This window comes from Streptomyces sp. NPDC110618, from assembly GCF_055657065.1.
On the sequence record NZ_JBVKBN010000001.1, the window covers coordinates 576974 to 632598 of the forward strand.

The 55625-nt window shown below is 71.5% G+C and carries 53 protein-coding genes and 2 tRNA genes (2 of these 55 running past the window's edge); 25 read left to right on the top strand and 30 right to left on the bottom strand.

Annotation, left to right across the window (positions count from 1 at the left end; genetic code table 11):
- On the bottom strand, positions 1–735 hold the 5' portion of the coding sequence (locus ACZ7L7_RS02525) for an SAM-dependent methyltransferase (protein WP_453605908.1). Its footprint begins 78 nt before the window's first position; only the first 735 of its 813 coding nucleotides appear in the window; its start codon is at positions 733–735; the stop codon falls past the left edge of the window.
- A gap of 150 nt (positions 736–885) precedes the next feature.
- Positions 886–1671: a hypothetical protein gene (locus ACZ7L7_RS02530; RefSeq protein ID WP_453605906.1), complete on the bottom strand. Its 786-nt coding sequence runs from the start codon at positions 1669–1671 to the stop codon at positions 886–888.
- A 201-nt stretch (positions 1672–1872) separates the two neighbouring features.
- On the opposite strand from ACZ7L7_RS02530, the gene ACZ7L7_RS02535 reads away from it, so the two are divergent.
- Complete coding sequence (locus ACZ7L7_RS02535; RefSeq protein ID WP_285515101.1) at positions 1873–2328, top strand: potassium channel family protein; 456 nt, start codon at positions 1873–1875, stop codon at positions 2326–2328.
- A gap of 7 nt (positions 2329–2335) precedes the next feature.
- On the opposite strand, the gene ACZ7L7_RS02540 is transcribed toward ACZ7L7_RS02535, so the two are convergent.
- The 4 genes from ACZ7L7_RS02540 to ACZ7L7_RS02555 form a co-directional block, all read right to left on the bottom strand.
- Positions 2336–3145 carry an SAM-dependent methyltransferase gene (locus tag ACZ7L7_RS02540; RefSeq protein ID WP_453605902.1) on the bottom strand — a complete coding sequence of 270 codons (810 nt, stop codon included), beginning with the start codon at positions 3143–3145 and terminating at the stop codon, positions 2336–2338.
- A gap of 253 nt (positions 3146–3398) precedes the next feature.
- Complete coding sequence (locus tag ACZ7L7_RS02545) at positions 3399–3884, bottom strand: Dps family protein (RefSeq protein ID WP_285515103.1); 486 nt, start codon at positions 3882–3884, stop codon at positions 3399–3401.
- A complete protein-coding gene (locus tag ACZ7L7_RS02550; protein WP_285515104.1) occupies positions 3881–4135 on the bottom strand; it encodes a WhiB family transcriptional regulator in 255 nt (84 codons plus the stop codon). Before ACZ7L7_RS02550 ends, ACZ7L7_RS02545 begins: the two co-directional genes overlap by 4 nt.
- 51 nt (positions 4136–4186) lie before the next feature.
- Positions 4187–4996 carry an alpha/beta hydrolase gene (locus ACZ7L7_RS02555; protein ID WP_472074463.1) on the bottom strand — a complete coding sequence of 270 codons (810 nt, stop codon included), beginning with the start codon at positions 4994–4996 and terminating at the stop codon, positions 4187–4189.
- A 152-nt stretch (positions 4997–5148) separates the two neighbouring features.
- Between ACZ7L7_RS02555 and ACZ7L7_RS02560 the strand changes: the two genes are divergently transcribed.
- Complete coding sequence (locus tag ACZ7L7_RS02560; RefSeq protein WP_285515106.1) at positions 5149–6336, top strand: thiolase family protein; 1188 nt, start codon at positions 5149–5151, stop codon at positions 6334–6336.
- Between the two features lie 83 nt (positions 6337–6419).
- A complete protein-coding gene (locus tag ACZ7L7_RS02565) occupies positions 6420–7193 on the top strand; it encodes a sulfite exporter TauE/SafE family protein (RefSeq protein WP_285515107.1) in 774 nt (257 codons plus the stop codon).
- A gap of 16 nt (positions 7194–7209) precedes the next feature.
- Here the strand turns inward: ACZ7L7_RS02565 and ACZ7L7_RS02570 are convergent, their stop codons facing one another.
- Positions 7210–8610 carry a DUF6351 family protein gene (locus ACZ7L7_RS02570; protein ID WP_472074465.1) on the bottom strand — a complete coding sequence of 467 codons (1401 nt, stop codon included), beginning with the start codon at positions 8608–8610 and terminating at the stop codon, positions 7210–7212.
- A gap of 165 nt (positions 8611–8775) precedes the next feature.
- Here ACZ7L7_RS02570 and ACZ7L7_RS02575 point away from each other — a divergent pair, with 165 nt between their 5' ends.
- Positions 8776–9516 (top strand): cobalt-precorrin-6A reductase, encoded by a 741-nt coding sequence (locus tag ACZ7L7_RS02575; protein ID WP_472074467.1) that lies wholly within the window; start codon positions 8776–8778, stop codon positions 9514–9516.
- A 222-nt stretch (positions 9517–9738) separates the two neighbouring features.
- Here ACZ7L7_RS02575 and ACZ7L7_RS02580 read toward each other — a convergent pair whose 3' ends face one another.
- Genes ACZ7L7_RS02580 through ACZ7L7_RS02590 form a run of 3 tightly spaced genes read right to left on the bottom strand, consistent with a single transcriptional unit; the run spans position 9739 to position 13199 of the window.
- The gene (locus ACZ7L7_RS02580) at positions 9739–11820 is read right to left on the bottom strand and encodes an MDR family MFS transporter (RefSeq protein WP_472074468.1); all 2082 of its coding nucleotides are present in this window, start codon (positions 11818–11820) and stop codon (positions 9739–9741) included.
- Between the two features lie 58 nt (positions 11821–11878).
- The gene (cobF, locus tag ACZ7L7_RS02585; RefSeq protein ID WP_285515110.1) at positions 11879–12652 is read right to left on the bottom strand and encodes a precorrin-6A synthase (deacetylating); all 774 of its coding nucleotides are present in this window, start codon (positions 12650–12652) and stop codon (positions 11879–11881) included.
- A gap of 46 nt (positions 12653–12698) precedes the next feature.
- Entirely contained in the window at positions 12699–13199 is a 501-nt protein-coding gene (locus ACZ7L7_RS02590; RefSeq protein ID WP_285515111.1) for a DUF309 domain-containing protein, read from the bottom strand.
- Between the two features lie 102 nt (positions 13200–13301).
- On the opposite strand from ACZ7L7_RS02590, the gene ACZ7L7_RS02595 reads away from it, so the two are divergent.
- The 3 genes from ACZ7L7_RS02595 (at position 13302) to ACZ7L7_RS02605 (ending at position 14805) form a co-directional block, all read left to right on the top strand.
- Positions 13302–13375 (top strand) — tRNA-Pro (locus tag ACZ7L7_RS02595).
- Between the two features lie 84 nt (positions 13376–13459).
- Positions 13460–14134 (top strand): phosphoribosyltransferase, encoded by a 675-nt coding sequence (locus ACZ7L7_RS02600; protein ID WP_285515112.1) that lies wholly within the window; start codon positions 13460–13462, stop codon positions 14132–14134.
- Positions 14131–14805: an NUDIX domain-containing protein gene (locus tag ACZ7L7_RS02605; RefSeq protein WP_285515113.1), complete on the top strand. Its 675-nt coding sequence runs from the start codon at positions 14131–14133 to the stop codon at positions 14803–14805. The genes ACZ7L7_RS02600 and ACZ7L7_RS02605 overlap by 4 nt, the downstream gene beginning before the upstream one ends.
- 27 nt (positions 14806–14832) lie before the next feature.
- Here the strand turns inward: ACZ7L7_RS02605 and ACZ7L7_RS02610 are convergent, their stop codons facing one another.
- Positions 14833–15564 carry a TetR/AcrR family transcriptional regulator gene (locus ACZ7L7_RS02610; RefSeq protein WP_285515114.1) on the bottom strand — a complete coding sequence of 244 codons (732 nt, stop codon included), beginning with the start codon at positions 15562–15564 and terminating at the stop codon, positions 14833–14835.
- A gap of 127 nt (positions 15565–15691) precedes the next feature.
- Here ACZ7L7_RS02610 and ACZ7L7_RS02615 point away from each other — a divergent pair, with 127 nt between their 5' ends.
- Entirely contained in the window at positions 15692–17539 is a 1848-nt protein-coding gene (locus ACZ7L7_RS02615; RefSeq protein WP_472074471.1) for a glycoside hydrolase family 15 protein, read from the top strand.
- A gap of 10 nt (positions 17540–17549) precedes the next feature.
- On the opposite strand, the gene galE is transcribed toward ACZ7L7_RS02615, so the two are convergent.
- The 12 genes from galE to iolD form a co-directional block, all read right to left on the bottom strand.
- A complete protein-coding gene (galE, locus tag ACZ7L7_RS02620; protein ID WP_285515116.1) occupies positions 17550–18617 on the bottom strand; it encodes a UDP-glucose 4-epimerase GalE in 1068 nt (355 codons plus the stop codon).
- 93 nt (positions 18618–18710) lie between these two features.
- Positions 18711–19940, bottom strand: coding sequence for an FAD-dependent oxidoreductase (locus ACZ7L7_RS02625; protein WP_285515117.1), 1230 nt, complete (start codon positions 19938–19940; stop codon positions 18711–18713).
- A gap of 28 nt (positions 19941–19968) precedes the next feature.
- A complete protein-coding gene (locus tag ACZ7L7_RS02630; protein WP_472074473.1) occupies positions 19969–21222 on the bottom strand; it encodes a carboxylate--amine ligase in 1254 nt (417 codons plus the stop codon).
- A 7-nt stretch (positions 21223–21229) separates the two neighbouring features.
- Positions 21230–22540 (bottom strand): GH39 family glycosyl hydrolase, encoded by a 1311-nt coding sequence (locus tag ACZ7L7_RS02635; protein ID WP_472074475.1) that lies wholly within the window; start codon positions 22538–22540, stop codon positions 21230–21232.
- Positions 22541–22580: 40 nt separating this feature from the next.
- Positions 22581–23357 (bottom strand): polysaccharide deacetylase family protein, encoded by a 777-nt coding sequence (locus ACZ7L7_RS02640; protein WP_285515199.1) that lies wholly within the window; start codon positions 23355–23357, stop codon positions 22581–22583.
- A gap of 20 nt (positions 23358–23377) precedes the next feature.
- Positions 23378–24478 (bottom strand): glycosyltransferase family 2 protein, encoded by a 1101-nt coding sequence (locus tag ACZ7L7_RS02645; RefSeq protein WP_285515120.1) that lies wholly within the window; start codon positions 24476–24478, stop codon positions 23378–23380.
- 1 nt (position 24479) lies between these two features.
- On the bottom strand, positions 24480–25844 hold the full coding sequence (locus tag ACZ7L7_RS02650) for a lipopolysaccharide biosynthesis protein (RefSeq protein ID WP_472074477.1): 1365 nt from the start codon (positions 25842–25844) through the stop codon (positions 24480–24482).
- A gap of 95 nt (positions 25845–25939) precedes the next feature.
- On the bottom strand, positions 25940–26293 hold the full coding sequence (locus ACZ7L7_RS02655) for a hypothetical protein (protein ID WP_472074479.1): 354 nt from the start codon (positions 26291–26293) through the stop codon (positions 25940–25942).
- Positions 26290–27981: a glycosyltransferase gene (locus ACZ7L7_RS02660; RefSeq protein ID WP_472074481.1), complete on the bottom strand. Its 1692-nt coding sequence runs from the start codon at positions 27979–27981 to the stop codon at positions 26290–26292. Before ACZ7L7_RS02660 ends, ACZ7L7_RS02655 begins: the two co-directional genes overlap by 4 nt.
- 435 nt (positions 27982–28416) lie before the next feature.
- On the bottom strand, positions 28417–29268 hold the full coding sequence (locus ACZ7L7_RS02665; RefSeq protein ID WP_285515124.1) for a glycosyltransferase family 2 protein: 852 nt from the start codon (positions 29266–29268) through the stop codon (positions 28417–28419).
- A gap of 174 nt (positions 29269–29442) precedes the next feature.
- Positions 29443–30228 (bottom strand): GntR family transcriptional regulator, encoded by a 786-nt coding sequence (locus ACZ7L7_RS02670; RefSeq protein WP_093717923.1) that lies wholly within the window; start codon positions 30226–30228, stop codon positions 29443–29445.
- 27 nt (positions 30229–30255) lie between these two features.
- Positions 30256–32127 (bottom strand): 3D-(3,5/4)-trihydroxycyclohexane-1,2-dione acylhydrolase (decyclizing), encoded by a 1872-nt coding sequence (iolD, locus tag ACZ7L7_RS02675; RefSeq protein ID WP_472074483.1) that lies wholly within the window; start codon positions 32125–32127, stop codon positions 30256–30258.
- A 254-nt stretch (positions 32128–32381) separates the two neighbouring features.
- On the opposite strand from iolD, the gene ACZ7L7_RS02680 reads away from it, so the two are divergent.
- From ACZ7L7_RS02680 to ACZ7L7_RS02705, 6 genes are all read left to right on the top strand, one after another.
- Positions 32382–33401: a sugar ABC transporter substrate-binding protein gene (locus tag ACZ7L7_RS02680; RefSeq protein ID WP_285515127.1), complete on the top strand. Its 1020-nt coding sequence runs from the start codon at positions 32382–32384 to the stop codon at positions 33399–33401.
- Positions 33401–34477 carry an ABC transporter permease gene (locus tag ACZ7L7_RS02685; RefSeq protein WP_285515128.1) on the top strand — a complete coding sequence of 359 codons (1077 nt, stop codon included), beginning with the start codon at positions 33401–33403 and terminating at the stop codon, positions 34475–34477. The genes ACZ7L7_RS02680 and ACZ7L7_RS02685 overlap by 1 nt, the downstream gene beginning before the upstream one ends.
- Before the next feature lie 5 nt (positions 34478–34482).
- Complete coding sequence (locus ACZ7L7_RS02690; protein WP_285515129.1) at positions 34483–35379, top strand: ATP-binding cassette domain-containing protein; 897 nt, start codon at positions 34483–34485, stop codon at positions 35377–35379.
- A 2-nt stretch (positions 35380–35381) separates the two neighbouring features.
- Positions 35382–36281 (top strand): sugar phosphate isomerase/epimerase family protein, encoded by a 900-nt coding sequence (locus tag ACZ7L7_RS02695; RefSeq protein WP_250750465.1) that lies wholly within the window; start codon positions 35382–35384, stop codon positions 36279–36281.
- Between the two features lie 9 nt (positions 36282–36290).
- Entirely contained in the window at positions 36291–37304 is a 1014-nt protein-coding gene (locus ACZ7L7_RS02700; protein ID WP_472074486.1) for a Gfo/Idh/MocA family protein, read from the top strand.
- 87 nt (positions 37305–37391) lie between these two features.
- Entirely contained in the window at positions 37392–37802 is a 411-nt protein-coding gene (locus ACZ7L7_RS02705) for a VOC family protein (protein ID WP_285515132.1), read from the top strand.
- Positions 37803–37848: 46 nt separating this feature from the next.
- Here the strand turns inward: ACZ7L7_RS02705 and ACZ7L7_RS02710 are convergent, their stop codons facing one another.
- Genes ACZ7L7_RS02710 through ACZ7L7_RS02720 form a run of 3 tightly spaced genes read right to left on the bottom strand, consistent with a single transcriptional unit; the run spans position 37849 to position 40795 of the window.
- Positions 37849–38853 carry a Gfo/Idh/MocA family protein gene (locus ACZ7L7_RS02710; protein ID WP_472074488.1) on the bottom strand — a complete coding sequence of 335 codons (1005 nt, stop codon included), beginning with the start codon at positions 38851–38853 and terminating at the stop codon, positions 37849–37851.
- Positions 38854–38881: 28 nt separating this feature from the next.
- Positions 38882–39658, bottom strand: coding sequence for an SDR family oxidoreductase (locus tag ACZ7L7_RS02715; protein WP_472074490.1), 777 nt, complete (start codon positions 39656–39658; stop codon positions 38882–38884).
- A gap of 15 nt (positions 39659–39673) precedes the next feature.
- Positions 39674–40795, bottom strand: coding sequence for a phytanoyl-CoA dioxygenase family protein (locus ACZ7L7_RS02720; protein WP_453608685.1), 1122 nt, complete (start codon positions 40793–40795; stop codon positions 39674–39676).
- Positions 40796–40902: 107 nt separating this feature from the next.
- Here ACZ7L7_RS02720 and ACZ7L7_RS02725 point away from each other — a divergent pair, with 107 nt between their 5' ends.
- Both ACZ7L7_RS02725 and ACZ7L7_RS02730 read left to right on the top strand, forming a co-directional pair.
- Positions 40903–41949, top strand: a complete 1047-nt coding sequence (locus ACZ7L7_RS02725) for a LacI family DNA-binding transcriptional regulator (RefSeq protein WP_472074492.1) — start codon at positions 40903–40905, stop codon at positions 41947–41949.
- Between the two features lie 113 nt (positions 41950–42062).
- Positions 42063–42632 carry a TMEM175 family protein gene (locus ACZ7L7_RS02730; RefSeq protein WP_285515200.1) on the top strand — a complete coding sequence of 190 codons (570 nt, stop codon included), beginning with the start codon at positions 42063–42065 and terminating at the stop codon, positions 42630–42632.
- Between the two features lie 51 nt (positions 42633–42683).
- Here the strand turns inward: ACZ7L7_RS02730 and ACZ7L7_RS02735 are convergent, their stop codons facing one another.
- Positions 42684–43844 (bottom strand): Gfo/Idh/MocA family protein, encoded by a 1161-nt coding sequence (locus tag ACZ7L7_RS02735; protein ID WP_285515137.1) that lies wholly within the window; start codon positions 43842–43844, stop codon positions 42684–42686.
- A gap of 110 nt (positions 43845–43954) precedes the next feature.
- Here ACZ7L7_RS02735 and ACZ7L7_RS02740 point away from each other — a divergent pair, with 110 nt between their 5' ends.
- Entirely contained in the window at positions 43955–44959 is a 1005-nt protein-coding gene (locus tag ACZ7L7_RS02740; RefSeq protein WP_285515138.1) for a LacI family DNA-binding transcriptional regulator, read from the top strand.
- 82 nt (positions 44960–45041) lie between these two features.
- Here the strand turns inward: ACZ7L7_RS02740 and ACZ7L7_RS02745 are convergent, their stop codons facing one another.
- The gene (locus ACZ7L7_RS02745) at positions 45042–45398 is read right to left on the bottom strand and encodes a cupin domain-containing protein (RefSeq protein WP_285515139.1); all 357 of its coding nucleotides are present in this window, start codon (positions 45396–45398) and stop codon (positions 45042–45044) included.
- A 131-nt stretch (positions 45399–45529) separates the two neighbouring features.
- On the opposite strand from ACZ7L7_RS02745, the gene ACZ7L7_RS02750 reads away from it, so the two are divergent.
- The 8 genes from ACZ7L7_RS02750 (at position 45530) to ACZ7L7_RS02785 (ending at position 52597) form a co-directional block, all read left to right on the top strand.
- Positions 45530–46609, top strand: a complete 1080-nt coding sequence (locus ACZ7L7_RS02750; RefSeq protein WP_285515140.1) for a maleylacetate reductase — start codon at positions 45530–45532, stop codon at positions 46607–46609.
- A gap of 162 nt (positions 46610–46771) precedes the next feature.
- Positions 46772–47422 carry a GntR family transcriptional regulator gene (locus ACZ7L7_RS02755; RefSeq protein WP_261720049.1) on the top strand — a complete coding sequence of 217 codons (651 nt, stop codon included), beginning with the start codon at positions 46772–46774 and terminating at the stop codon, positions 47420–47422.
- A gap of 46 nt (positions 47423–47468) precedes the next feature.
- A complete protein-coding gene (locus ACZ7L7_RS02760) occupies positions 47469–48221 on the top strand; it encodes a PIG-L deacetylase family protein (RefSeq protein WP_453608676.1) in 753 nt (250 codons plus the stop codon).
- Complete coding sequence (locus ACZ7L7_RS02765) at positions 48218–48922, top strand: 4-carboxy-4-hydroxy-2-oxoadipate aldolase/oxaloacetate decarboxylase (protein ID WP_472074496.1); 705 nt, start codon at positions 48218–48220, stop codon at positions 48920–48922. Before ACZ7L7_RS02760 ends, ACZ7L7_RS02765 begins: the two co-directional genes overlap by 4 nt.
- Entirely contained in the window at positions 48919–50004 is a 1086-nt protein-coding gene (locus ACZ7L7_RS02770) for a 4-oxalomesaconate tautomerase (RefSeq protein ID WP_453608671.1), read from the top strand. Before ACZ7L7_RS02765 ends, ACZ7L7_RS02770 begins: the two co-directional genes overlap by 4 nt.
- Positions 50004–50954, top strand: coding sequence for a catechol 2,3-dioxygenase (locus tag ACZ7L7_RS02775; protein ID WP_471427909.1), 951 nt, complete (start codon positions 50004–50006; stop codon positions 50952–50954). Before ACZ7L7_RS02770 ends, ACZ7L7_RS02775 begins: the two co-directional genes overlap by 1 nt.
- Positions 50955–51073: 119 nt before the next feature.
- Positions 51074–52399: an MFS transporter gene (locus tag ACZ7L7_RS02780; RefSeq protein WP_285515144.1), complete on the top strand. Its 1326-nt coding sequence runs from the start codon at positions 51074–51076 to the stop codon at positions 52397–52399.
- A 124-nt stretch (positions 52400–52523) separates the two neighbouring features.
- Positions 52524–52597 (top strand) — tRNA-Pro (locus tag ACZ7L7_RS02785).
- 58 nt (positions 52598–52655) lie between these two features.
- Here ACZ7L7_RS02785 and ACZ7L7_RS02790 read toward each other — a convergent pair.
- Positions 52656–54842 (bottom strand): RICIN domain-containing protein, encoded by a 2187-nt coding sequence (locus ACZ7L7_RS02790; RefSeq protein WP_285515145.1) that lies wholly within the window; start codon positions 54840–54842, stop codon positions 52656–52658.
- 199 nt (positions 54843–55041) lie between these two features.
- Positions 55042–55625, bottom strand: the 3' portion of a protein-coding gene (gene absR1 / locus ACZ7L7_RS02795; protein ID WP_453609213.1) for a beta-glucuronidase AbsR1. The gene runs 502 nt beyond the window's last position; only the last 584 of its 1086 coding nucleotides appear in the window; its start codon lies beyond the right edge, outside the window; it ends in the stop codon at positions 55042–55044.

Genomic DNA, 55625 nt, shown 5'->3' on the forward strand with positions numbered 1-55625 from the left:
CACCAGGCCCGGTTCGAGCAGCTCCAGGCCCTCGAAGAAGGTCATGATCTCCGCGCCGGTGCGGGCGGTGATCGGGGGAGTGGCGTTCTTGTTCCAGAACTCCATGGCCGGGACCTGGCCCGCGCCGCCCACCTCGTCGTCGGTGGTGGGGTGGGTCAGCACCAGGAAGCTGCCGGACGGGACGGCGGCCATCACACGGCTCGCGATGTCCCGCGCCTTGTCGTCGTCGAGGACGAAGTTGAGGATGCCGAGCATCATCACCGCGACCGGGCGGGTGAAGTCCAGGGTCGCGGACGCGCGTTCGAGGATCGCCTGCGGGTCGTGCACATCGGCGTCGATGTAGTCGGTACGGCCGTGCGGAGTGCCGGTGAGCAGGGCGCGGGCGTGCGCGAGGACGATCGGGTCGTTGTCGACGTAGACGATCCGCGCGTCCGGGGCGACCCGCTGGGCGATCTCGTGGGTGTTGTCACCGGTCGGCAGCCCGGTGCCGATGTCCAGGAACTGCCGTACGCCGCGCTCCTCGGCGAGGAACCGCACGGCCCGCCCGAGGAATTCGCGGTCCGCGCGGGCGATGTCCCGGATGACCGGGAACATCCCGGCGACCTGCTCGCCGACCTGTTGGTCGACGGCGTAGTTGTCCTTGCCGCCGATCCAGTAGTTCCAGACGCGCGCGTTGTGGGCCACACCGGTGTTCAGCTGTGCGGACCCGTCCGCCGGGGTGTGGCCTTCGGTCACGGCTCGTCCTCTCCTCGGGCGTGCGGCCGTATCCGGCCGTGTGGGGCCATTGTGCCGTCCCTTGATCCACTTGTCTGCGGAATCGGTACAGGATCAACGGCGGTTGGCCTGCGAGAGGGTGAACCTCACGGGAAAACGCCCGGGTTCGGGTCAGCTCTGCGGAGTCTTTCCGGCCAGCACGTCCTCCAGGCGCGGGGTGCCGTTCTCGACGGCCTCCTCGGTGGAGTCGTCCTCGACGCCGTCCAGTCCGCCCGCCGTGACCGTGATGGCGTTGTCGTCCACGCGGACGACCGCGATCTCCTGGGTGAGGGTGGCCGCCGAGCCGTCGACGGTGCCCTGGACCGTGACCCGCAGGCCCTGGCGGGCGTTGCCCTCCTTCGGCACGGAGGTCTCGATCACCTGGACGGTCCGCTTGCCGCTGTCGCCGGTCAGCTCGAACTCGTCGCACTTCTGCGGCAGCGACTTCAGCCAGTCCATCGAGTCGGACAGCGCGTCCGCGTCGTAGGCGGCGACCTGGTACAGCAGCCGGGAGTCACCCTCCTCGAAGCCGCGCAGTGCCGACGCGCCGGACGGCTTGCCGAGCAGGTCCTCGCTGTAGAGGCGGTCCATCAGTTGCTGGCAGTCGGCGGCGTCGGACTTACCGGTGACGAAGTCGTTCACGTCGACGGTGCCGATGAGCAGGGAGTCGCGCCAGCTCGCGGCGTCGTCGACCTGGGTCCAGTCGTCCTCGATGTCCTTCTCGGTGATCAGCGCGGACCTCGCCCCCTCCTGGGTGAGGGCCGCGGGCGCCGTGGTCCGCGCCGCGAGCGGGGAGGCGGAGGCGACGTCCTGGGCGCCGGTTCCGCTGTCGTCGTCGTCCGAGCAGGCGGCGCAGGTCAGCAGGGCGGCTGCGGACAGGGCCGAGGCGAGGGCGTGGACGGTACGGGAGCGGGTCATCGCGGGGGCCTCCTGAGAACGTGACGCGTCACCCCAGCGCACCACCGGCCCGCACCGCCCACCAGCCGCACCGGCCCGAACGGGTGAGCGGCGGGGGGCCCGGACAGGGCGGCCCCGGCAACTCGAACGCACCGCCCGGCATGCCCGGCCTCCGGACCGGACCGAGACTGACGACCACATGCCGTACCCGAAGGAGTCGCCATGCTTCCCGGATTCCTCGCCCGGGTGCTCGCCTTTCTGCTCGGCCGGGAGGGCCGCTCACTGCACCTGAAAGCGGCGACCGGGGCGACGGTCGTCCTCGGCCTGGTGACGCTGGCCGGGGCATGGGCGGTACTCGCCGCCGAGGAGGGCGCGAAGGGCGCCAACCTGACCACGTACCCCAAGGCCGTGTGGTGGGCCGTCGAGACCGCCACGACCGTCGGCTACGGCGACTTCTACCCGGTGACCTTCTGGGGCCGGGTCGTCGCCACGGTGGTGATGCTTGTGGGCATCACCACCTACGGCATGGTCACCGCGGCGCTGGCCACCTGGTTCGTCGGCCGCGACCACAAGCGGCGGCACCGGCTCGCGCACGACGCGGAGGACCTGTACGACGAGACGGCGCGCGCCCTGCACGAGCGGTTCGACCGGCTGGAGCAGATGCTGGAGCGGCGCTGAGTGTGTGTCAGCGCTTGAAACCGACCCCGCCGTACAGCGAGACGGGCCCGTCGCCGAGGGGCTCCTCGTCGCGGGCGAGGTCGGGGCGCCAGTCCCGTACGGACACGATGCCCGGGTCCACCAGGTCGAGTCCCTTGAAGAATCGGCCCACTTCGGCGTGGCTGCGGGCCACGAGGGTCACGCCGCCCGCCGCGTACCGCTCGATGCCCTCGCGGACGTTCTCCGGCTCGAAGTCGGCGGTCATGCAGGACAGGACCAGACAACTGCCCGGCGCCAGCGCGTCGACGAGGGTGTCGACCAGTTCGTACGCGCCGTCCGTGTCGGCGACGAAGTGCAGCAGCGCGATCAGCGACAGGGCGATCGGGCGGTCGAAGTCCAGGACACGGGCCGCCTGTTCGAGGATCGCCTCCGGCTCACGGGCGTCCGCCTGCACATACTCCGTGACGCCCTCCCGCGTGCCGCGCAGCAGCGCCTCGGCGTGCGCGAGGACGATCGGGTCGTTGTCGACGTAGACCACACGCGTGTCCGGCGCGTACGACTGGGCGATCTGGTGCAGGTTGGGCTCGGTGGGTATGCCCGTGCCGATGTCCAGGAACTGGCGGATCCCGGCCGCTCCGGCGAGATGACGGGTGGCGCGCTGCATGAACCAGCGGTTGCTGCGCGCGGCCCGCGGCGCACCCGAGTCGATCGCCATGATCTGCCGGCCGAGCGCCTCGTCGACCGGGTAGTTGTCCTTGCCGCCGAGGTACCAGTCGTACACCCGGGCCGGATGGGGCCGGGTCGTGTCGATGTGGACAGCCGGCTCGGTCCCGGTCACACGCCGCTCCTCTGCTCGCTCGACGGGCGTCGCGGGCAGTCTTTCACGATCATGTGACCCGGACGGAGACTGTCTTCGGCCACCTCGTGACCGGGCGAACGGGGGTGCCGACGGGCTGAGTTGACCCTTCTTGACCAGCTCCATGACCTTCAGTGACCGGTGGCGCTCCCCGCCGGGGAGGAGATTCGGATCGACTTCCGGCCAGACGGGTCGCCGAGGCGCCCGCGCTTGTCGCTGATGCGGCAGGGCACCCTCACTCGCCCCGCGGCCAGTTCTCCGCGTCGAACATCCAGCGCTGCTTCTCCAGTTCGGCGGTGATGGTGATCAGGAGGTCCTGGGTGACGGGGTCGGCCTGTTCGGTGGCTTCGATGCGGTGGCGCAGGCGGCCGATGCTCTGCTCCAGCGACGTCGCCATCAGTTCGATCGCCTCGGTGTCGCGCAGCCAGCCCGCCTCGGGGCCGGGCAGGGAGAAGGACGCCGCGACGGTCCGGGGGCGGCCGTCCGGCGGGACGCCGAGGGCGGCGGCGCGTTCGGCGACCGTGTCGGAGAAGGCACGGGCGGAGGAGACGATCTCGTCCAGCTGGAGGTGGATGGAGCGGAACCTCGGTCCGACGACGGTCCAGTGCGCCTGCTTCCCGACGAGGGACAGGCCGAGCAGGTCGACCAGGGTGTCCTGAAGGGCCTCGCCGGCGATCCGGCGCTCCTTGTCGGGCAGGGTGCTCTTCACTGTCTCGGTCATGAGGCGCTCCTCTTGTTCGTCGTGTGCTGCCTGCGGAGCAGTGCGGCGCGTTCCTCCTCGCAGGTGCCGCCCCAGATGCCCGCGACCTCGCCGGTGCGCAGCGCGAAGTCCAGGCACTGCGTGCTCACCGGGCAGCCCGCGCACACCCGTTTCGCGTCGGCGGCCTCGCGCAGTGCGGGCCCTCTGCGGCCCACGGGAAAGAACAGCTCGGGGTCCTCACCCACGCAGGCCGCTCGTCGCAACCACTCCATGCGGCGGCGGGTGCCCAGGGGTCACACAGGCAAACGCGACGGCCGGGCGTCTCACTCCTCGAATACGCCGTCCAGGAAGCGGACCAGGTCGGCGAGGACCTCGGCCTTGTTCGTCTCGTGGAACACCTCGTGCCGGGCGCCGGGGTAGATGTGCTCGGTCAGATGCTCGCCCCGCAGCTCCGCCACGCCGGTCCGGCTCCCGGCGAGCGGCACCAGCCGGTCGTCGTCGCCGTGCAGCCACAGCAGGGGCAGCCCGCCGATGCCCCCGCCCTTGGACACGGTGTCCAGGGTCCGCGCGAACGCCTCCACCGTCGGCCGTTTCATCGGCCCGTGCCAGACCAGCGGATCGGCGGCGTACGCGGCGCCCACCGCCGGGTCGCGGGAGAGCGCGCCAGGGCTGATCGGGGTGTCGGGGATCTCGTCCAGGGCGAGCAGCCGGCGCGGCAGCGGCCAGTCCCCGATGACCGGCCCGGACAGCACCAGCGCGGCCAGTTCGGCGCCGTACCGCTGGGCGAAGCGGGCCGAGACCAGACCGCCCATGGAGTGCCCGACCATGACCAGCGGGACACCCGGATGGACGGACCGGGCCAGCTCGGCGACCGCGTGCACATCCGTGACGACATCCTCGAAGTCCTCGATCAGCACCCGCTCGCCCGACGACTTGCCGTGCCCGGTGTGATCCGGCGCGAACACGGCCGCGCCGTGCCCCGTCAGCACCCCCGCCACCTCCTCGTACCGGCCGGAGTGCTCCCCGTAGCCGTGCACCAGCAGCGCGCAGTAGCGCGGGGCGGGCCGCCGCCACTTCCGGACGGCGACGGGGCCGCGGGTTCCGGCGAGGATGTGTGCGCGGGTGTCGGCCATGTCGCCTCCGGCGGGGTCGGTGCGGGTCCTGGAGGATCTTCCCAGGGCCGGGGTAGGCGGTCTATAGTCCTAAACTAGCGGTGCTAATTAAGAGGGTCGTAGGCAGCGGCAGGTCAAGGAGCCGCCCGCATCCTCGGTCAGGAGTTCTTCTCGTGCGTCCCGTCCACTTCGCGGCCGCCCGCCGCACGCCCATCGGCAAGCTGCGCGGAGCGCTGTCCTCCGTACGCCCCGACGACCTCGCCGCCGCCGTGATCCGCGGTCTCGTCGCCGAGGTGCCCGCCCTCGACCCGGCGCGCGTCGACGACGTGTACTGGGGCGCCGCCAACCAGGCCGGCGAGGACAACCGCAACGTCGCCCGCATGGCCGCGCTGCTGGCCGGGCTGCCCGAGTCGGTGCCCGGCGCCACCGTGAACCGGCTCTGCGCCTCCGGCCTCGAAGCCGTCACCACCGCCGCCCGCACCATCGCCGCGGGCGAGGCCGACATCGTCGTCGCGGGCGGTTCCGAGTCGATGAGCCGCGCGCCCTTCGTCCTGCCCCGCCCCGACGAGGCCCTGCCGCACCGCATCGAGACCGCCGACACCCGGCTCGGCTGGCGGCTGGTGAACCCGGCGATGAAGGACCTGCACGGGCTGCTGTCCATGGGGGAGACCGCGGAGGAGGTCGCCGCCCGCTACGGCGTCTCGCGCGAACGGCAGGACGAGTTCGCACTGCGCAGCCACCGGCTGGCCGCCGAGGCGCAGAAGAACGGCCACTTCGACCACGAACTGCTTCCGGTGGAGCGCCCCGACGGGGTCGTCGTCGACCGCGACGAATGCGTCCGTGAGGACACCTCGATCGAGAAGCTCGCCCGGCTCAAGCCGGTCTTCCGGGACGGCGGCACCGTCACCGCGGGAAACGCCTCGCCGATGAACGACGGTGCGGCCGGACTCCTCCTGGTCAGCGAGGAGGCGCTGAACGAACTCGGGCTCGAATCGCTCGGCCGCTACGTCGCCGGGGCCTCGGCGGGTGTGCACCCGGACGTGATGGGCATCGGGCCGGTGCCGGCCACCCGGAAGGTGCTCGCGCGGGCCGGGTGGAGCGTGGCGGACCTTGAGGAGGCCGAGTTCAACGAGGCGTTCGCCGCCCAGGCGCTGGCCTGCGTGGACCAGCTCGGCGTCGACCCGGATCTGGTCAACCCGAGCGGCGGCGCGATCGCGCTGGGCCACCCCCTCGGCTGCTCGGGCGCGCGGATCCTCACCACCCTGCTGCACCGCATGCGGCGCACCGGCGCCGAGCGCGGGCTCGCCACCATGTGCGTGGGGGTCGGGCAGGGCAGCGCGGTGCTGGTGGAGCGGCACTGAGCACCCGGCGCCGGTTCCCGGCCTGTCACCTGATGAGACGGCTCTGACGGCGTTGATCGAATGTGCATAGCATCGGTCCCCGCATGGACACGATGACGCTGTGGCACATCACCGGCTGGCAGTTCGCCGCGCTCGCCTTCGCGGCGCTGCTGGTCGGCTTCTCGAAGACCGCCGTGAGCGGGGCCAACACGGTCAGCCTGGCGATCTTCGCCGCGGTGCTGCCCGCCCGTGCCTCCACCGGCGTGCTGCTCCCGCTGCTGATCGCCGGTGACGTGCTCGCCGTCCTCACCTACCGCCGGCACGCCCACTGGCCCACGCTGTGGCGGCTGTTCCCGGCGGTCGCGGCCGGAGTCGTCGTGGGCACGGTGTTCCTGATGTGGGCCGACGACGGCGCCGTCCGCTCCTCGATCGGGGCGATCCTGCTGCTGATGGCGGCGGTGACGGTGCGGCGGCGCCGGGCCGCCGAGACCGAGCCGGACCCGGACGCCGTGGTCACCCGCGGCGGCCGGATCAAGGCCCGTTCCTACGGAGTGCTCGGCGGGTTCACCACCATGGTCGCCAACGCGGGCGGCCCGGTGATGTCGCTCTACCTCCTCTCGGCGGGCTTCCGGAAGCTGGGCTTCCTGGGCACCTCGGCGTTCTTCTTCCTGATCGTCAACGTGTCCAAGGTGCCCTTCAGCGCGGGGCTCGGCCTGATCGACGGGGACTCGCTGCTCCTTGACGCCGCGCTCGTGGCGTTCGTGGTGCCCGGTGCGTTGATCGGCAAATGGGCTGTGAACCGGATCAACCAGCGGTTGTTCGAACAGCTCGTCATCGCGGCGACCGTGGTGGGCGGGGTGCAGCTCCTGCTGCCGTGATGCCCCTGATGGAGGCTCAGGGCTCGATACCCACCCCGGGGACGTGACTCCACGCCCACTCCCGCGCCGCCGACATCGCCGGCCACCGCAGCCCGCCCGGCCGGGGCTCGACGCGCGAAGCATAGGAGGCGGGCCGGAAACCGGTGTCGTAGAAGCAGGCGCCCGAGCACGAGTCCGCCACCGACTTCGGCGTCGGCCGTACCCCGGTCCGCACCCAGCGGTCCAGCGCCGCGATCGAGGCCGCGTACTCCGCGCCGCTCAGGTCACTGTGCTCGGACTCCCGGGTGAACGTCTGCACCAGGTACCGCTCCCTGCCCGCGCCGTGGAGCGTCTCCCGGTACGCCGACTCGTGCTCCACGAAGGCCGTCGGATCGTCGATGGCGTGCAGGGTGAGGACGGGGACGCGGACGTCGCCGGTCAGGTCGCTGTCGTACGACAGGTCCCGCACCGCCGTGGGATCGGCGGAGAAGCGCTCCACCCCGGCGTTCAGAGCGGCGTCGTCGTGCGAACCCGAGTACCGCACGCCCCGGTTGGAGAACGGGTTCCGGCCGCCGAGCCGCTCGTGGACGATGTCCCGGAAGGTGAAGGTCGCGAACCGCAGATGCGACTCCAGGGTGCGCTCCGGGATACCGGTGACGCCGAGGATGTCGTCCAGGTTCCGCTGCTGCTCGGCCGTCCGGTCCTCCGGGGCAGAGGCGTACCCCGTGCACTCCTGGAGCCGGGCGCGCAGACCCGCCGAGGTCATCGTGGAACCGGCGCGCAGGCCCTGCCACAGGGGGTACTGGGGTTCGCTCGGGCGCGGATGGTTGTGGCAGTAGTACTGGTAGACCACGCGCAGGTCGACCCGGTAGTCGTAGCCGCGCGAGCCGCCTCCCAGCACTCCGTTGGTGAGCAGGGCACCGTCGTAACGGCCGCGGTAGGTCTCGGCGACCTTGGCCGCGACGTTCCCGCCCCATGACTGCCCGTGCACATACGTCCGCTTCGGCTCGCCGAACTCCTCGACGAACAGCCGCCGTACGCTCTCGGTGTCCGCCGCGGCCATCCGCGTGCCATAACCGCCGCGCCGGTACGACGAACCGGCCCACGCGTACCCCTGGTCCACCATCACCGACCAGCGGCCCAGGTCGTCGACGCTGCGCCCGGGGTCGGACGCCGCGCCCAGGTCGGGGCCGCCGTGGGCGTGGACGACGAGGGAGCCGTTCCAGTCGCGGGGGACGGCGATGGCGTAGTGGGCGCCGTTGGCGTCCTGCCCGGTGTAGCAGGTGGCCCTGGTTTCGAGCGGTGCCGGGCAGGCGGTCGGGGCCGGGCCCGCGGTGGCCGCGCCCGCCGGTGCGGCCCCGGCGAGGGCACCGATGGTCAGGGTGGCCAGGCAGGCGGCAAGACCCCGTCCCAGTGCGCGTGTTGTCGTCCCGTTCAAGGCGCTTCTCCTCGTCTTCCTCGACGTCGGGGCGCGATGCTAGGCAGCGTCGGAGGACGGGGAACACCGTCTGATCGTTTGTGTTCATAGAGTTCGCCGACGGGGGTGCCGTCGCCGACGGGGAGTGCCTTCGGCGCCGGTGAGGGCCGACCGTAGGCTCACCCCATGTCCTCGCACGTCCTGATCCTCGGCGGCACCACCGAGGCCCGCGAACTCGCCGCCGCGCTCACCGCCCTGCCCGGCCTGAGGGTCACCACCTCGCTCGCGGGCCGGGTGTCCCGCCCGGGGACCGTCACCGGCGAGGTGCGCATCGGGGGTTTCGGCGGCGCGGAGGGGCTGGCGCGGTGGCTGCGCGAGGAGCGGGTGGACGCCCTGGTCGACGCCACGCACCCGTTCGCCGCCGAGATCACGGCGAACGCGGCCCGCGCCGCGGCGGCGACCGGCGTCCCGTCGGTCGTACTGCGCCGCCCCGGCTGGCAGCCGGGCCCGGAGGACCGCTGGCATCCGGTGCCGACCCTGCCGGCCGCCGCCGATCTTCTGCCCGGCCTCGGCCGCCGGATCTTCCTCACCACCGGCCGCCTGGGCCTGTCCGCCTTTGCCCACCTGACCGACCTGCACTTCGTCGTGCGCTCCGTGGAACCCCCCGACCCCCCGCTCCCCCCACGCACCGAAGTCCTCCTGGCCCGGGGCCCGTTCACCGCGGACGACGAGACGGCGCTGCTCTCCGCCCACTGCGTCGACGTGCTGGTGACCAAGGACAGCGGCGGCACAGCCACCGCGGCGAAGCTGACGGCGGCGCGACGGCTGGCCCTGCCCGTGGTCGTCGTACAGCGCCCCGCACTGCCGGAAGGGGTGGAGGCGGTACCGGACGTGGCGGGGGTGTTGGCGCGGCTGGGGGTGAGGTGACGTCGTCGGCTCCGGCTCAGCCCGCCACGACCGACGCCCGCATCCTGTCGATCACGCGCAGTACCTCGGTGCGGTTCTTCGCGAGCTTCACCCAGGTCGGCAGCCTGGCCACCACGGTCATCTTGCGGCCGTGCTCGTACCAGGGGTCCCGTTCGCGCAGGTCCGCCGCGACGAAGCGGCGGATCGGATCGAGCGGTCCCGCCGTCCGGCGGCAACCGGGTTTCAGCGGGCGCCGACCGCCGCGCGCTCCCCGAGGCTGCTCGGCAGGCCGGTGCTGAGGTCCTCGATCAACAGGCGCTTGGCGATGGAGTCGACGGCGGCGCGCAGGGCCTCGTTGGAGGGGCGGCCGATGTCCTGTTCCACCTGCTGGGCCAGCCAGGCGCCCCAAGCGCGGGAGATGACCTCGGCCTCGCGGGCGCCCGCCCGCGTGTGGGAGAGGAGGGAGCCGTCGCGGGTGAGGTAGCCCTCGTCGACCATGCGGTCGAAGACCGGGAGCAACACCTCCGGAGGCACATGGCGGCGGGCCGCGATCAGGCCCAGGCTCGCGTGGCCGACCACCCGGTTCAGCAGCTCCACCTGCATCACCGCCCAGGCGCCGGCCACGTCGAGCCGGGTGTCGGAGTCCAGTACCAGCCGACGGGCCGTGTCCAGGTCCGTACTGCCGATGATCTTCGCGACCGATGCCTCCAGCACCGCCTGCGAGTCGGCGCCGCGCGGCTGGGCGAATCCCTCGCCCATGTCCGTGGAGCCCATGCGGGCGCTGTCGCGCAACTGGACCTGTTTGAGGAACAGCGAGACGACGAAGCCCAGCGCCGCCACCGGGACCGTCCACAGGAACACCGTCTGGAGGGTGTCGGCATAGGCGTGGACGATCGGTGCGGCGACGTCGGGCGGCAGTTCGTGCACGCCCTCCGGGCTCATCGCCGCCCGCGCCACGACCGCCGGGTCCGCGCCGGGCACCTGGGAGGCCTCGGCGATGCCCTGACGCAGGTTCGGGGCGAGGCTGTTGGTGTAGATCGTGCCGAAGACGGCCGTACCGAAGGAGCTGCCGAGCGTACGGAAGAAGGTGACCCCGGAGGTCGCGGTGCCGAGGTCGGCGTAGTCGACGGTGTTCTGCACGGCGATCGTCAGCACCTGCATGCACAGGCCGATGCCGGTGCCGAGCACGAACATGTACAGCGACTCCAGCCACGCCCCGGTCGACGGCCCCATCAGGGACATCAGGTACAGGCCGACCGCCATCACCAGCGAGCCGACGATCGGGAACAGCCGGTACTTGCCGGTCTTGCTGACCACGTTGCCGCTGAACACCGACGCGATCAGCAGGCCGATCACCATCGGCAGCGTCCGTACGCCGGAGATCGTGGCGGAGTCGCCGTCGACGTACTGGAGATAGCTCGGCAGGAACGTCATCGCGCCGAGCATGGCGAAGCCGACGATGAAGCTCAGCACCGAGCACACCGTGAAGACCGGGTTGCCGAGCAGCCGCATGGGCAGCATGGGTTCGGCCGCCCGGGTCTCCACCCAGCAGAACAGTCCGAGGGCGATCAGCCCGCCGATGAACAGACCGATGATGACGCCCGAGCCCCACGCGTACTCGTTGCCGCCCCAACTCGTCGCCAGGATCAGCGCGCTGGCACCGACGGAGACGAAGGCGATGCCCATGTAGTCGATGACGGGACGGGCCGCCGCCTTGACGACCGGGATGGTGCGCGCCGCGGCGAACACGACCACGATCGCGATCGGGACGTTGACGTAGAACGCCCAGCGCCACGACAGATGGTCCGTGAACAGGCCGCCCAGCAGCGGCCCGATGACCGTGGCCACCCCGAACACCGCGCCGATCGCGCCCTGGTACTTGCCGCGCTCCCGCAGCGGGATCACATCGGCGATCAGCGCCATCGACGTGACCATCAGCCCGCCCGCGCCGACGCCCTGCATCGCCCGCCACACGATCAGCAGCGTCATATTGCTCGCGAGGCCGCACAGGAACGAGCCCGTGATGAACACGATCGCCGAGACCTGGAAGACGACCTTGCGGCCGAACATGTCACCGAACTTGCCGACCAGGACGGTCGAGACGGTCTCGGCCAGCAGATAGGACGTCACCACCCACGACATGTGCTCCGCCCCGCCGAGGTCCGACACGATCGTCGGCAGCGCGGTGCCGACGATCGTCTGGTCCAGGGCGGCCAGCAGCATGCCGAGCACGATCGTCCCGAAGACGATGTTGCGGCGGCGCGTGTCCAGCACGGGGGGCTGCTCGGCGGCAGGCGGCCGTGCGATGTCCTCGGCGACTGTCACGAGGAAACGATCACACCGGCGGCCGTGCCCCGCATGCCGGGCGGACCGCGCGGGTGGCTCAGACCTCGCGCGGGTTACGGCGCAGCAGGTACGTGTCCATGATCCAGCCCTTGCGCTCCCGGGCCTCGGCCCGCAGCCGCTCGATCCGGGGCGCCGCCTCCGCGATCGGACCGGAGGCGAGGATCTCGTCCGGGGTGCCGATGTAGGCGCCCCAGTAGATGTCGATGTCCTGGTCGGCGTACTGCCGGAAGGTCTGGTGGGCGTCCAGCATCACCACCACGTCGTCCACGCCCTCCGGGAACCCCTCGGCGAGCCGCCGCCCGGTCGTGATCTGCACGGGCCGGGCGACCCGGTTCAGCCCCGTCCGGTGCCGGGCGACGAGCGCGGAGACACTGCTGATCCCGGGAATCACGTCGTACGCGAAGGTCACCCGCCCCCGCTCCAGCACCTCCTCCAGAATGCCGAGCGTGCTGTCGTACAGGGCCGGATCGCCCCACACCAGGAAGGCGCCGGTCTGCTCCTCGCCCAGCTCCTCGGTGATCATCCGCTCGTAGATGCCGGCACGCGCGGAGCGCCAGTCGCCGACCGCGGGGGAGTAGGCGGAACCCCCGGCCTTGCGGTCCCGTTCCGGGTCGCGCGCCTCGACCACGCGGTACGTGCCCTCGGGCACATGTGCGTCCAGCAGGTCCCGGCGCAGCTGGGTCAGGTCCGATTTCACCTCGCCCTTGTCCAGGACGAAGAAGACGTCCGTGTCCCGCAGCGCCCGGACCGCCTGGAGGGTGAGCTGGTCGGGGTCGCCCGCACCGATGCCGATCACATGAATGGTTCGCACGCCCCGAGTCTGCCGCACCCCTGCGCCGGCCCCGACACCGCCCGCGCTAACGCAGCCGGGGCGCCCGCTCCGCGGCGTCGATCACCGCGGCACCGCCCTCCACCTCCGAGGCCAGCCGCCGCGCCCAGTCCGTCACCCCGGCCAGATCCATCCCGTACGGCCGCTCCCGCCCCGAGGCCGCCGCCCACCCCTCCACGGCCCCCGCGCCGCGCCGCAGCAGCCGCGCCCCACCGGTGACATTGCCGCGGGCGGAGTGCGTGAGCCCCACGGCGAGCTGGGCGAGCCCCCGCCACAGCTCGCGCTCCTCCTCGGGCCCCGACTTCCAGGCGTCCTCGAAGACCTCGTGGGCGTGGAAGGGCTTGCCCGCGTCCAGCAGCTCCTGCGCCTCGGCGACCGACTCCTCGGGCGCCCGCACCACCCCCTCGGGCTGCCGGGGCACGCCCTCGGCGCCGTACGGCAGGGGCCGCCCGAGCCCGTCCCGGGGCCGCGCGTTGCGCGCCCGCCCCTCGGCGTCCCGGTCCCTTGCGTTCGACGATGCGCTGCCCATACGCCCGATTCTGCCTCGCCCCGGTGCCCGCTTCGGGCTGGGCCCCGGTGTGGGGTAAAGTGCTGTTCGCGCGATCACGCACCGCACGGTGAGCGATCGCACCGGGACGTGGCGCAGCTTGGTAGCGCACTTGACTGGGGGTCAAGGGGTCGCAGGTTCAAATCCTGTCGTCCCGACGGTGCGAAGGGTCTTCGCGGACGAGAGTCCGTGGGGGCCCTTTTCGTATGCTGTGAGTGAGGCACTTCTGCGGGGTGACCACCATGGCTCTGTTCCGTGATCGGCGGCATGCGGGGCGGGAACTGGCCCGTGAGCTGCGGGAACGGGGCGGTCTGGGGGATCCCCTGGTGCTCGCGCTGCCCCGGGGCGGGGTGACCGTGGCCGAGGAGGTCGCCCGCGCGCTCGACGCGCCCCTCGATGTGCTGGTCGCCCGCAAGATCGGGGCGCCCTTCCAGGAGGAGCTGGGGGTCGGCGCGATCTGCGGCGACGATCCTCCGGTGTTCGACGCGGGGACCCTCGCGCACCTCGGGCTCACCGAGGACGAACTGGCACCCGTGGTGGCCCGTGAGCGGGCCGAGCTGCGGCGCCGGGAGGAGCGGTACCGGCGCGGCCGTCCCGCCCTCGACCTGCGCGGCCGTACCGTCGTCGTGGTCGACGACGGGCTCGCCACCGGAGCGACGGCGCGTGCCGCGCTGCGCTGGATCCGGCGCCGGTCGCCCGCGCGGACACTGCTCGCGGTGCCGGTCGGCTCCCCGGAGGGCGTGGCGCTGATGAGCCGGGAGGCCGACGAGGTGATCTGCCCGCACCAGCCGGTCGACTTCATCGCCGTGGGACTCTGGTACGACGACTTCGCGCAGCTCACCGATGCCGATGTGCTGGCCGCGCTGCACGCGGACGCCGCGGGCCGAGCGGGCGGGGATGGTAGAAGCGGGGCATGACCACTTCTCCCGTGCCCGGAATCGACACCCCCGACCGCCGCGGCCGTACCGGCCTCGACCGGACCGGCCTCGATCTCACCGGCAACCCGCGCGTGAAGGTGCGGGACGTGAAGCTGCTCTCCAGCCACTGGTACGTCGAGCGCACCACCACCTTCGACTTCCGGCACGCCGACGGCACCTGGTCCACCCAGGAGCGCGAGACCCACGACCGCGGCAACGGCGCCACGATGCTGCTGTACGACCCGCGGCGCGAAACCGTGCTGCTCACCAAGCAGTTCCGGTTCCCCGTCTATGTCAACGGCCACCCCGACGGGATGCTGATCGAGACCCCGGGCGGACTGCTCGACGACGAGGACGAGCACCCCGAGATCGCCGTGCGGCGCGAGGTGGTGGAGGAGACCGGCCACACCATCGGCGAGGTGCGGCACGTCTTCGACGTCTACATGAGCCCCGGCTCGGTCACCGAGCGGGTCAGTTTCTACGCCGCCGAGTACGGGCCGTCCACCCGTACCCATGAGGGCGGTGGCCTGGACGAGGAGGGCGAGGACATCGAGATCCTCGAACTGCCCTTCACCCGGGCCCTGGAGATGATCCGGACCGGAGAGATCGCCGACGCCAAGACGATCATGCTGCTGCAGTGGGCGGCACTGGACGGCCCGTTCGCCCGCTGAACGTCCCCGGGAGCCGGACAGCGCCCCTCAGCGCCCGTCGACGAAACGGTCGATCACCGCGTCCACCCCGGCCGCCAGGGCGTCCGGTCCGCCCCGCTCGGCGAGGACCGGGGTGATCGCGCGAAGGGTGGGCACCTCGTTGGACGGCATGCGGTGCAGGCCGAGCCGGAAGGCGGGGTCCGGCTCGTCGGGGTTGTCGACCATGGCGCGCAGTTCCACGGACACATACCCGAGGACCCACGCGGTGAAGGCGTGGAAGACATCGGCGGTCCGCTCCTCGTCGAGGCCGGCCCCCTTGAGCAGGGCGAGCACCCGCTCGTGATTCCTGAGGACGGCCAGCGGCCTGCGGGCCAGCGGAACCGCCATCATGCGCGTGGCGATGAGCGGCACCACCTCGGGGTGGGCGAGGCAGACCTCGTAGGTCATCAGGGCGATGCGCTGGAGATCGGCCCGCCATTCGGGTTTTCCGGAGTCGGGGCTCGGCGCGGGTGCGGCCGTTTCTGCGAGCCGGTCCTCCAATTCCAGGTACAGGGCCTCGACCAGCCCGTCGAGCAGCGCGTCCTTTCCGGCCGCGTAACGGTAGAGGGCCATGGCCTCGACGCCGAGTTCGGAGCCCAGGCGGCGCATGCTGAGGGCGGAGAGGCCGTCGCGGTCGACCAGGTCCAGGGCGGCGGCCAGCACCCGCTCCCTGCTGAGCCTGCCGTGCCGCCCCCGGTCGCTCGCGCGTCGCGCCGGGCCCGGTTCCGGGTCCTTCTTCATTCGCCCACTCCCTACTCGGCTCTGCCCCACGGCTGGGTGAAATCGGCGCTCACGTTCGCGCTTACGTTGTAAACGTACATGCTATATCCTTGAACTGCGGCACAGTGCATATCGGCGTACGCCGATCATGAGTTCACCCATCGAGGATTACGCTCTCATCAGTGACCTGGAAACCGCCGCAATGGTCGGCAGGGACGGGTCCATCGACTGGTTGTGTCTGCCTCGGTTCGACTCCCCCGCCTGCATGGCCGCCCTGCTGGGCACTCCGGCCAACGGCTTCTGGCGAGTGGCTCCGCGCACGGCCGGGCGCTGCACGCGCAGGGCCTACCGGCGGGACACCCTGGCCCTGGAGACCGAGTGGCGCAGCGGACACGACATCGTGCGGGTCACCGACTTCATGCCGCCGCGTACCCAGTCGCCCTGCGTGGTCCGGGTCGTCGAGGGGGTGTCGGGCTCCGTCCGTATGCGCAGTGAGCTGCGGCTGCGGTTCCACCAGGGCCGGGTCGTGCCCTGGGTGCGGGAGACCGGGGTCGGCACGGTGGCGGTCGCCGGGCCCGACGCCGTATGGCTGCACGCGGACGGGCCCGTGCACGCACCCGACGGGGAGGACCCCACCGCGCTCGACTTCACGGTCCCGGCCGGTCAGCGGGTCGCGCTGACCCTCGTGTGGTCGCCGTCCCATCTGCCCGGGGCGCCCCCACCGCTGTCCGTCCCCGCGGAGACGGCGCTGAAGGAGACCACCGGCTACTGGCGGCGCTGGGCCGCCCAGTGCCGTTACGAAGGGCCCTGGCGGGACGCGGTGGTGCGGTCCCTCATCACCCTCAAGGCGCTCACCTACGCCCCGACCGGCGGCATCGTCGCGGCACCGACCACCTCGCTCCCCGGATGCATCGGGGGCGAGCGGAACTGGGACCACCGGTACTGCTGGCTGCGCGACTCCACGCTTACCCTGTCCTGCCTGCTGCGCAGCGGCTACCGGGACGAGGCCACGGCGTGGCTGAACTGGCTGATGCGGGCCATCGCGGGCGACCCCGCCCACCTCCAGACCGTGTACGGCGTCGGGGGACAGCGGCTGCTGCACGAGACCGAGGCGCCCTGGCTGGACGGCTACGAGGGATCGCAGCCGGTGCGGTTCGGGAACTCGGCGGAGCACCAGTTCCAGCTGGACGTGTACGGCGAGGTACTGGACACGCTCTGCCTCTCACTGCAGGCCGGGATACCCATGCCCGAGCGGGTGTGGAGCCTGGTGGAGGCGCTGATGGGCCATCTGCTCCTGCACTGGCGCGAGCCCGATCAGGGTCTGTGGCAGGTCCGCGGTCCGCGGCGGCAGTTCGTGCACTCCAAGGTGATGGCCTGGGTGGCCGCCGACCGGGCGCTGCGCATGGGGGAACTGCTGGGCCGCAACGGCTCCTCGGACCGCTGGCGGGAGCTGCGGGACGAGGTGCACCGGGAGGTGTGCCGGGAGGGCTGGGACCCGCGGCAGGAGTCGTTCACGCAGTCCTACGGCTCCCCGGTGCTGGACGCCGCGGCGCTGCAGATCCCCAGGCTCGGCTTCCTGCCGCCCCGGGACAGGCGGGTCCAGGGCACCGTCCGGGCCCTGCGGCGGCTCGACCACGGGGGGTTCGTCCACCGGTACGGCCCGCGGGGGCGGGGCGTGCACGAGGTGGACGGCATGCCGGGCACCGAGGGCACGTTCGTGGCCTGCACCCTCTGGTACGCCGACGCCCTGGCCGCCACGGGGCACCGTGCCCAGGCCCGGGAGGTCTTCGAACGGGCCCTCGCCATCCGCAACGACGTCGGTCTGCTCGCCGAGCAGTGGGACCCGGACACGGGCCGTCAACTGGGCAACGCGCCGCAGGCGTTCAGCCATGTCGCCCTGGTGGAGACGGCGTTCGCCCTCTCGTCGGGCCCCGCCGCGGGACGCCGTGATCCCGGAGCGCGCCGCGTTCCCCGGCATCAGGCGGAGTCCGCGTAGCCGTTCGGCATCAGGCGGAGTCCGCGTAGCCGTTCGGGCTCAGACGCTGGAAGCGCCAGGCGTCCCGGCACAGTTCGTCGAGCGTCCTGGTGGGCCGCCAGCCCCAGGCCTGCCGTACGGCGGTGGAGTCGACGACGAGTTCCGTCACGTCCCCCGGGCGGCGGGGCCCGATCTCGTACGGGACGGGCCTGCCGCACGCGCTGGAGAACGCGGCGACGAGGTCGAGGACGGATTTGCCCTCGCCGGTGCCGAGGTTGAACACCCGCATGCCCGGCTTGTCGCCGAGGCGGTCGAGTGCGACGCGGTGCGCCTCGACGGCGTCCATGACATGGAGGTAGTCGCGGATCGCGGTGCCGTCGCGGGTCGGGTAGTCGGCGCCGAACACCTCCAGCCGCTCGCGGCGGCCGTCGGCCACCTGGGCGAGGTAGGGCATCAGGAAGCCCGGCATGGCGTGCGGGTCCTGGCCCAGCTGTCCGCTCGGGTGGGCGCCGGCCGGGGTGGAGTAGCGCAGGCACAGCACGCTGTACTCGGGATGACGGCGGCAGACGTCGGCGAGGATCTGCTCGCAGATCCATTTCGAGGCCGCGTAGGGCGTGGTGGGCCGGGGCGGTGTGGTCTCGTCCAGCGGGCCGGGCCCGGCGTCGCCGTAGACCGCGCAGGACGACGGGTACACCAGCCGGTGCACCCCGTGGTCGTGCATGGCGCCCAGCAGGGCGGTCGTGCCGCCGACGTTGGCGTCGTAGTACTCGATGGGCATCCGTGTCGACCTGCCCCCGGCCTTGTGCGCGGCGAAGTGCACAACGGCGTCCACGGAGTGGCGGTCGAAGACGGCCGACAGGGCGCGCCGATCACGGATGTCCAGCTCGTAGACGGCACCGACGAAGCGGCCGGCGATCCGTTCGATACGGGCGAAGACCTGCGGAGTGCTGTTGGAGTAGTTGTCGACCACGATCACCTCGTAGCCGTGGTCGAGGAGATCCACGCAGGCGTGACTGCCGATGAAGCCGCCCCCGCCCGTCACCAGGACGGTCGACGGCGTCCACGGAGCTTCACTTCCTTCGGCCCGTCTGCCTGCCATGGCAGGACACCTTTGCTCCTGGGAACCGTATGTTTACGGTGTATATGTACAACCCTGCGGCAGCTTGCCGCCTGAGTCAAGGAAATTCCGGGGCTATCGGCCCGACGCCGCCAGGTGCCGGGCCAGCCGCGGGGAGGCGAACTCCGTGCCGCACACGAAGCGCATGACCGGGCCGTAGGAGGCCGCGGCGGGCAGCCCGGTGAAGTACAGCCCCGGCACCGACGAGCGGAATCCGGCGCCCAGCCTCGGCGTCCCCCTGCTCACCGCGAGTTCCGTGCGCAGCTCGGGGCTGAGGAAGTCCATCGCCGCGACGTCGACCCGGTACCCCGTGCCCGCGATGACATGGTCGGCGTCCAGCCGGCGGGTACGGCCGTCGCGGGTCAGCACGGTCAGGACCGGACGCCGGCCCGGCGCCTCCGCGCGGACGATCCGCTCCACCTCCACGACCTCGGCCCGGCCCTCGAAGCGGTCGCGCAGCCACCACGCCCCGAGAGGGCCGAGCACATGGCGCACGAGGTAGTGACGGAGCTGGGCGGGGAGGTAGCGGTAGGGGTGCGGGTAGTACGAGAGCGCCCACAGCGACCACGCCCGGCCGAACGGTGACCCGGGGCGGAACCTCGGCTGCTCCCACGGCGGCGCCCCGAATCCGACGCTGCCGTGCCCACGGGCGATCACCCGCACCCGCGCACCCGCCTCCGCCGCCAGCACCGCCGTCTCCAGGGCGGACTGACCGGCTCCGACGACCATGAGGTCCTGGCCGGAGAAGCGGCCGAGGTCGGCATGCTGGGAGGCGTGCGAGACCGGGCCCGCCGGGGACGGGCCGTCCCGTGCGGCACCGGCGAGCTCCGCCGGGAGATGGGCCAGGCCCGACAGGCCGGTCGCCACGACGACCGCCCGAGCGGTGAACAACTCGCCCGAGGACAGCTTCAGTTCGAAGCCCCCGGAGGTGGAATCCGTGGCGGACCCGGCGCCGCCGCGCCGGTCCACGGAGACCACCCGCACCCGCTCCAGGTCCGGTACGAGCTCCTGCTGGAACCACTGCCCGTAGGCAATGAACGTCTCGATCGGGATGATGTCGTCGTCCTCCACCAGCCGGGGCGTCCCGGCCGCGTCGCAGAAGTCGGCCAAGGTGTGTCCCGGCTGCGGCGCGTCGATGCTGGTGGCGGCGGGCGTCGACTTCAGGAGCATCCCGGCGGGCATGTGCTCGCGCCAGCTCACCATCGGTTCGCCGAACACCCGGACCGGAATGCCGCGGGCCCGCAGATGGGCGGCGGTGGACAGGCCGAAGGGCCCGGCGCCTATGACTGCCACTGGTCGAAGCATGGTGTGCCTCCCGAGGGTTGGGGGATGGTCAGTGGGCCGCGCGGCGGCTGGTGCGCCACAGCTGGTACAGGTGCTTCACACCCGGCCGCACCAGGCGCGCCGTCATCGTGAGGAACGGCAGCGGGTCGTCGACGGTGAGCCAGGCCAGTTCCGTCCCGCTCGCGTGCTGTGGCGCGTGCGGTGTGGTGTACCGGCTGCGGCGGTAGGCGAGCAGGGCCGGCAGATCGGTGTTCTCCACGACGTAGCGGCGCCCGGTCAGCTGGTCGCCCTTCGGCACGGCGCGGCCGGTCAGGTCCAGGTGCATGGCGCGTACGACGTCCACGGCGCGGTCGTTCTCGAACAGCCGGAACTGGGCGCCCATGCGCGGGTTGAAGTCGAGCAACTTGTACCGGCTGTCGCGCCGGTCGAAGCGCAGGTCCAGATCGACGATGCCGCTGAAGCCGATCTCCTTGACGAAGCGGGTGACGAGATCGGCGAGTTCCGGGTTGTCGACGACGTAGGCGCAGGCCGTCATCCCCGCGTGCGGCGGCCAGGAACGGACCTTCACTCCGGTGAACAGGGCGAGCGGGGTGGCGTGCGCGTCGAAGTAGGCGTGCACGATCCAGTCCTCCGCCTCCTCCCTCGGCAGGTACTCCTGGAGCACCACTCCCGGCCGCTCGCCCCAGTCACGGGCGAGGCCGAGCAGCCCCTCCCGGGTGGTGATCCGCGTTGTCCCGTTCACCGCCGGCCGCCTGCGCCGCACGAACGCCTCGCGGTTCTTGGCCACCACCGGGAAGGACGCCATCTCGGCGAACTCCTCGATCTCCTCGTACGACCGGGGAGAGACCGTCGCCGGGCTGGGGATGCCGTGTTCCAGGCACAGTTCGTGCAGTCCCTGCTTGCTGGCGAGGCGGCCCGGCAGGTCGGGATCGACGCGCGGGAAGAGGAAGCGGTCGCGCAGCGCGTCCTGGTGCTCGGCGATGAGCACCGCGGCCTCCTCATCGGTCGGGACGAGGACCGCCGGGCGGCCGATGTGCCCCCCGATGCGCACCAGCCCCTCGACGAGCCGGGCAGGGTCCTCCGCACCGGTGGTCGGCCAGACGAACGGGCGGCGCAGGTACCGGGAGGCGGCAGCGGGGGTGTGGCGGTCCTCGGTGATCGCGTACATCGGCACACCCAGCCGCCCCAGGGTGCGGATCGCTCCCACACCGCCGTGATGGAGGGGGTAGTCGCCGAACTTCACGACCAGCCCCGGCACTTCGCGGTCGGCCTCGAAGGGTGTGTCGGCAGTGTGTCCGGACATGGCATTCCTACCTCCCGCTGAGCCAGCGCACCTGATAGGCGTCGAGCCCGACCGGCCGGCCGTCGATGCGCACCTGAACGGGCCGGTCCAGGGTGTTGACCACGAGGACCGCCTGGTCGTCGGCGAGCACGCGCACGCTCCCGGCGTCGTCGCCCGTCACGGCGACCGGGCGGAACGTGGTGCCGGGCGGGAACTCCGTGTCGAAGCGGCGGATGAGGTCCATCATCGGCAGCGCGCCGTCGGGGGCGCCGCCGGTGACGTCGGTGCTGTGCCAGAGACAGTCGGCGCACCGTTCGCCCGGTCGCTGCGGATTCCAGTAGAAGGCGGTGGTGGCGCCGCCCTCGGCGATGGCCGTCATGGCGGTGACCTGGACGGCGAAGCGCCGTGCGTCGTGCCGTCGCGCACCGGAACCGTGGTCGTCCGACGGGTCGATGTAGTACTCGGCCCACCACAGCGGCAGCGGGGTGCGCCGCGCGATCCACCGGCCGATCGCGGTGAACTTCTCGGTCGCACGGAACTCGTCCGGCAGCGCCTGCCCGTCACGGGTGTAACTCGCGCCGTCGACGACCACGAAGTCGGCCCCGGCCTTGTGCCGGTTCCAGTAGTCGAAGGCCTCCAGGACACGCCGGTCGACGCTGCCCCACGGTCCCTTGAGGGCGGAGGCGTAGCGGGTGTGCCCGGGCCCGAAGCTGTCCATGTTCAGGTACGGCCCGCCCACCAGGTTCTCCTTGTTCACCTTCTTCAGGGCCCGGTAGACCTGGTTGTAGAACGCGGTGTAGCCCTCGTAGTCCCAGCGTTTCCTCGTGTCGTCGAAGAAGCCCTTGAACTCGTTCCAGACGATGAAGTGCCGTACGTCCGGATAGCGGGCGGCGATCGTCGCGGCGAGGTCGGCGAAGTCGTCGTAGTGGTCGGGGCTCGGGGCCGTCTCCAGGGACTGCCGGGACCAGTCGGTGCGGCCCGGCGTGCCGCCCTTCATCCAGTCCGGTGCGCAGCACAGGGTGATGACGGGCGTTCCGTGGGTCTCCCGGATGAGGTCGATCCGTTCGTCCAGGGTCTCGAAGTCGTAGTGCCCCGGGGACGGTTCGGGGTTGTCGGCGCCCCAGCCCATGATGTGCTGGTTCTGCGGCACCGACTGGGCGGAGAGCGCCTCGCGCGCGGCCCGTACGGCGGACGGGTCCCCGTCCTCGGCGCTGTACTGGGTGTGCGTGACACCCCAGCCGAGCGCGGAAGCGGGCCTGGAGGACTCGGCGCCGCCGCCGGGCAGCGTGACGGCCAGGGTGACGACGAGGGCGACCGCGACCACGGCCGCGACGATCATGCCGATCCGCCACGTCCGGGGCCCGCGGTGCCGACCCCGCTCAGACACGTGTCCGAGCCGCCTTCCGGACGATGCGCCGGGTTCCGCGGAACACCGCGTAGCCCTTGGTCAGGGCCCGGTCCATGACGTAGGTGCGGGCGACGGCCCGTCCCTCCACCAGCCGGGCGAACTCCGCGGTGCCGATGCCCTGCCGCACGGTGATCCTCCGCAGGGCGTAGGGGCCCTGACGGGGGTCGGCCAGGGCGTTGCCCACGGCCAGGGACTGGGCGTACCCGGCGGCTCGCACGGCCCGCCGTACCCGGCGGTCGGAGTAGCCGTACGGGTAGGCGAAGGAGACCGGCCGGACGCCGAGCTGCTCCGCGACCAGCTCCCGGCAGTGCTCCAGCTCGTACCGCAGCCGGTCGTCGTGGAGCTGGTCGAGCTGCGGATGGGTGTGGCTGTGCCCGCCGATCTCGGCGCCCTCGGCGGCGAGTTCGCGCACCTCGTCCCAGTCCAGCATGGTGTCGAGGGCGGCGCCGTCGATCTCGTACGCGCCGCGCAGCCAGCCCGTGGTGACGAAGACGGTGCTGGGGAATCCGTGGCGGTGGAGCACGGGCAGCGCGTGTTCCCGCACGCCCTGGTAGCCGTCGTCGAAGGTGATCAGCACCGGGCGCAGGGGCAGCGGTGCCCCGTCCCGCCAGGCCTGCGCGAGGTGGGCCGTGGACACGGGCGTGAACCCGCGCTCGGCGAGCAGCGACATCTGCTCGGCGAACGCCTCCGGCGAGACGGACAGGGTGCGGATCGCCGCCGCGGGCGCGTGCCCGACCGCGTGGTACATCAGGATGGGGACGGGGCTGGTCACCGCAGGCTCCTTCGCGGCGGTCGGTCGAGCAGACCGAGGTCGGGCAGGTCCCGGACCTCCGTGGAGATCCGCCGGGGCGCCACGACGTCCATCGCGGCCGGGGGAGGTGTCCGCACCACCCACGACGGCGAACCGCCGGTGCGGGCCTGGAAGGTGCCGACGGCGTAGCCCGCCGCGGCGGTCGTCACTCCGGCCACGATCGCTCCCGCGCGCCCCGCCCCGCCGCGGCGCCCCAGCAGGGCGTCACGCAGGCCGCGGGCCACGCCGGCGGGCAGTACCCGGGTGGTGTAGCGGCGCTCGGACTCCAGGCCCTTGCGCGACCCGACGTGGTGGGTGACGCGGGCCTTGGAAAGGCCCTCGGCGTAGGCGCGGCGGCAGAAGTACCCGAACCGTTTGCGGGCCTCGGGCACCTTGTGGTGGATGATCGCGCGGTCGTCGACGAGCAGCACCGCCTCCGGCACGGCCTGGGTCAGCCGGATGCACAGCTCGGTCTCCTCGCAGCCCAGCGGGCGCTTGTCCCCGTCGCGGCCGATGCCGACGGCGAAGCCGCCCGCGGCGTCGAAGGCGCTGCGGCGGAAGGAGGCGTTGCCGCCCAGCACGTTGCGGACCCGTATCCGTCCTTCCGGGTGTCCCTTGTAGGTGCAGCCGACGACCCAGTCGAACTCCGTGGGGAACCAGTCCGGTCGGCGGCCCGACGCCCACGCCGGGAGCGTACGGCCGCCCACGGCCATCACCCGCGGATCGCTGTACGCGGCCACCATGTGCCGCAGCCAGTCCCGGTCCGCCACCGCGTCGTCGTCGAGGAAGGCGATCACCGAGCCCAGGGCCAGGGCGATGCCGGTGTTGCGCCCCGCGGACAGGCCCTGCGGGCCCGCGTTGGGGACCACGCGGACCGCCGGCACGCGGAATCCGGGCCCCGGGTCCTCGTCGTACTCGGCACGGAGCCGGGCGAGCAGCGCGGGGTTGTGGTCGACGACCAGCAGTGTCTCCAGTGCCGGCAAGGACTGTTCCCGTACCGATCGGACCGCGGCGAGGGTGTCCTCCCACCGGTCCTCGGTGTACGCGCAGATCACTACGGAGACATCTGTCCTGGGCACGTTACTTCTCCTTGTCCGGGGCCGGCGCGAACGAGTCCGCGGGCCGAGGGGGCAGCCACTGCGAGCGCCGGACGATCAGGTAGAGGGCGATCACAGAGAGGGACACGAGCCAGGCGAGACCACCTCCGGCCAGGCCCAGTGCGGGCAGGAAGAGCAGGGACAGGCCGAGCACGAGGGCGCACAGGGCCAGTTGCAGGCCGACGACCAGACGCAGGCGCCGTCGCACCCGGGCCACGTCGACGGCGAGGCTCACCAGGAGGTTCGGCAGCGCGGAGAGGGCCAGCAGCCGCAGCAGTGTGGTGCCGTGCTCCGCGTACTCCGGCCCGAAGAAGGCGAGGAAGAAAGGTGCGACGACGATCAGGACGACGACTCCCGCGGACATGAGCAGCGCCGAGTGGCGCAGCACGCGGAACGCGTGGTCGGCCAGCCGCGCCGGGTCGTGCGCCGCCTCCACGATCAGGGAGCTGCCCATGTTCGTCGCCAGCAGGTAGGGGATGTAGCCGACGATCCAGGCGAGTGAGTAGTAGGCGCTCTGGGCCGGGCCCAGCGTGTTCAGCACCAGCAGCGGCACCAGCGTGTAGGAGGCCACCCGGAACAGCGAACCGAGATAGTCCGCGGTCGCGTATCCGAGCATGCGGGGCGGTGCCGGGGTCTCCCGCGGGGCCGCGCTCTCGTGCTGGGGCACCGCGCGGCGCAGCAGGAAGGCATTGGCCACGAGAAGGGCCACGACCAGGGCGCCGGCCCAGGAGATCAGGATGCCCGCGAAGAGGGTCAGCAGGGCGGTGGCCCCGAGCAGCACGATCTTCACCACGGCGAAGATCGCGTTCTCGGTCACCACCCAGCCCGGTCGCCGCACTCCCGTCAGGGCGCCGTCCTGGAGGGCGAAGATCGCGTAGGCGGCGGTGTACGTGACGAAGAAGAAGGCCGTCAGCGGGGAGAGCAGGAAGTCCAGTCGGGGACTGATCGTCGGCACCAGGAAGAGGAAGCCGACGGAGACCAGCACGCTGCAGACGATGCCGGCCAGGTAGCAGGCCAGGATCAGCCTGCGGGTGTGCCGCCCCGCGGACGGGACGAAGCGCACGAGGAAGTCGGCGAGGTTGAGCTGGCCGATGGTGGACAGCAGGGTCGCGGTGGAGACGGTGGCGTAGTTCAGGCCCACCGTGCTGTCGTCGTACCAGCGGGTGGCGAGCACCCAGAACACCGCGCCGAGCACGGCGTTGACCAGGGAACTCACCATCAGGAGGTGGCCGTTGCGGAGGAGGGGCTCGCGCGGCAGGACCGCGGCGATCCTGGCCCGGGTACCCGCGGCGGACAGTGCCGCGCCGGGGGCCGGGGGGCCGTGCTGGCCGGAAGCCTGGGTGGCCATGGAAACTCCAGGACCGAGGGACGTGCCGCGTTTACGACGTATAGATACATAATAAGCGGATGGTGTTAAACGTCAATTGACCGGCAAGTTATCGGTCATGAAGTGCGAAAACGGACGCTGGGCACGATGGTCAGGGCCGAGGTGAGAGTGGCCAGGACGAGCAGCGCGCGGGTGGGGGTGAACACCTCGCCCAGGAAGAGGACCTCGGCGACCAGGGCCGAGACGGCGACGCTGACCGCTCCCGCGAGGACGGCGGATTCGAGGAGATCCGTCCGTCCGGCCCGGCGTGTGAAGGCATCGCGTTTCACCAGCAGTGTCGCGGCCAGCCCCGGGCAGACGCAGAGGAAGACCACCGTGGCCGCCACCCGCAGCGGTGACGCGTCCGGCAGGGCCGTCAGGGCGAGGGTCACCCAGCCCGACAGTCCGACCCCCCACCGCAGCCTGGTCATCCCGGTGCCTCCTCCCGCGGCGGGAGGTACCGGTACACGATCGCGTCCTCGTTGCGGTAGACCGGAGTGAAACCGGGTGCCTCGGCCAGCTCGGCGTTCAGCCGGTCCACGAAGTCGCGGGGCATCGAGCCGTTCAGCCGGACGTCCGCGTTCTGTGCCCGGGTGAGAAGGATGTACGCGGGCTTGTCGCCCGCCCTGCGCAGAAGCGGCTGGAGCCCGGCCAGCGGGTCCTTCGCCAGCAGCCGTCTCGTCGCCAGGCTCTCCTCGGTGATCTCCGCGCGTTCGTGCCGGTCGTAGTGCGTTTCCAGGCCGGGAGCCGCGAAGGTGACGGAGACGATCAGGGAGCCGTCCGGCGTCCGGGTCGTCACATACCGGGTGGCCGCGACCTCCCCGGCGGAGAAGCGGTTCATGGCCTCCTTGCTGTAGTAGCCGAACACCAGCCCGCCGAGCACGGCCAGCAGGACGACGTACACGACCGCCGTCCGGGTACGCGGGCGCCCGGGTGGTGGCACCAGCAGGGTCGCGACCAGGAAGGCGGCGGCGGGCAGCGCGAACATGTAGGCCCGGAAGACCATCTCCCCGCCGTAGGCGTTGACCAGCGCCAGCGGAATGGGGGAGAGCACGAGCAGGGGCATCGGGGTGCGCCGGGTCCAGCGGTGGACGAGGCAAGCGACCGCGGCCAGCAGGAAGATGCCTCCCGACAGGCCCCGGTCGATCCAGGCGACCGCGACCTGTGCCGGGGCGGCCTCGGCGAGCCTGTTCAGACCGGACCAGACGTTGGCCTCGGGGCGGGTGATCGCGCTGACGAAGTCGCTGAGGTGCTCGGACACATACGGTCTCGCCACGGTGGCGTACCAGGCCAGATTGAGGACGAAGGCACCGGCCAGCGCGGGCAGCACCACCGGCCGGTTGCGCCGGGGCAGGCAGAGCAGCAGCAGGGCGCTGATCAGCATCAGGGGCGTCAGCTGGTGGGACGTGACGATCGCGGCCTCGACGACGAGCAGGAGGACGAACCGGCCCGGTGGCCAGCCCGGGGGCGGCGCCTGCGGATCCGGGTGCGCGGACGCGGCCAGTTGCCTCAGGACGAGGGCGATGACGGTCGCGTAGAGAAGGAAGGTGAAGGCCTGAGGTGCGAAGTAGTCCTGTCCGACCCAGGAGCAGGAGTAGTAGATCCAGGCGGCTGCCCAGATCATGCGCCGGTTGGTGGTCACCGACCGGTAGATCAGCAGCAGCGGGCCGAGCATCGCCACGTTGACGAGCACCTGGGCCCACATGGCGTACCCCAGCGGGGACTCCAGCCCGGCGACCCGCATGAGCATCGCGTTGAACTGGAAGAAGCCGGGCCACTGGTTGTAGATGCCGAGGCCCGCGGCGTCCGGTACCTCGCCGTTGTGCCGGATCATCGCGTCGATGACGGCCACGTGCTTCCAGGCCCAGGCGTACCGCAGCTCCGAGTAGAGCAGCGGTGGTGTGGCGTGGATCAGGCCGATCAGGGCGAGTACGTACAGCGCGTAGCAGCCGTGCGGGGTCCGCCGGTCGGTCAGCGCCACGCAGAATCCGAGGGCGAGCAGGGCGAGCGCGACCCAGAAGGTCACCGGCAGCACCTGCAGCAGCCCGAGGTCGTCCATCCGGTCCAGGTGCACATCGCGCAGCGACAGCAGCCACAGGGCCAGCACGGCGGGCAGCACGTACAGGGCCGTGCGGACGCCGGGGCCGGCTCTGCGCGGTGGGAACCGGAGGGGGGCGCGATCCTCGGGGGACGGTGCGGGGCGGGACTTCCACCGGGTACCTGGGCCGGCGCGCGGGGCGGCGGCATCATCCCCGGCGGGGGACTCGCCGAGGCCTTCGGGACGCCGATCGCTCACGGACGGCTCCGGCCGGGCGTGTCCGTCGGGAACAGTGGTGCCCGCCCGGACGGCCTGATGAAGGCACACGCACGCATGACCAGTCCTCCGCGACGAAACGGCGCTGCGGGCGGCGGGTCGAACCTCCGCCCGCAGTCGTGAGGTGTCACAAACGCTGGCATTCCGCGGACACCGGCGGTGGCTTCGACTTCCAGTCCACCATGGCGGGTCCGCCGCAGCCACTCGGCGCGGCGGCGGGGCCCGGGACGCCGGGGCGGCTCAACTCGCCGTGCCCGGCCGGGTTCTCCCGGCGGGAGCCGGGTGGCTCTTCGGCCGCTCCGAGAGCAGCGTGCGCAGGACCCGGCGGCCGTCGGACACCGCGTGCAGGTTGGAGCGGCCGCTGCGGCGGGGCAGTTCCAGGCTCGGGACCTCGGCGATGCGCAGGCCGGAGCGCAGGGCGTGCGCGATCATCTCGGTCTCGATCTCGAACCCGGTGGAGTGCAGGTCGAGGTCGTCCAGGAAGCTGCGGCGGAAGGCGCAGTACCCGTAGCAGAGGTCGGTGAGCTTGGCGTCGTAGAGGCGGTTCACCATCGCCAGCAGCGCCTGGTTGCCCCAGCGCCGGATGCGGGTGATGTCGAGCGATCCGCCGCCCGCGATGAACCGCGAGCCCTTGACGAAGTCGTAGCCGTTGTCCAGGAAGTGCAGGAAGTGCGGGATCTCCTCGGGCAGCATGCTGCCGTCCGCGTCGATCATCACGATGTAGTCGCCGTCCGCGGCGAGGAAGCCGGTCCGCAGCGCGTTGCCCTTGCCCGGGCCCTTCTGGCGGACGTGCCGGACGGTCGGCAGGCACTCCCTTGCCATGTGCACCGTGGCGTCGCTGGAGTCGCCGTCGACCAGGATGACCTCGTCGACGCAGTCCGGGATCTGTTCGAAGACCCAGGGGATGTTGCGCGCCTCGTTGCGGGCGGGCACGACCAGGCTGACGGTGGCGCGGGGCGGAGGGCGGTCCTCCGCGCGGCGTAGGGGGTGGGCGGGCCGGTCCGTCCATCGGCGGGCGGCGGGCGGCGGGGCGGCGCCGTTGCGGGAGGGCGGGGAGAGGGAACTGGGGTCGGTGAGATGCGAAGCGTTCATGGTGCTGGACTCTCCGGGAATCGATCCGTCGGGTATCCCCATGAGCGGTGAGTGCCCGGACACCTGCCGTCGCCGCACACCGGGGGGTTGCCGGCTCCGGCAGTGTCAACGCCATATGTTTACGACGTATATGTACATGTTTGCCCCAGATTGTCCGCCCGGTCAAGCCATGGCTCAGGTCCTCACCAGCAGCTGGAAGTCGAAGGCGTAGCGCGAGGCGCGGTAGATGTGGCTGCCGTACTCGACCGCGCGGCCCGTGTCGTCGTACGCGGTGCGCTGCATGGTGAGCACGGCGGCGCCCTCCTTCTCGTCCAGCCTTGCCGCCTCCTCCGCGGTCGCGCTGCGGGCGCCGACCGTCTGCCTGGCGCTGTGCAGCGTGACCCCGGCCGCGCGCATCATCCGGTACAGGCCGGTCGTCTCCAGGCGGGCGGTGTCGAGGTCGAGCAGGCCGGCGGGCAGGTAGTTGCACAGCAGCGCCACCGGCTGGCCGTGGGTGGCGCGCAGCCGCTCCAGGACGATCACGTCGGCGCCCTCCGCCAGGCCCAGGGCGGCGGCGACGTCCGCCGACGCCGGGACGGTCTCGTTGCGGACGACCCTGGTGGTGGGGCCCTGCCCGGCCGCCTCCAGGTCGTCGTAGAGGCTGCTCAGCTCCAGTGAGCGCTTGACCTGGCTGTGCACCACCTGGGTGCCCACCCCGCGGCGGCGCACCAGCAGCCCCTTGTCGACCAGGGACTGGATGGCCTGACGGACGGTGGGCCGGGACAGGCCGAGCCGGGTGGACAGGTCGATCTCGTTGCCGAGCAGGTTTCCGGGGGCGAGCGCGCCGTGCTCGATCGCCGCCTCCAGCTGCTGGGCGAGCTGGTAGTAGAGCGGTACCGGACTGCTCCGGTCGAGAGCGAAGTGCAGGGTGTCGAGCGGGGAGCCGACCCGTTCCCGGGCGCGGTCTCGGGTTTTCGCCATGGGACGTACCTGCCTTTCGGGCGGCGGTCAGAGGTGGCGGCGGCGGGCGGCGGCCTGCCGGTCGTACTCCCGGCGGGCCTCGACCGCGGCCGGGCGGGACGCGGTCTCGGCGACCGGCACGTCCCACCAGGCCTCGGCCGGGGGAGCGGTGGGCGCGGGGTCGGTCTCGACGTACACGCAGGTGGGTCGGGTGGAGTCACGGGCGGTGGCGAGGGCTTCGCGCAGTTCGCCGACGGTCTTGGCGCGCAGCACCTCCATGCCGAGGCTGCCCGCGTTCGCGGCCAGGTCGACCGGGAGAGGGGTGCCGCTGAAGGTACCGTCCGCGGCCCGGTGGCGGTAGGCGGTGCCGAACCGCTCGCCGCCCACCGACTCGGACAGGCCGCCGATGGAGGCGTAGCCGTGGTTCTGCACCAGGACCAGGTTGACCGGCAGGCCCTCCTGGACCGCGGTGACGATCTCGGTCGGCATCATCAAGTACGTGCCGTCCCCGACCAGCGCCCACACCGGGGTGCCCGGAGCGGCCTGCTGGACGCCGATCGCGGCGGGGATCTCGTAGCCCATGCACGAGTAGCCGTACTCCAGGTGGTACTGGCGGGGGCTGCGCGCCCGCCACAGTTTGTGCAGGTCACCGGGGAGCGAACCGGCCGCGTTGATGACGACGTCCTCGTCCCCGACGACCGCGTCCAGCGCCCCGAGCAGCTGGGTCTGGGTCGGTACGGCGCTGTCGTCGGCGCGGTAGGCCTCCTCGACGACCCGTTCCCAGCGCTCCTTGCCCGCGCGGTACTCCTCCTCGTACGCCCGCGCCACCCGGTGCCCGGCCAGCTCGGCGGTCAGCCGCTCCAGGCCGGTGCGCGCGTCGCAGACCAGGGTCCGCGCGGCCAGCTTGTGGGCGTCGAAGGCGGTGATGTTGAGGTTGAGGAACCGGACCCCGGGGCGCTGGAAGAGGGTGTTCGAGGCGGTGGTGAAGTCGGTGTACCGGGTGCCGACGCCGATCACCAGGTCGGCGGCGCGCGCCAGGTCGTCGGCGACCGCCGTGCCGGTGTGGCCGATGCCGCCCAGGTCGGCGGGGTGGTCGTGGCGCAGCGAGCCCTTTCCGGCCTGCGTGGAGGCGACCGGGATGCCGGTGGTCTCCACCAGGGCGCGCAGTGCCTCCTCGGCCTCGCTGTGGTGCACTCCGCCGCCCGCCACGATCAGCGGGCGGGCGGCGGAGCGGATCGCGCGGACGGCCTCGGCGAGCTCGACGGGGTCGGGCGCCGGCCGTCGTACGCGCCAGACGCGCTCGGCGAGGAACTCCTCCGGCCAGTCGAAGGCCTCCGCCTGCACGTCCTGGGGCAGGGCGAGGGTGACGGCGCCGGTCTCGGCGGGGTCGGTGAGCACCCGCATCGCGGCCAGGGCGGAGGGGATCAGGGCCTCGGGGCGGGTGATGCGGTCGAAGTGGCGCGACACGGGGCGCAGGGTGTCGTTCACCGAGACGTCGGCCTCGGCGGGGTGCTCCAGCTGCTGCAGGAGGGGGTCGGCGGGGCGGGTGGCGAAGGTGTCGCCGGGCAGCAGCAGGACGGGGAGGCGGTTGACGGTGGCGAGGGCGGCGCCGGTGACCAGGTTGGTGGCGCCGGGACCGATGGAGGTGGTCACGGCCTGGGCGGACAGCCGGTTCAGGTGGCGCGCGTGGGCGACCGCGGCGTGCACCATCGCCTGCTCGTTGCGACCCTGGTGGAAGGGCATCGCCGACTCGCCTGCCTCCAGCAGCGCCTGTCCGACCCCGGCGACGTTGCCGTGGCCGAAGATGCCCCAGGTGCCGGCGATCAGCCGGTGCCGGACACTGTCGCGCTCGGAGTACTGGACGGAAAGGAACCGCACCAGGGCCTGTGCCACGGTGAGACGGACGGTCGTACGGCTCAACTCAAGCTCCGTTCAAGGTCCCCGCCCGGCAGGGATACGCCGAACGGCAGCGGGTAGATCGATTCCGCCGTCTCCCAGGTGTAGGCCCCTTGCCTCAGCCCTGTCAATAGTTTGTACTTACATTCGGACCTGCTTGTGAAATGATGTCTTAACAAAGTATTGACAGCGGGCTCCGCAAGGGATTGGATCCGGGACCAACGCACCAGGCGTTTCTTTCCCGTCGTTCCCCCGTCGCACAGTGAGGTGCAGGAAAGATGGACCGCTCTTCGCACTCCCGCTCCCGCAGAATCGCGCCCTTCGTGGCCCTGGCCACCGCGGCCGCACTAGCCCTCGCCGGCTGCTCCAGTGACTCCGGAGGCAAGAAGGCCGAGGAAAGCGCTGAAGGGGCCGCCGCGGGCAAGGCGGACACCCCGCGGATGACGGTCGCCCTCGTCACCCACCAGTCGCCGGGCGACACCTTCTGGGACATCGTCCGCAAGGGAGCCGAGGCCGCCGCCGCCAAGGACAACGTCAAGCTCATCTACACGGCCGACCCCAGCGCGGGCACCCAGGCCACCCTCGTGCAGAACGCGATCGACCAGAAGGTCGACGGCATCGCCGTCACCCTCGCCAAGCCCGACGCCCTCAAGGACGTCATCGCCAAGGCCAACAAGGCGGGCATCCCCGTGGTCGGCCTGAACTCCGGCGTCAGCGAGTGGCAGAAGCTCGGCCTGATGGAGTTCTTCGGCCAGGACGAGACCGTCGCCGGTGAGGCGCTCGGCAAGCGGCTCAACGACGCGGGCGCCAAGAAGGCCGTCTGTGTCATCCAGGAGCAGGGCAACATCGGCCTCACCCAGCGCTGTGACGGTGTCGCCAAGACCTTCTCCGGCACCGTCGAGACGCTCAATGTCAACGGCACCGACATGCCCTCGGTGAAGTCGACGATCACCGCCAAGCTGGCCGAGGACAAGGCCATCGACTACGTCGTCACGCTCGGCGCCCCGTTCGCGCTGACCGCGACGCAGTCGGTGTCGGAGTCCGGCAGCAAGGCGAAGGTCGCCACCTTCGACCTCAACAAGGACCTGACCGGCGCCATCAGCAAGGGCACCATCGAGTTCGCCGTCGACCAGCAGCCCTACCTCCAGGGCTACCTGGCCATCGACTCGCTGTGGCTCTACAAGAACAACGGCAACTACATGGGCGGCGGTGAGCAGCCGGTGCTGACCGGACCTGCCTTCGTCGACAAGTCCAACGTCGACGCCGTCGCCGGGTTCGCCTCGAAGGGCACTCGGTGATGAGCATGACCCAGCATGCCGATCCGGCGGTGACCACACCGCCGGCCCCCGGCTCCAAGGAGACCGACGGGCGGACCGCCCAGCGCCCCCTGGCGCTCCGGCTGCTCGCCCGCCCCGAGGTCGGCGTCTTCCTGGGCGCGGTCGCGGTGTTGGTCTTCTTCCTGATCACCGCACCGCCGGTGCGCGACGGCGGAGCGATGGCCAACATCCTCTACCAGTCGTCCACCATCGGGATCATGGCGCTGCCCGTGGCCCTGCTGATGATCGGCGGCGAGTTCGACCTGTCCGCCGGTGTCGCCGTGATCACCTCGGCGCTCACCGCCAGCATGATCAGCTACCAGCTCACCATGAACGTCTGGGTCGGCGTCATCGTGGCCCTCGCCGTCTCCCTCGGCATCGGCTTCTTCAACGGCTGGATGCTGGTCAAGACCGGCCTGCCCAGCTTCCTGGTCACCCTCGGCACCTTCCTGATCCTCCAGGGCGCCAACCTGGCGATCACCAAGTGGGTGACCGGCAACGTCGCCACCGACGACATCAGCGACATGGACGGCTTCTCGCAGGCCAAGAACGTCTTCGCCTCCTCCTTCGAGGTCGGCGGCGTCCAGGTGAAGATCACCATCGTCTGGTGGCTGGTCTTCGCGGCCATCGCCACCTGGGTGCTGCTGCGCACCAAGTACGGCAACTGGATCTTCGCGGTGGGCGGCAACAAGGAGTCCGCCCGGGCCGTCGGTGTGCCGGTGACCTTCACCAAGATCTCGCTGTTCATGCTGGTCGGCTTCGGCGCCTGGTTCGTCGGCATGCACAACCTGTTCTCCTTCAACACCGTGCAGTCCGGCGAGGGCGTCGGCCAGGAGCTCATCTACATCGCCGCGGCCGTCATCGGCGGCTGTCTGCTGACCGGCGGCTACGGCTCCGCGGTCGGCACCGTCTTCGGCGCGTTCATGTTCGGCATGGTCCAGCAGGGCATCGTCTACGCCGGCTGGAACCCGGACTGGTTCAAGGCCTTCCTCGGCGTGATGCTCATCGGCGCCACGCTCATCAATCTGTGGGTCCGCCAGACGGCGACCCGGAGGTGACCGCAATGACCACCCCTCACGGAGCCGTCCTCAAGGACACGGAGCCCGAGCAGGACCGGCCCATCGTCGAACTGCGCGGCGCGGGCAAGTCCTACGGCAACATCCGCGCCCTGCACGGCGTCAGCCTCGCCGTCCACCCCGGCAAGGTGACCTGCGTCCTCGGCGACAACGGCGCCGGCAAGTCCACCCTCATCAAGATCATCTCGGGGCTGCACCAGCACACCGAGGGCGAGTTCCTCGTCGACGGCGAGCCGGTGCGCTTCACCACCCCGCGCGAGGCCCTGGACCGCGGCATCGCCACCGTCTACCAGGACCTGGCGACCGTCCCGCTGATGCCGGTGTGGCGCAACTTCTTCCTCGGCTCCGAGATGACCAAGGGCCCCTGGCCCTTCCGGCGCCTCGACATCGCCGCCATGAAGAAGACCGCGGACCACGAACTGCGGGAGATGGGCATCGTCCTGGACGATCTGGAACAGCCCATCGGCACCCTCTCCGGCGGCCAGCGCCAGTGCGTCGCCATCGCCCGCGCCGTCTACTTCGGCGCCCGCGTCCTCATCCTGGACGAGCCCACCGCCGCCCTCGGCGTCAAGCAGTCCGGCGTGGTCCTGAAGTACATCGCCGCCGCCCGCGACCGCGGCCTCGGCGTCATCTTCATCACCCACAACCCGCACCACGCCTACATGGTCGGCGACCACTTCAGCGTGCTGCGCCTGGGCACCCTGGAACTGTCCGCCTCGCGCGACCAGGTCAGCCTGGAAGAACTCACCAACCACATGGCCGGCGGCGCCGAACTCGCCGCCCTCAAGCACGAGCTGTCACAGGTCCGGGGCGTCGACGTCGACGAACTCCCCGAGGAGGACGACCTCACCGCACCCGTGGCCGGCACCGAAGGGAAGGCGTGAACATGGCGGCACTGGACCGCATCCGGGTCGGCTCCGCCCCGGACTCCTGGGGCGTGTGGTTCCCCGACGACCCCCAGCAGGTGCCCTGGGAACGCTTCCTGGACGAGGTCTCCGAGGCCGGCTACGAGTGGATCGAGCTCGGCCCGTACGGCTACCTCCCCACCGACCCCGCCCGGCTCACCGACGAGATCGGCCGCCGGAACCTGAAGGTGTCCGCCGGAACCGTCTTCACCGGACTGCACCGCGGACCCTCCGTATGGGAGTCCACCTGGGAGCACGTCAGCCAGGTCGCCTCGCTCACCCAGGCGATGGGCGCCAGGCACCTCGTGGTCATCCCCTCCTTCTGGCGCGACGACAAGACCGCCGAGATCCTGGAGCCCCCGGAGCTGACCGCCGAGCAGTGGGCCCACCTCACCAAGGGCATGGAACGCCTCGGCCACGAGGTCAAGGAGACCTACGGCCTCGACATCGTGGTCCACCCGCACGCCGACACCCACATCGACACCGAGGCCCACGTCGAGCGCTTCCTCGACTCCACCGACTCCGACCTGGTCAACCTGTGCCTGGACACCGGGCACTACGCCTACTGCGGCGGCGACAGCGTCAAGCTGATCGAGACCTACGGCGAGCGCATCGGCTACCTGCACCTCAAGCAGGTCGACCCGGACATCCTCGCGGACGTCGTGAAGAACGAGATCCCCTTCGGACCGGCCGTCCAGCGCGGCGTGATGTGCGAACCGCCCGCCGGAGTACCGGAACTGGAGCCGGTCCTGGCCGCCGCACAGGGACTCGGGGTGGAACTGTTCGCCATCGTCGAGCAGGACATGTACCCCTGCGAACCGGACAAGCCACTGCCGATCGCGGTGCGCACCCGTAAGTTCCTGAGGTCCTGCGGCGCCTGAGAGGACATCATGACCACACCCCTGGGCATCGCCGTCATCGGCACCGGACGCATGGGCGCCGACCACGTCCGCCGGATCCAGGAGGTGATCAGCGGGGCACGGGTCACGGCCGTGGCCGACGTCGACGAGGCGCGGGCCAAGGCCGTGGCCGCGCGCGTCGACGGCTGCGCCGTGCACACCGACCCCGTCGCGGCGATGGCGTCGGCCGGGGTCGACGCCGTCCTCGTCGCCTCCCCGGGCCCCGCCCACGAGGAGGCGATCACCGCCGCCCTCGCCCGCGACCTGCCGGTGCTGTGCGAGAAACCCCTCACCCCCGACGCCGCCTCCGCGCTGCGCCTGGTCGAGGCCGAACAGGCCCACGGCAGGCGCCGCGTCCAGGTCGGCTTCATGCGCCGCTACGACCCCGAGTACACGAGTCTGAAGGCGCTGCTGGAGACCGGGCAGCTGGGCCGGCCGCTGATGCTGCACCAGCGGCACCGCAATGTCGCGAGCGCCTCCTTCTTCACCTCCGAGATGCTGATCAGCGACTCCGTCGCCCACGAGGTCGACGCCACCCGCTGGCTCACCGGCGACGAGATCACCGCCGTCACCGTGCTGCGGCCCACCCCGTCCGCGAACGCCCCCGAGGGCCTCGCGGACCCGCAGTTCGTGGTCATGGAGACCGCCTCGGGAGCCCTCGCGGACGTGGAGATCTTCGTCAACTGCGGCTTCGGCTACCAGGTACAGGCCGAGACGGTCTGCGAACGCGGCACCGCCCGCATCGGCGACGGCCACGCCCTGGTCACCGCCATGGCCGGACGCTGGGGCGGCAGCATCGCCCAGGACTGGACGGAGCGCTTCGCCACCGCCTACGACCGGGAGGTCCAGGCCTGGGTCGACGCCACCCGGCGCGGCGAGGTGACCGGGCCGAGCATGTGGGACGGATACGCGGCCGCCGCGGTCTGCGACGCCGGGGTGCGGTCGCTGCACGAGGGCGGGCGGGTGGAGGTGGAACTCGCCGAGCGGCCGGACTTCTACCGCTGAGCCGTGCGCGGGGCACTCGACAGGCCGTTGTCAGTGCCCCGCGTTAGCGTGCACAGCAGTGACCGTTCCCCCACTCGGGAGGCTTTGATGGCTTCGCGACTCAACCCCTACCTCACCTTCACCGGCGACGCCCGCCAGGCCATGGAGTTCTACCAGCAGGTCTTCGGCGGCGAGCTGAACCTGAACTCCTACGGCGACTTCGGCCAGGCGGACACCCCCATGGCCGACAAGATCATGCACGGCATGCTGGAGACCCCCAGCGGCTTCACCCTGATGGGTGCCGACAACCCGGAGGGCGAACAGCCCGGCGAGCACCGGTACGCCATCAGCCTCAGCGGCGACGACGAGTCCGAACTGCGGGGCTACTGGGAGAAGCTCTCCGACGGCGGCCAGGTGTCGGTGCCGCTGGAGAAGCAGATGTGGGGCGATGTCTTCGGTATGTGCACGGACCGGTTCGGCGTTCCCTGGATGGTCAACATCAGCGAACGCTCGGGCTGACAGCGACGCGGGGGCGGGAACTGACCCCGGCCGCGCGCCGACCCGTTCACGCCTTCCGGACCTCTTCGATGCGCACCGGGCGGTGCTCGTGCATCGACAGGGTGCACGCCTCCGCGATCCAGCCCGCCTCCAGGGCGTCCTCGACCGTGCACGGGGAGGGCCGGGTGCCCGCCACGACCTCGGTGAACGCGGTCAGTTCGGCGCGGTAGGCCTCGGTGAAGCGGTCCATGAAGAAGTCGTGCGGGGTGCCCGCCGGGAAGGTCACCCCGGGCTCCACCGAGCGCAGCGGCAGCTTGTCCTCCAGGCCCACGGCGATGGAGTCGGTGAAGCCGTGCAGCTCCATCCGCACGTCGTAACCGCAGGCGTTGTGGCGGGAGTTGGACACCACCGCGAGGGTGCCGTCGTCGAGGGTGAGGATCGCGCCGGTGGTGTCGGCGTCTCCCGCGTCCTTGATGTACTCGGCGCCCCGGTTGCCGCCGACGGCGTACACCTCGGTCACCTCGCGGCCGGTCACCCAGCGGATGATGTCGAAGTCGTGCACCGAGCAGTCCCGGAAGATGCCTCCGGAGGCGGCGATGTACCCGGCGGGCGGCGGCGCCGGGTCCAGGGTGGTGGAGCGGACGGTGTGCAGCTTGCCCAGCTCACCCGCCTGTACCGCGTTGCGGGCGGCGACGAACCCGGCGTCGAAGCGGCGGTTGTAGCCGATCTGGATCGGCACGCCCTTGTCCCGCACGGCCTTGAGGACCTGGACGCCCTCGGACATGGTCCGGGCGACGGGCTTCTCGCAGAAGACGGGGATGCCGGCCTCGACCCCGGCGAGGATCAGCGCGGGGTGGGCGTCGGTCGCCGCGGCGACCACGATGCCGTCCACCCCGGCGGCCAGCAGGGCCTCGGGCGAGTCCACGACCTCGCCGCCGAACCGCTCGGCGGCGGACTTCGCCGCGTCCGCGAACGGGTCGGTGAGCACGAGGGAGTCGACGGCGTCGAGTCCGGAGAGGGTCTCGGCGTGGAAGGCGCCGATGCGGCCGAGGCCGAGGATTCCGATACGCATGAGGGTGCAGCTCCTAGGGCGGTGAGGGTCAGTCGAGGGCACCGAGGACGTTCTGGTCCCAGTCGATCACCGAACCGGTGACCACGCCGGACCGGTCGGACAGCAGGAGGACGACGAAGTCGGCGATCTCGTCCGGCTGGCCGAGCTTGCCCATCGGCAGCCGGGCGGCGGCGCGCTCGCGCCAGTCGTCCCCGGCGCCGTGGAAGGCGCGCTGGGTGGCGTCCTCGCCCTCGGTCGCCGTCCAGCCGATGTTCAGGCCGTTGATCCGGATCCGGTCGTAGCGGTGGGCGTGGGCGGCGTTGCGGGTCACCCCGGCGAGCCCGGCCTTCGCGGCGACGTACGGGGCCAGGAAGGGCTGTCCGCCGTGCGCCGAGGAGGTGATGACGTTGACGATCGTGCCGGGCGCCTCCCGGGCCACCATGTCCGCGACCGCCGCCTGCATGGCGAAGAAGGGCGCCTTGAGGTTGATCGCGATGTGCTGGTCGAACAGCTCGGGCGTGGTGTCCAGCAGGGTGCCCCGGGAGGTCAGGCCCGCCGCGTTCACCAAGCAGTCCACCCGCCCGTACGCGGCCACGACCTGCCGTACGGCGTCCTTGGCCTGCTCGGCGTCGGCGAGGTCGGCGCGGACGAACAGGGCCTTGCCCCCGGTCGTGGTCAGCTCCGCGACCAGCGCCTCGCCGGGCTCGGTACGCCGTCCGGTGACGGCCACGGTCGCCCCCTCGCGCACGGCGGCGCGGGCGACGGCGGCACCGACTCCTTGGGTGCCGCCGTTGACGAGGACGACCTTGTCGTCGAGAAGTCCCATGGTGTGCGGTTCCTTTCAGCTCGCGCGGCGCGCGGCGTGGGCCCTCAGCTCCGCACGGAGGGCCTCGGGGGTCCATGACGCGCGCAGGGCGCGGCGTACGACGTCCGCCTGGGAGGGCGGGGCGAGTCCGTCGACGGGCGGGTCGCTGTCGAGGTTGGTGGGGAAGGGGTAGCCCTCGGCGCTCGCGGCGAGCACGTTGCCGACGCCGGGCGCGTCCCCGCGTTCCAGCAGCACGGGGTAGACGGCGTTCACGACCGCCTCCCGGTCCACGGTCTCCATGGCCCGCCCGAACGCGGAGGACACCTGGAGCAGGTTCGCCATGCGCCGGATGCCGGTGGAGCGGTTGGTGCCGGCGGCGTGGAACAGCGCCGGGTTGAAGAAGACGGCGTCGCCCTTGGCCAGCGGCAGCTGGATGTGGTGCGCGTCGAAGTACTCCTGGAACTCCGGGCGCCGCCAGGCCAGATACCCCGGCTCGTACCGCTGCGAGTACGGCAGGTACATCGTCGGCCCGGCCTCCACCGGCATGTCGCCGTGGGCGACGGCGCCCTGGAGGGTGAGCACGGGGGAGAGGCGGTGCACATGCGCCGGGTAGGCGGCAGCGGCCTCGTCGGACAGGAAGCCGAGGTGGTAGTCGCGGTGCGCGGTCTGCGCGGCGCCGCCCGGGTTGACCACGTTGACCTGCGAGGTGACCTGGTAGCCGGGGCCGAGCCAGGCCCGGGAGACGAGCGCGAGGACGTCGTTGGCGTAGTAGTCGGCGAATGCCTCCGGGTCCCGCAGGGCCGCCTTCTCCAGGGCGTTCCAGATCCGGTCGTTGGCCCCGGGCCGCGCGAAGTGGTCACCCGCCTGGGCCCCCGAGGCGCGCTGCTCGGCGATCAGCGCCTCGAACACCTCGGTGAGCCGGTCCACGGCGGCCTCCGGGAACGCGGCCCGGAACACCACGACGCCGGGCCCGTCGGTGAGTACGTGCACCAGCTCGTCCCGCAGCTTCTCGCCGCCCGCGGTTCCCTCGTAGACCGGAACGCCCTGCTCGACGGAGGCGGCGCACGGGAAATCGGCCGGGTCACTGGTCCGCTCCACGAGCCGGCGGAACTCGTCCAGGTCGCAGTCCTCGGCGGACAGCCAGGGAGTGAAGGACATCGTCGTCCTCTCGGTGACAGGGACAGGGCAGTGCTGTCATTCTTGTCAGGATAAAGACGTCGAACAACCAGCAGGCAGCCATCAAAAACCCTTCAAGGAGCGCCGCTGTGGGCCACCCGTTCCCCATCCGCGAGATCGCACGTCAGGCGGGCCTGAGCGAGGCCACCGTGGACCGGGTGCTCAACGGCAGGGGAGGGGTGCGGGAGAGCACCGAGCGGGAGGTCAGACAGGCCATCGCCGACCTGGACCGGCAGCGCACCCAGGTCCGGCTGGTGGGCCGCACCTTCATGATCGACATAGTGATGCAGGCCCCCGAGCGGTTCTCCACCGCCGTACGCACCGCCCTGGAGGCCGAACTGCCCTCCCTGCACCCGGCGGTGGTGCGTTCCCGCTTCCACTTCCGGGAGACCGGGCCGGTCGAGGAACTGACCCGCACCCTGGACCGCATCGCCCGGCGCGGCACCCAGGGCGTGATCCTCAAGGCCCCGGACGTCCCCGAGATCACCGCCGCCGTCGGCAGGCTCACGGCGGCCGGGATCCCGGTGGTCACCCTGGTGACCGACCTGCCCGCCACCCCGCGCCTGGCCTACGTCGGCATCGACAACCGGGCCGCCGGGGCGACCGCCGCGTATCTCATGGGGCAGTGGCTCGGCGACCGGCCCGGCAATGTGCTCACCAGCCTGTCCAGCGGGTTCTTCCGCAACGAGGAGGAGCGCGAGATGGGCTTCCGCAGCGCCATGCGCGCCCGCCACCCGCACCGCACGCTGGTCGAGATCGCCGAGGGCCAGGGTCTGGACGCCACCCAGTACGACCTGGTCCGCGCCGCCCTGGACCGCGACCCGGAGATCCGCGCCGTCTACTCGATCGGCGGCGGCAACATCGCCACCCTGCGCGCCTTCGAGGACGCGGGCCGGGAGTGCGCCGTGTACATCGCCCACGACCTCGACCACGACAACACCCGCCTGCTGCACGACCACCAGCTGTCCGCGGTGCTCCACCACGACCTGCGCCAGGACCTGCGCGAGGCCTGCCGCATCGTGATGCGGCAGCACGGCGCCCTGCCGCCCGCGGGACCCACGCTGCCGTCCGCGATCCAGGTGGTGACGCCGTACAACATGCCGCACGGTCCGGCGTCCGGGACGACGCCCGTGTGACGCCGTGTCACGAACGGCGTGAGCGGTGGTCGCTGCCTAACGTCGTCGGCATGAGCGAACGCAGCGTCACGCCCACGACCGCACATGCCACGGAGGGCGGCCCGGAGCGGCTGGTGGCCCTGTCCGACGGCGTCTTCGCCATCGCCCTCACCCTGCTCGTCCTGGACCTCTCCATCCGACCGGGGCTGAGCGACGAGCAGTACCACGACGCCCTGCGCGAGCTCCTGCCCAACCTGGGCGCCTACGCGATCAGTCTGATCGTGCTGGCCGGGTTCTGGCGCGAGAACCGCATGCTGTTCCACGGCGTGCGGCAGGTCGACGCCCAGGTGATCACCCTGACCCTGCTGGGTCTCGGACTCGCGGCGCTGGTGCCGTTCCCGACCGTCCTCGTCGCGGAGTACGGCCACGAGAGCATTTCCGTCGTCATCTATTCGGCGGTGGTCGCCGCGCTGGGCGCCGTTCACCTCGCCCTGCTGCTCGTGATCGCCCGGCGCCCGTGGCTGAGCGGCGACGAGAAGCCACTGCGCGATGTGACGGTCTCCGCGCTGGAGATGGGCAGCACGGTGGTGGTGTTCATCGTGACGATCCCGCTGGCCCTGGCCCTCGGGCCCGCCGCCATGTGGTGGTGGCTGGTGCTGATCCCGGTCAAGGTGTGGCTTGGGCGGCGGTCGACGGCGGGCTGACGGCGTGCAGGGTGCGGCGCGGACGGTGGCCGGGGTCGGCCGCCCGACCCGTCACCCGCCGGTCACATCGGCCCAGCCGCCCTCCGCCGCCGAGCGGGTCATCGCGTCCAGCACCGCCGCGCTGTGCACCGCGTCGGCGAGCGTGGCGCCGTACGGGACGCCGTCGGCGACGGAGCGCAGGAAGCGGTAGGCCTCGACGACCTTCAGGTCGTCGTAGCCCATGGCGTTGGCCGCGCCCGGCTGGAACGCGCCGAACTCACCGTCGCCCGGACCGACGTACACCGTGCTCACCGGCTGGTCCTGGTACGACGAACCGCGGCTCACCCCGAGTTCGTTCATCCGGCGGAAGTCCCAGAACACCGCCCCCTTGGTGCCGTGCACCTCGAAGCCGTAGTTGTTCTGCTCGCCCACCGAGACCCGGCACGCCTCCAGCACACCGCGGGCGCCCGAGGCGAAGCGGAGCAGGCAGTTGACGTAGTCCTCGTTCTCCACCGGCCCGAGTTCGCCGCCGGCGGCGCGGGTGTGACCGGCCGTGGCGCCCACGGGCCGGGCCCGTTCGGGCACGAAGACGGCCGTGTCGGCGGCGACGGAGGTGATGTCGCCGAGCAGGTACCGGGCGAGGTCCGCGCCGTGCGAGGCCAGGTCGCCGAGCACCCCGCTGCCGCCGCGCTCCCGCTCGTACCGCCAGGTCAGCGCGCCCTCGGGGTGGGCGGCATAGTCACTGAACAGCCGGAAGCGGACGTGGGTGACGGTGCCGATGTCACCCGAGGCGATCAGATCGCGGGCGGCCTCCACGGCGGGCGCGTTGCGGTAGTTGAAGCCGACGGCGCCCTGGACGCCCGCCTTGGCCACCGCGTCGGCGACCGCCCCGGCGTCCTCGGCGGTCAGGCCGACCGGCTTCTCGATCCAGATGTGCTTGCCGGCCTCCGCCATGGCGACACCGATCTCGCGGTGCAGGAAGTTCGGGGCGGTGACGCTGACCGCCTTCACCCGCGGGTCGGCGGCCACCTCGCGCCAGTCGCGGGTCGCCGAGGCGAACCCGAACTGCGCGGCGGCCTCCTCCGCCCGGCCCGGCACCTCCTCCGCGACGGCCACCAGCTCCGGGCGCACCGCGAGCTGCGGATAGTGGTGGCGGACGCGGGCGTACGCCTGGGTGTGCACCCGCCCCATCCAGCCGAACCCGACGACGGCGACTCCGAGCGCATCCACCATGACAGCCCCTCTTTGGACCGGTCCAGAACTTGCGGAACCACCCTGGGCGCCCTTACGTCCTGGTGTCAACCCTTTGACAAGCGTGGCGTGGACATGGAACGGTCCATCCCATGAGAGCGCCGACCATCCGCGACGTGGCCGAACGGGCCGGTGTCTCCAAGTCCCTGGTCTCCCTGGTGCTGCGCGGCTCCGACCAGGTACGGCCGGAGAAGCGGGAGGCCGTACTGCGGGCCGTACGCGAACTCGGCTACCGCCCGAACACCGCCGCCCGCAGCCTCAGCGAACGCCGCACCCGCACCGTCGGCGTCCTCCTGAACGACCTGCGCAACCCGTGGTTCGTGGACCTGCTCGACGGGCTGAACTCCCTGCTGCACGACAACGGCCTGCACATGCTGCTCGCCGACGCCCGCCTGAACCGCCGCACCGGCCAGGACCCGGCCGACCCCTTCCTCGACCTGCGCGTCGACGGCCTGGTCGTGGTCGGCACCCTGCCCGACCCGGCCGCGCTCGGTCCGGTCGCCGCCCGGATGCCGGTCGTGGTCGCGGGCGCCCGCGAGGCGGTGCCGCCGCACGTCGACGTCGTGGCGGGGGACGACGAACAGGGCGCCCGGCTGGCCACCGAGCACCTGATCGGCCTCGGCCACCGCCGCATCGCGCACATCGCGGGCTACGGCGCGGTCGGCGAACTGCGCCGCCGCAGCTTCGAGGAGACCATGCGGGCGCACGGGCTCGCCGACTCCGCCCGGGTGGAACCCAGCGACATGACCGAGGAGGGCGGTTACCGCACCATGGTCCGGCTCCTCGCCGGCCCCTCCCGGCCGACGGCCGTCTTCGCCGTCAACGACATCACCGGGGTCGGCGCGCTGTCGGCGGCCGAGGAACTGGGTCTGGCGGCACCGCGCGACCTGTCCGTCGTCGGCTACGACAACACCAGCATCTCCCGGCTCCGGCACGTCTGGCTGACCACCGTGGACGGCAGCGGGCACGACGTGGGGCGGCGGGCGGCACGGTGTCTGCTGGACCGCTTCGAGCACCGGGAGGCGCCTGGGCGGGTGCATCTGGCGGGGCCGGTGCTGGAGGTGCGGGGGAGTACGGGAGCGCCGGGCACGGTGTGATCGGGCGGGGTGCGGCCGACCGGCAGGGCGGCCGCGGCACCTGCACGAAGTGCTGCGCCACGGCGGGTTCGTCCGCAACCCGTCACAGGTTGATCGCGTACACCTTCCGCAGCGTCTCGTGCACCGTCCACGTCGTGCGGTCGCCCGCGCGGAGCACCGCCATGTCGCCGGGACCCACCTTCAGCGTGTCGCCACCCTCGACCTCGATCGTGGCCGAGCCGCTGAGGACCACGAACAGTTCGTCCGCCTCCGTGTCGGTGACCACGCCCGGCGTGATCTGCCAGATGCCCCGGATCTGACGCCCGTCCGGGGACTCCCAGATCACCTTGCCGGTCACCTCGGGGGTGCCGGAGACGATCTGGGCCGGGTCGAGCGGGTCGGGTTCGAGTTCGGCGTCGGGGACGTGGACCGCGAAACTGGGAGGCAGGGCATGGCTCATGGCGTGACCCTAACCAGCGTGGGCCGGTCCCGGGCGCCGACAGAGTGTGCGGGATCGGACCAGGTGGGGGGACACTTCGTCGGGGACCCGCCCTTCGGGGCGGGCGGACCCGACCTGTTGAAGGAGTGGCCATGACGGACGACGACACCCTCTCCTTCCTCCACGACTCCCCGCCCGTGCGGACCGTGCTGCGCCCCGGCGCCGCCCTGACGGCGCCCGCCGAGGAGGCAGGGCGGCTGGGGCTGCGGCGGCTGCTGGTGCTGTGCGGAGCACGCGGCGCCGAGGCCGTACGTCCCCTCGCGGAGGCACTCGGGCCGCTCTGTGCCGGGGTGCACGCCGAGGCCCGTATGCATGTGCCGACGGAGGTGGCCGACCGGGCCGTGGAGGCGGCGCGCGCGGCGGGCGCCGACGGATGCCTCGCGGTCGGCGGCGGCTCCTCCATCGGCCTCGGCAAGGCCGTCGCGCTGCGCACCGGACTGCCGCTGATCGCCGTACCGACCACCTACTCCGGCTCCGAGATGACGTCGATCTGGGGCCTGACGGAACACGGTGTGAAACGCACCGGCCGCGACCCGGCCGTACGTCCGAGGAGCGTCGTCTACGACCCTCGGCTGACCCTCTCGCTCCCCGTGCCGCTCTCCGTGACCAGCGGCGTCAACGCCCTCGCGCACGCGGTCGAGGCCCTGTACGCCCGGGACGCATCGCCCCTGACCAGGCTGACCGCCGAGGAGGGCGTCCGCGTGATGGCCGAGGCGCTGCCCGCGGTGGCCGCCGACCCCGGGTCGTTGCCCGCCAGAAGCCGTGCGCTGTACGGGGCCTGGCTGTGCGGGACCAGTCTGGGCGCCGCCACCATGGGCCTGCACCACAAGCTCTGCCATGTCCTCGGCGGCTCCTTCGATCTGCCGCACGCCGAGACGCACACGCTCGTCCTGCCCCATGTCCTCGCCCACAACGCACCGGCCGCCCCCGAGGCCGCCGCTGCCGTCGCCCGCGCCCTGCGCACCGACGACGCCCCGCGCGCCCTGTGGGAGCTGCCCCGGGGGCTCGGCGCCCCGCACTCGCTGGCCGAACTCGGGCTGAAGGAAACGGACTTGGCGTGGGCGGCGGCCCAGGTCACGGGTGAGGCGTTCGAGAATCCGCGGACCGTGACGGTGGACGGGGTGCTCGGCATCCTGCGCGCGGCGTACGAGGGCGTGGCACCGACGCCGTAGCCCGCGCGCCCGACGGAGTAGTCGCCGCCGCCGAGCCTGTGCGCATCCGCATCCGCATCCGCACGCGCTCGTACGCCCGTCGCCCGTATGCCCGACAAAATTGTTGACAATTCTGTCGGGCTAGATTTAGGTTCGACAGGCACTCACTCAGGGAGGGCAGCGATGCCGAACGAAGCCCGTCCGAGCACCGGGGAGCAGGCCAAGCAGCACGCGCTCGCGCAGTTGCGGCAGGCGATCCTGCACGGCGAGATGGCACCGGCGCAGCGGCTGGTGGAGAACGAACTCGCCGAGCAGTTCGGTGTGACCCGGGCGAGCATCCGAGGGGCGCTCATCGATCTGGAGGCCCAGGGCCTCGTCGAGCGGATCCGCAACCGCGGCTCGCGGGTGCGGGTGGTCACGGTCGAGGAGGCGGTCGCCATCACCGAGTGCCGCATGGTCCTGGAAGGACTGTGCGCGGCGAAGGCAGCCGTCGCCGCCAGCGACGCGCAACTGGCCGAACTCACCGAGCTGGGCACGGCGATGACCAAGGCCGTGGCCGACGGCGAGCCGGTCACCTACTCCGACCTCAACCATGAACTGCACGCCCGGATCCGGGAGTTCTCCGGCCAGCGCACCGCACTGGAGCTGCTGGAACGGCTCAACGCCCAACTGGTGCGCCACCGCTTCCAGCTGGCGCTCAGGCCGGGGCGTCCGCAGCAGTCCCTGAAAGAGCATCTGGCGATGATCGAGGCGATCAGGGCCAGGGACCCCGAGGCGGCCGAGAAGGCCGTCCGCGCCCACCTCAGCAGCGTCATCGAGGCGTTGCGCGACTGAACTCGTGCGAGGCGGGCGTCCACCTGTCATCAAGGAGTTCGCAGACATGACTCATGCCAACGCGCCCGCCACCCGACCACGCTCGACGCTCGTCGTCACCGCGCACGCCGGGGACTTCGTGTGGCGGGCCGGTGGCGCCATCGCCCTGGCCGCGTCCCGGGGCGAGCGGGTCACCATCGCCTGTCTGACCTTCGGCGAGCGCGGCGAGTCCGCCAAGGCATGGCGCGAGGGGAAGCGGCTGGCGGAGATCAAGGCCATACGGCGCGACGAGGCCGAGCGCGCCGCCGCCACCCTCGGCGCCGAGGTCCGCTTCTTCGACGCCGGTGACTACCCGCTCGTGCCCACCGCCGAACTGACCGACCGGCTCGTCCACGTCTACCGCGAGACCCAGCCGGACGTGGTGCTCACCCACCCCGTCGAGGACCCCTACAACGACGACCACCCGGCCGCCAACCGGATGGCCCTTCAGGCCCGCATCCTCGCCCAGGCCATCGGCTACCCGGGCGAGGGCGACATCATCGGCGCCCCGCCCGTCTTCTACTTCGAGCCCCACCAGCCCGAGATGAGCGGCTTCCGCCCGGAGGTGCTGCTCGACATCACCGAGGTGTGGGAGACCAAGCGCAAGGCGATGGAGTGCCTCGCCGCCCAGCAGCACCTGTGGGACTACTACACCGACCTCGCCGTCCGCCGGGGCGTCCAGCTCAAGCGCAACGCCGGACCCAACCTGGGGCTTGCGCACAAGACGATGGCCGAGGCGTTCATGCGGCCCTTCCCGCAGATCGCGAAGGAGCTGGCATGAGCGGCATGATCGTCACCGGCCCCCCGAAGGCGGACCTGGCCGACGTCGACGCGCTGGCCCGCTTCGGGGTGGCCACCGTCAGCGAGGCGATGGGGCGAACGGGCCTGCTGGGCCCGGACATCCGCCCCGTCCAGCAGGGCGTGCGGGTCGCCGGGACCGCCGTCACCGTGCTGAGCTGGCCCGGCGACAACCTCATGATCCACGCCGCCGTGGAGCAGTGCGGCGAGGGCGACATCCTGGTCGTCACCACCACCTCCCCGTGCACGGACGGCCTGTTCGGCGAACTGTTCGCGACCGCGCTGCAGCGACGGGGCGTACGCGGCGTTGTCCTGAACACCGGCGTCCGGGACACCCAGGAACTGCGGGAGATGGGCTTTCCCGCCTGGTCCCGGGCGGTGTCCGCGCAGGGCACGGTCAAGGCGACCGGCGGCTCGGTCAATGTGCCGATCGCCATCGACGGCCAAGTGATCCACCCGGGTGATGTGATCCTCGCCGACGCCGACGGCGTGGTGGTCGTCCCCCGCGAGCGCGCCCGCGAGACGGTGACGAAGGCCGAGGCCCGTGAGGCCAAGGAGGCCGCCACCCGCGCCGCCTTCCTCGACGGCGAACTCGGCCTGGACCGCTACGGGTTGCGCGACACCCTCAAGCGGCTCGGCGTCGAGTACCGGACGTACCAGGAGTACGAGGGGGAGCGGTCGTGACCGAGGCGGTGCCCTGTCTGCTGATGCGCGGCGGTACCTCCAAGGGCGCCTACTTCCTCGCCTCCGACCTGCCCGCCGAACCGGCGGCCCGCGACGAGCTGTTGCTGCGGATCATGGGCAGCCCGGACGAGCGCCAGATCGACGGCCTCGGCGGTGCCCACCCGCTCACCAGCAAGGTGGCCGTGGTGGCGACGTCGGCCGACCCGCACGCCGACGTCGACTACCTCTTCCTCCAAATCGCCGTCGACCGGCCCGAGGTGAGTCACCGTCAGAACTGCGGGAACCTCCTCGCCGGGATCGGCCCGTTCGCCGTCGAGCGCGGGCTGGTCCCGGCGGGGGAGGAGCGGACCGCCGTACGCATCCGCATGCTCAACAGCGGCGACCTGGCGACGGCGACCTTCCCGACCCCGGGCGGGCGGGTCGAGTACACCGGGGACACCGAGATCTCCGGCGTGCCCGGTACGGCGGCGCCCGTGCTGATCGAGTTCCCGCCGGGCACCTCGCCCCTGCTGCCCACCGGACGCGTCCGGGACGAGCTCGACGGCATACCGGTGACCTGTGTGGACAACGGCATGCCGACGGTGCTGATGGAGGCGGAGGCGCTGAAGGTCAGCGGGTACGAGTCGCCCGCGGAACTGGAGGCGAACACCGCACTCACGGACCGGCTGTGCCGGATCAGGCTCGGCGCGGGCCGGCTGATGGGCCTGGGTGACGTCTCCGCGACGACCGTGCCGAAACTGACCCTCCTCGCCCCACCCCGGTACGGCGGCGCGATCACCACCCGCACCTTCATCCCCGAGCGCTGCCACACCTCGATCGGGGTGCTGGGCGCGGCCAGTGTGGCCGCGGGCCTGCGCCTCGACGCCGGAGTCGGCACGGACCTGGCCCGGATCGACCCCGCCGACGACAGGGTCCGTATCGAACACCCCACGGGCTTCCTGGACATCGAGAGCAGTCTCGGCACCGGCGCCGACGGCCTCCCCATGGCGCGCCGCACCGCCGTGGTCCGCACCGCCCGCAAGCTCTTCGACGGCACCGTCTTCCCCCGGGCCGCCGCCGCACACCCTCAAGGAGGTCAATGATGACTCCGCCGCTCGGCGACATCGCCCACATCGGCCACGCCCAGTTGTTCACCCCCGACCTGGACGCCAGCGTCGCCTTCTTCACCGACTACCTCGGACTGACGGTCCATCACCAGCAGGGTGACACCGTCTATTTGCGCACCTACGACGACTACGAGCACCACAGCCTGGTCCTCACCGCCCGCGACCGGCCCGGCCTCGGCCGCCTCGCCCTGCGCACCTCCAGCGAAGAGGCCCTGCTGCGGCGGGTGAAGGCAGTCGAGGCGGCGGGCGGCACCGGGGAATGGGTCGAGGACGAACCGGGCCTGGGCAGGCTCTACGTCACCACCGACCCGGACGGCCACGAGCACGCCCTGTACTGGGAGAGCGAACACTACGACGCGCCCGAGGAGTTGCGCCCCGCGCTGAAGAACCAGCCGCAGGCCAAACCCAACCGGGGCGTCGGCGTCCGCCGCCTCGACCACGTCAACTTCCTCGCCGCCGATGTGCTCGCCAACGCCGAGTTCCAGCGGCACGTGCTCGGCGCCCGGCCGACGGAACAGATCCAACTGGACAGCGGGCGGATCGCCGCCCGCTGGCTGACGTACACGAACAAGTCCTACGACGTCGTCTACACCTCGGACTGGACCGGCTCCAGCGGACGGCTGCACCACCTCGCCTTCGCCACCGACACCCGCGAGGAGATCCTGCGCGCCGCCGATCTCGCCATCGACACCGGCGTGTTCATCGAGACAGGGCCGCACAAGCACGCCATCCAGCAGACGTTCTTCCTCTACGTCTACGAGCCGGGCGGCAACCGGATCGAGCTATGCAATCCGCTCACCCGGCTCGTCCTGGCGCCGGACTGGCCGCTGATCACCTGGACCGAGGAGGAGCGCAAGAAGGGGCAGGCCTGGGGCCTGAGGACCATCGAGTCGTTCCACACCCACGGCACCCCGCCCGTGGGGTAACCGGAGTGCGCGAGGAGCCGCGCGGATGATTGTCGATGAGATTGTTAACAAAAACGTTGACTCTTTCCGTGCGGCTCCTTAGCGTCTAGCGCGCACCCCGCACGAGAGGAAGAACAACGATGTCCCCCCTCGCTCCCACCGCCCGCGGCGGCAGACTCGCCGTCCTGGTCATCGGACTGTGCTGGCTCGCCGTGCTCTTCGACGGGCTCGACATGTTCATCTACGGCTCGGTCCTGCCGCACCTGCTGGAGACCGGCACCTTCGGCCTCACCCCCGACCAGGCCGGCGACCTCGGCTCCTACGCCACCTTCGGCATGCTCGTCGGCGCGCTCACCGCGGGCACGGTGGCGGACCGGATCGGCCGCAAGAAGCTGATGGTGGCCTGCGTGACCCTGTTCTCGCTGGCCTCCGGCCTCTGCGCGATCGCCGACTCCGTCGCCGTCTTCGGCCTCGGCCGCACCCTCGCCGGCATCGGGCTCGGCGGCCTGCTCCCCACCGCGATCAGCATGGTCTCCGACTACGCCCCACGCGGCCGGGCCGCCCTCGTCATCGGCATGCTGATGACCGCCCACCACGCGGGCGGCATACTCTCCGCCTACGTCGCCAAGTGGCTGATCGAACCGGCCGGCTGGCGCGCCGCCTTCTGGGTCTGCGTCGCCCCCCTGCTCTTCGCCCCGGTGCTCGCGAAGTTCCTCCCCGAGTCCCTGAGCTTCCTCCTCGCCAAGGGCCGCGCCGAGGAGGCCCGTGCCCTGGCCACCCGCTACGACGTGGAACTCCCCGCCGCCAAGCCCGAGAAGACGACCGCCGCCGACCGCTGGGCAAGCCTGGTCGCCCTCTTCCGCGGCGGCGAGTGGATCCAGACCCTGCTGTACTGGCTCGCCTCCTTCGGCGGACTCCTCCTGGTCTACGGCGTCGCCACCTGGCTGCCCACCCTGATGCGCGCCGAGGGCTACGAACTGGGCTCCGCCCTCACCTTCGTGGTCGTCTTCAACCTCGGTGGCATCACGGGCATGCTGCTGGCCGGACGCGCCGCCGACCGCTTCGGCGCCCCGCGCATCTCGGCGATCTGGTTCGCGCTCACCGCGGCCGGGGTGTTCCTGCTCAGCGTCCACATGCCGCTCGCCGTCACCATGACGGTCGTCTTCCTCACCGGCGTGTTCCTCAACAGCGCCCAGACGATGATCTACGCCACCGTCTCGATCCGCTCCCGGCCCGACAACCGCGCCACGGCCGTCGGCTGGACCTCCGGTATGGGCCGCTTCGGCGCCGTCTTCGGCCCGTGGCTCGGCGGCCAGTTGCTCGCCGCGGACCACGGCGACTGGGGCTTCACCGCCTTCGCCCTGGCAGGACTCTCCTCCACGGTCCTCATCGGCATCGCCGCCCTGCGCGGCACCCGCCGGACCCCGGCCGGCACCGCCCCCCAGGAACTGGCCACCGCGCACTGACCGGACCCCGGACGCCGGCCCCACCGGCCGGCGTCCGCCGGCAGGGTCGCGCAGACCCGAGCATCCGGTCGCATACGGTAAGGTTTACCTGCGCGTTCTCGCGGAGTACCGCGAGCGGGCGCACCGGGACGTGGCGCAGCTTGGTAGCGCACTTGACTGGGGGTCAAGGGGTCGCAGGTTCAAATCCTGTCGTCCCGACGGTGCGAAGAGGTCCCCGCGGGCAGTAGCCCGCGGGGACCTCTGGTGTGTGCGGGCCTTACGGATAGCTGCGCAGGTTGGCCACGTTGGTCGTGGAGTTGGAGGGGCCGCCGCGGTCGTTGATGACGTGGCGGATGGTGCCGGTGCCGCCCAGGGAGACGGTCACCATGCTGGTGAAGGTGACGCCGGGGCGGTTCGGGGCCTCGATGGCGCGTTCGGCGGTGACGCTCGGGTTGACGTTGAAGTAGCAGTAGCTGCCGAGGCCGTACGCCTGGTGGCTGGTGACGCTGTCGGCGACCTTGTAGGCGGCGTAACCCTGGGTGGAGCCGTTCATCCAGGCGGCCTGGTTGGGCGGGTCGTAGGGCATCTCGTTCTGGTAGAAGTACGTCCGGCCGCCGTTGCCGTTCCAGATCGTCTGGTACTTCTGGTAGTGCTCGACGAACAGGCCGTACATGGTGACGTTGTCACCGTTGACGATCAGGCCGGTGTCGCCGGTGTTGGAGTTCCAGCCGATGCCGTTGCCGTGGTCGCCGCGCCAGATCCAGGTGTGGTCGCCGATGACGTGGTCGCTGTTGACGACCAGGCTGGTGGTCGCCCTGCCGACGTGGGCGCCGCCGACGCGGAAGTACACGTCGTGCAGGGACGTCGGGTTGGCGGCGTGCGAGGCGGACGCGCCGGGCGGGCCGACCTCCATCAGGGTGGGGGAGTTGGTGGTCCCCGCGTCGAAGAGGATGCCCGCGACCTTCACGCCGTCGACGTCGGCCACCTTCATGGCGGTCACGCCGTTGTCGGGGACGAAGGTGGCGAGGCCCAGGCCCAGGACGACCGTGTCGGCGCGGTTCACCTGGAGCGTGCGGTCCAGGTGGTACACGCCGGGGGTGACCAGCAGGTTCTTGCCCGCCGCCAGCGCCGAGTTGATCTCCGCGGCGGTCGCGCCCGGCTTCACGATGTGGAAGCTGTCCAGGGAGAGCGAGCTTCCGGCGGGGGTGCCGCCCGCCCAGCTCGTGGCCGTGGAGTTGGTGCGCAGGGACGGGACGAACACCTTGTAGGCGCCGTCGCCGTCGACGTAGAGGAAGGGCTTCTCGCGGGTGACCGGGGTCTGGCCGACCGTCGTGTAGGGCGGGCTGGGGAAGCTGGTGGCCGGGACGCCCTGGCTGCCGACGAAGACCATGTTCCAGTTGGCGCCGGTCCAGCTGCCGAGCTGGGAGTTGCGGGTCAGCCACTGCTGCTGGGTACCGGAGTTGACCTGGCCGTCGACCTTGGTGTCGGCGAACAGGCCGCCGCTGGCCCAGCCGCCGTCGTCCAGGGCGAGGTTGCCGCGCAGATGCATCCGGCGGTACGGCGCGGCCTGCGAGACCGCCCAACGGTCGTTGCCGCCGGTCGGGTTGACCGACAGGTTCTCGGCGCCGCGCCAGAAGTTCTGGGTGGCGTTCTGCGGCGGGAACCAGTCCGCCTCGGCGTGCACCGCGCCGTTGACGGTGACCGCGTCCGGGGTGAGGCCGAGGCCCGCGACCTGGGTGTAGAAGCCGACGTTGACGTCCGCGTTGTATGCACCCGGCTTGAACAGCACGGCGTACCGCTGGGAGCCGAACTGGTTCTCCTCCTGCTGCTGGAAGATCGTGTTCAGCCGGGACTGGATCGTCGAGGAGGGCGTCGAAGGGTCGAACACCACGACGTTCGGGCCGAGATCGGGGTTGGCCGTCGACGGGGAGACCGGCACCACCTGGAAGCGCTGGGCCGCGCTGCCGTTGCAGGTGTACTGGACGAACTGCACGCTGTCGGCGGTCGAGGCGCCCGGGTCGTCCAGGCACTTGCCGCTGTGCCGGTTGACGAAGCGGTACGCGCCGCCGCCCAGGTCCTCCGCCCGCCACTGCTGGTTGGCGCCGCCGCCGTAGGCCCACAGGTGGACCGGGGCGTTGTCGGCTGAGGAGACCTCGGCGACGTCGACGACCTGGCCGGTGTTGTTGGCGTTGTTGATCCGGACGTAGCCGTCGCCGGTGGCGGTGAAGCTCCAGCGCTGGGCGGTGGTGCCGTTGCAGGAGTACTGCTGTACGGCCGTGCCGTTCGCGGTGGCCGCCGCGCGGGCGTCCAGGCAGCGTCCGCTGGCGGCGTTCATGACGGTGGCGAAGCCGGTGGGCAGTGCCTCGGGCGCGGCCTGTGCCGTCGTGGGCACGGCGGCCAGCAGGCCGGCGGCCAGGGAGAGTACCGCCAGGGAAGCGGCGGCTGGGGGGTGGGTTCTTGTCATGCTCGCGAAACATAAAGGTACGGACCACTTACGTCAAGGGATGAAGTAAGTGTTGAATTAAGGAGGGTGAAGATAAGAGGGGCAACAAAAAACGACGCTGCCGAACTCGTCGCCCTCCCCCGAAGGCGGCGAGTTCGGCAGCTCCCCCGGCGCCGGACTGTGGTGGTCCGTCCGTCCGCGTACGGCTGTCTCCGTGCTGTTACCAGCACATCACTGCGGTTTCCCCCGACCCCCAGGCGGAGTACAGCCGCACACGGACGAAGTAGCGGCGGCCCTTGACGAGACGGGCCCTGATCGTGGCGTTGCCGGACGTGCCCCCGTCGTCCCGGCCGGTGAGATAGCGGGGTTCGCCGTCCCGCTCCTCGAAGACCACCACAACGGTGTCGCTGTCACCGAAGGTGCCCAGCGTGAACTCGCGGGTCTCCGGCGGCTCGACGGTGAAATCGGCCTGCTCGCCCGGCCCGAGCGTGAGCGGCACCGAACGGAACGGCACCAGCGCGGGCGTCCGCTCGGGGCCGGCCGGCGGGTACCAGCGCAGGACGAACTCCTTGTCCGCGGCGGACAGCGTGCCCGGCGGGTTCAGGCCCCTGCGGTACTGCTCCGGCTCCAGGATCAGCCCCGCCGCGAACGGATACTCCATGATCGACTGCGGATCCCACACGGAGCCGTTGACCTCGTCCGGGTCCAGCTTGCGCAGGATGTTGACGTACGTGGTCTCCCGGCTCCAGAAGTTCGGCGGCCCGGCGAGGTCCGCGAGAACCGCCTCGTCGTCCCAGTGGATAC

Coding starts and splice junctions, on each gene's coding strand:
- ACZ7L7_RS02700 (WP_472074486.1), top strand. CDS start 36,291: ATGACCACACCCCTGGGCATCGCCGTCATCGGCACCGGACGCATGGGC.
- ACZ7L7_RS02635 (WP_472074475.1), bottom strand. CDS start 22,540: ATGATCGTCGCGGCCGTGGTCGCGGTCGCCCTCGTCGTCACCCTGGCC.
- ACZ7L7_RS02575 (WP_472074467.1), top strand. CDS start 8,776: ATGTCCTCGCACGTCCTGATCCTCGGCGGCACCACCGAGGCCCGCGAA.
- ACZ7L7_RS02630 (WP_472074473.1), bottom strand. CDS start 21,222: ATGTCCGGACACACTGCCGACACACCCTTCGAGGCCGACCGCGAAGTG.
- ACZ7L7_RS02650 (WP_472074477.1), bottom strand. CDS start 25,844: ATGGCCACCCAGGCTTCCGGCCAGCACGGCCCCCCGGCCCCCGGCGCG.
- ACZ7L7_RS02545 (WP_285515103.1), bottom strand. CDS start 3,884: ATGACCGAGACAGTGAAGAGCACCCTGCCCGACAAGGAGCGCCGGATC.
- ACZ7L7_RS02710 (WP_472074488.1), bottom strand. CDS start 38,853: ATGCGTATCGGAATCCTCGGCCTCGGCCGCATCGGCGCCTTCCACGCC.
- ACZ7L7_RS02720 (WP_453608685.1), bottom strand. CDS start 40,795: ATGTCCTTCACTCCCTGGCTGTCCGCCGAGGACTGCGACCTGGACGAG.
- ACZ7L7_RS02750 (WP_285515140.1), top strand. CDS start 45,530: ATGACGGACGACGACACCCTCTCCTTCCTCCACGACTCCCCGCCCGTG.
- ACZ7L7_RS02550 (WP_285515104.1), bottom strand. CDS start 4,135: ATGGAGTGGTTGCGACGAGCGGCCTGCGTGGGTGAGGACCCCGAGCTG.
- ACZ7L7_RS02610 (WP_285515114.1), bottom strand. CDS start 15,564: ATGAAGAAGGACCCGGAACCGGGCCCGGCGCGACGCGCGAGCGACCGG.
- ACZ7L7_RS02670 (WP_093717923.1), bottom strand. CDS start 30,228: ATGGCGAAAACCCGAGACCGCGCCCGGGAACGGGTCGGCTCCCCGCTC.
- ACZ7L7_RS02665 (WP_285515124.1), bottom strand. CDS start 29,268: ATGAACGCTTCGCATCTCACCGACCCCAGTTCCCTCTCCCCGCCCTCC.
- ACZ7L7_RS02745 (WP_285515139.1), bottom strand. CDS start 45,398: ATGAGCCATGCCCTGCCTCCCAGTTTCGCGGTCCACGTCCCCGACGCC.
- ACZ7L7_RS02535 (WP_285515101.1), top strand. CDS start 1,873: ATGCTTCCCGGATTCCTCGCCCGGGTGCTCGCCTTTCTGCTCGGCCGG.
- ACZ7L7_RS02695 (WP_250750465.1), top strand. CDS start 35,382: ATGGCGGCACTGGACCGCATCCGGGTCGGCTCCGCCCCGGACTCCTGG.
- ACZ7L7_RS02715 (WP_472074490.1), bottom strand. CDS start 39,658: ATGGGACTTCTCGACGACAAGGTCGTCCTCGTCAACGGCGGCACCCAA.
- ACZ7L7_RS02590 (WP_285515111.1), bottom strand. CDS start 13,199: ATGGGCAGCGCATCGTCGAACGCAAGGGACCGGGACGCCGAGGGGCGG.
- ACZ7L7_RS02555 (WP_472074463.1), bottom strand. CDS start 4,996: ATGGCCGACACCCGCGCACACATCCTCGCCGGAACCCGCGGCCCCGTC.
- ACZ7L7_RS02775 (WP_471427909.1), top strand. CDS start 50,004: ATGACTCCGCCGCTCGGCGACATCGCCCACATCGGCCACGCCCAGTTG.
- ACZ7L7_RS02780 (WP_285515144.1), top strand. CDS start 51,074: ATGTCCCCCCTCGCTCCCACCGCCCGCGGCGGCAGACTCGCCGTCCTG.
- ACZ7L7_RS02640 (WP_285515199.1), bottom strand. CDS start 23,357: ATGTACCACGCGGTCGGGCACGCGCCCGCGGCGGCGATCCGCACCCTG.
- ACZ7L7_RS02760 (WP_453608676.1), top strand. CDS start 47,469: ATGACTCATGCCAACGCGCCCGCCACCCGACCACGCTCGACGCTCGTC.
- ACZ7L7_RS02615 (WP_472074471.1), top strand. CDS start 15,692: ATGAGTTCACCCATCGAGGATTACGCTCTCATCAGTGACCTGGAAACC.
- ACZ7L7_RS02685 (WP_285515128.1), top strand. CDS start 33,401: ATGAGCATGACCCAGCATGCCGATCCGGCGGTGACCACACCGCCGGCC.
- ACZ7L7_RS02705 (WP_285515132.1), top strand. CDS start 37,392: ATGGCTTCGCGACTCAACCCCTACCTCACCTTCACCGGCGACGCCCGC.
- ACZ7L7_RS02790 (WP_285515145.1), bottom strand. CDS start 54,842: ATGACAAGAACCCACCCCCCAGCCGCCGCTTCCCTGGCGGTACTCTCC.
- ACZ7L7_RS02600 (WP_285515112.1), top strand. CDS start 13,460: ATGGCTCTGTTCCGTGATCGGCGGCATGCGGGGCGGGAACTGGCCCGT.
- ACZ7L7_RS02735 (WP_285515137.1), bottom strand. CDS start 43,844: ATGGTGGATGCGCTCGGAGTCGCCGTCGTCGGGTTCGGCTGGATGGGG.
- ACZ7L7_RS02530 (WP_453605906.1), bottom strand. CDS start 1,671: ATGACCCGCTCCCGTACCGTCCACGCCCTCGCCTCGGCCCTGTCCGCA.
- ACZ7L7_RS02680 (WP_285515127.1), top strand. CDS start 32,382: ATGGACCGCTCTTCGCACTCCCGCTCCCGCAGAATCGCGCCCTTCGTG.
- ACZ7L7_RS02605 (WP_285515113.1), top strand. CDS start 14,131: ATGACCACTTCTCCCGTGCCCGGAATCGACACCCCCGACCGCCGCGGC.
- ACZ7L7_RS02690 (WP_285515129.1), top strand. CDS start 34,483: ATGACCACCCCTCACGGAGCCGTCCTCAAGGACACGGAGCCCGAGCAG.
- ACZ7L7_RS02740 (WP_285515138.1), top strand. CDS start 43,955: ATGAGAGCGCCGACCATCCGCGACGTGGCCGAACGGGCCGGTGTCTCC.
- ACZ7L7_RS02625 (WP_285515117.1), bottom strand. CDS start 19,940: ATGCTTCGACCAGTGGCAGTCATAGGCGCCGGGCCCTTCGGCCTGTCC.
- ACZ7L7_RS02765 (WP_472074496.1), top strand. CDS start 48,218: ATGAGCGGCATGATCGTCACCGGCCCCCCGAAGGCGGACCTGGCCGAC.
- galE (WP_285515116.1), bottom strand. CDS start 18,617: ATGGCAGGCAGACGGGCCGAAGGAAGTGAAGCTCCGTGGACGCCGTCG.
- ACZ7L7_RS02655 (WP_472074479.1), bottom strand. CDS start 26,293: ATGACCAGGCTGCGGTGGGGGGTCGGACTGTCGGGCTGGGTGACCCTC.
- ACZ7L7_RS02565 (WP_285515107.1), top strand. CDS start 6,420: ATGGACACGATGACGCTGTGGCACATCACCGGCTGGCAGTTCGCCGCG.
- ACZ7L7_RS02755 (WP_261720049.1), top strand. CDS start 46,772: ATGCCGAACGAAGCCCGTCCGAGCACCGGGGAGCAGGCCAAGCAGCAC.